Genomic DNA, 55,871 nt, shown 5'->3' with positions numbered 1-55,871 from the left:
AACCAGCCGGTCCCGCCGACCCTTGTCTGGTCCCAGACACTGGACCGCGCCGAAGACATCGCGGCGCGCACCCTCATGTTCGACTACGGCATGCCGGAAGACACCGTCAGCTTCGCGGAAATTCCCTTCGGCGATCAGCGCGAATGGATTCCCGAGGACCTGCCGTGGGCGGTCGACAAGCCCGTCTTCATTCCGGGAACCAACATCCGCATCCGCGGCAGCCTCGACCGCCTCGACCTGTCCGCGTCGACGTCGCTTGCGAACGTCCTCGACTACAAGACAGGAAAGACACCCAAGAACCCAGAGCAGATGGGCATCAACGGCGGCCTCGAACTCCAGCGCGCGCTTTACGGGTTCACCGTCGAAACGCTGCTCGACGGATGCGAACAGATCGTCGCCGCCCTCTACTACCCGCTGACGGACACCTACGTGCCGATGGACGACATCAAGAGCCATATGGCCGAGGTGTCGGCCGCCGTGGCGACCGCGCAGGAGACGCTCCGCGCGGGCCACGCCTTCCCCGGCATCGGCGCGGCCGAAGAATACAACGACATGATGTTCGGCTTCCCGGCGCGGGCGACCAGCGTCTATCTCGCCGAGAAAATGCAATTGATCGGGCCGGAACACGAAGGCCTCAGGAAGGTATGGGAAACGCCATGAACCAGCTCGTAGACCAGGCTGCCCGCCTCGTCGCCCTGACTGACCTCGACAAGTCATACCTGTTCGAAGCAGGGGCAGGCAGCGGCAAGACCTCTCTTCTGGCGGGCCGTGTCGTCGGACTGATGGTGAAGGGCGTCAAGCCGGCGAACATCGTGTCGGTGAGCTTCACCGAACTCGCCGCATCGGAACTCCTCGGTCGAATTTTCGATTTCGCGACGGGTCTCGCGGAGGGGCGGGTTCCTGCTGACATCAAGCAGGCCTATCCGAACGGCGTGAAGGGCAAGCAGCTTGAAAACCTGCGCTCCGCTATCGACACCATCGGCGACATGACCTGCACGACCATCCACGGCTTTTGCCAGAAGCTGCTGCGACCCTATCCTGTCGAAGCGGGTATCGACCCCGGCGCGTCCATTCTTGATCCCGACGACGCGATCCTGATTTTCGAGGACGTGCTGCGCAAGTGGATGCGCGAGCGCCTCTCCGGTCACGACATGGAACTCGACATCATCACCGCCATGGTCGGTCATGATCCGGCGCAGGCCGTGGCGGCGATCGAGGCCGTCGCCCACCGCCTGCGCAGCAATCCCGACCTGTGCTCCGCCGAAGTCTTCTTCACGCCCGACGCAGTCCAGCCGTTCGTGAACGCCGTCGAATCCTTCCAGGCGTGGACCGCCGTGCACGCCGACGCGCCTGCCGAACACGTCGCCATGTCGGAAGCATGGGCGAAGGTCGCCCGCGACGTCGCGGGGATCGCCGACAAGAAGCCGCATGTCGCCGTCGTCGCTCTCGGTGCACTCACTCCGGGCGATGCCGTCGTCGTCAAGACGGGTGGATATCGCAAGTACCGTCTCAAGACCGCATGGAAAGCCGTCAGCAAGGCGGACTGCGATCGTCTGAACGAGGAAGGCAACACCTACTACAGCGCTTGCTGTGACGCATTCGAGGCGTTGAGGGGCGTTGCCGCGGCAGCGGGCCTGAAAGACCTCGAGACGGCGGTTCGTCCTGTCCTGTCCAAGTACGACGAATACAAGCGCGAGTCCGCGCTGCTGGATTTCGACGACCTTCTCTACAGGACCCGCAGTCTTCTCAAACAGCACGAAGGCGTACGTCAGTCGCTGCGCGATTGGTACACCCACATCCTCGTCGACGAGTTCCAGGATACAGACCCTGTTCAGACCGAGATTTTCAAGCTGCTGAGCTTCGAGATTTTCGAAGGCGTCGAGCGGCCGCGACCGGGCGCGATCTTCTTCGTCGGCGACCCCAAGCAGAGCATCTACAGGTTCCGCGGGGCCGACGTGTCAACCTACGTGACGATGCGCGAGCTGATGCGATTGGTCGATCCCAATTCCGTCCGCTCGATCTTCGTCAACTTCCGCTCCACCTCGGGTATCATCGACTTCGTCAACGCCGCTTTCGAAAAACCTCTGGCCGAGCCACGCCAGCCAGGGTTTACGGCGCTTGCGTCCCATCGCGGCGCGGGTCTTCCGGGGCCGGCCGTCATGAAATACGCCGTTAACCCAGACGGAGGGGTCGACGACCGCCGAAAGCAGGAAGCAGATAACATCGCCGACGCGGTCTTCCATCTGATCACCAACCACCGGATCGCGACGAAAGACGGCAATGACCGCCCGTGCGTGGCGGGCGACATCGCGCTTCTTGCGCCCGTCAACACCAGCCTCTTCTGGCTCGAGAACGCGCTCGAGGATCGTGGCATTCCCGTCTCTACTCAGGCCGGCAAGGGCCTCTTTCAGCAGCAGGAGATCAAGGACCTGATCGCGCTGACCAGGGTGCTTGCGGACCATCGCGACACGCTGGCGCTCGGCGCGCTGCTGCGCGGCTCGTTCTTCGGTTACACCGACGACGAGCTGCTCGACATTTCGGCCGCCCTGCCCCCGACGGAAGACGGGAAACTGCCCTTCCTGACGCTCCAGACCACACCGTCCGACATCAAGGACTCGACGCTCGCGGACACCGTCGCGCAGCTGGCTTCCATGCGGACGTCCGCCACCTACACGACGCCGTTCGACACGCTTTGCCGCGCCATCGACATGTTCGACATCCGCCCCAAGACCCGCAACCGCGACCAGTCGAACGCGTCGCGCCGTCTCGCCAACATCGAGCGCTATCTCGATCTCAGCCGCGCATTCGACGTTCGCGGCATGCGCGCCTTCTCCGATTCGATGCGCGAGAAGTGGGAGAACGCCGAGCGGGTGCAGGAAGGCAAGCCGGGCGGACTCGAGAATTCGGTCTCGATCATCACCATCCACTCGTCCAAGGGCCTTGAGTGGCCGGTCGTGTTCACCGTCAACTGCGCGACCGAGTTCAACAACAAGCAGACGATGTTCTCGGACATCAGGGGCAACGGCTTCGCCATGAAGTTCCTCAAGCAGAAGCCGACTGGCTTCGAGGCGTTCGTGGCCGAGTGCCGCACCGAGGACCACGCCGAACGGGTGCGTCTGATGTATGTCGGCCTGACCCGCGCCCGCGACCTTCTGGTGGTTCCCGATATCCCGTCGCGGGCCGACGTCAAGGCATGGTCCGATCTCGTGGACCACGGCCTCGACGCGCTGCCGTACCTCGATGCCCCCAAGGGCGCGGCTCCGATCAAGACAATGCTCGAAAACGGCCCGACGGTCACCAAGGAACAGCATCGGGACATCCTTGACGGGATCGACGCCAACCGGACCGTCGTCAAGAAGCGCGTGCCGTCCAGCCACGAGTTCCATCTCGGTTTCAGCGAGACGGTCTCGTTCGACGACATGCTTTCCGCGGTTCCCGATCTCAACCCCTATGCCGGTATCGAAGGCGGTGTCGAGCGCGGTAACGTCCTCCACAAGCTGATGGAGGAAATCCTGACGGGTGAAACCGACGAGAAAGACGTCGAGGACCGCGCGCGGGAATTGATCGAACAGGTCGCCGCGGCCGCCGTCGGCAAAGTCCCGGAACTCCACGCGCGGGAGATCGCCGACTGCGTCAACCGCACCTTGGCGCTTCCGCAGATTGTTGCAATTCGGCCTCGGCTCGTTCCTGAAATGGGGACATCCGGTTCGAGGCGGGAAGGAAACGTTGAAATCCTCACCATGGGCGTGTCAGATGCCATGGCATTCGATCAGGGCAAGGCAGATGTCGTGGTGGACTGGAAGGGGGACCTCCGTCCGTCGACGCAGACTGTCGGCATGTACGAAGACCAGGTCGGTGACTACGTGAAGATGACGGGTGCCAATCGCGGCCTGATCGTCTTCATGTCCACGGGCAAGGTGGTCGAAGTTCGTGCAGCGTAGGGGGTAGGCGTAATGAGTGGACGGAACGTCGGATTTTCGACGAAGGAAGCGGTAGCGTCCATCATGGGCGCGTTCCGCGACCGCCATGGGGTCGAGGAAGAAAAAGCTTCCATCGCGAGGATCGGCGTCAAAGTCTCTTCGACCCTTATCACGGGCCTTCCTTCCGGATATTCCCTGCATGAGCTTTCCAGCGAAAGCGACCTTTTCACCGAGACGGCCCGCTGGCGTCTCGGAACGCCGGAACAGGCGGCGCTCGCTCGCGCCAAGGGACAACGGGCATTCTCCATCCGCTCGTCGGTCGGCATCAGCGAGTTCATCATGCTCGTGGACGCCGTGCATCCGGCCGTCGTCTCGATCGTAACCCAGATCGGCACCGTCTCCGCCATACCGAACCCGTGCCATGTCGGCCGCGCGCTCGTCGCCAAAGGCATATCCATCGACCAGCACCTCCATCGTTTCGCGGCGATCCGCGACAAGGAGGGGAGGAAGCACTTCATCGACGCCTGCCCCGACAAGATCGAGCTCGCAACGAACAACTACATCCACAGCACCGATCCTGCCGCCCTTCCCAAAGTGATCGTGGCCGACGGCGACTTCCATCTCATCGACACGGCGATCTCACGCAACGCCGTCAGCGCCAACGTGCGAGGCAGCCTCGGATTTCGCAACGTGACCGGACTGACGGTCCCGTCCCACCTCAACGTCGGCGTCGATCTCAGCCTGCAGATGTCGGACGCTGACCGCCTGCCCATGCGCTTCAGCGTCGGGCGCGATCTCGACATCGGCCTCACGCGGGTAACGGAGTTCCCCGACACGTTCCATGTCGGCCGCAACATCATCGCGAACGGCGCGTCGATATCGCGCCTGCGTGGCGGTCTGACCGTCAACGGAAATCTGGACCTGCGTGACTGTCCCCTCAAGGAAGTGGCTTGGGGCCTGGAAGTGCGCGGCGACCTCAACCTCGCCGGAACGAAGATCAAGGCGGTGCCGGGCGATTGCGCCGTCGGGGGCAACCTGATGGTCGAAGAGGGCGTCGTCGTTCCCTCCACAGTCAGGCTCGGCGGCAAGCTCATGTATGCCCGTCCGTATGGCTACGAAACGGTGCGACGCCCGTCAAATTGAAGGGGCTGGGAGGCGCTCGTGAGGGCGGGTTTCGTCGCTCGGGGCGATGTCGTCAGTCGCCTCGTATTTCGCCTTGAGCTGCCTGATGTCGTCGAGGACGGCTTTGAGAAAATGGATCAGGGCTTTCTTTTCGGTTCGCTCCGAGGTCATCGGATAACCGGTGGCTCCCTCTACCAAAGCCAGCATGCGCCGCATCTCGTGGAACAGCGACTTGTCGAGGTGGTCCGTGGCGCGGAAGGTCAGCCGTCTTTCGATGAAGTCGCCGAGGATGGCCGTATCCTTCTTGTCGAGGTCGTGGTCGCCCCTGCTTTGCTTGGCAGCCTGGATTCCCGCCTTGTAGCCGATATAGCGGACGAGGAGGGCAACATGCTTGGCGGCCACGTGCTGCTGGCGCGCGGGAGCCTTCGCGGGATCGATCCCGACGAGGACGAGCATGTTCGCGACTTCCGAGTTCCTGACCATCGTTTCCAACGCCGTAGCTTGATCCGATCGTCCGCCGCCGCTCCGCATTGTTCAAGCAACGAGGCCGGACGGTGGTCGGCCGTTGTGAAATTCCTGTCGCACCCATAGCGTTGGCTCAACAAAGCGAGACACGAAGACATGCGGTTAGAATTTCGACATCCGGCCATTGCCAGGGGCATCCATCAGCGCACGTTGCTCGAACGGACCATGGTCGGGATGGTCTCCACCCCTGTGGAAATTCCCGATCTCTCCAGGGAGGACGTCGTGAAGGCCTTCGAGATCGAAGGATCGGACCCCGAGGACGACTACGAAATCGTCCAGCATGACGGCTTGCTCTATCGCGAGGCGGCGTTCGATATCACCGAACTGCTCGGAGACACGGTTAGTTTTCCCGACATGCACGACAGGTTCGACCTCAAGCGGAATCCGTTTCGACCGCTCGGCGATGCCCTGGCGACGAGGATCAGGGAGATCGTCGACGCGGGAGATGTCGGCTCGCTCTTTCCAGCGCCAAGGTCGTCCATGGTGTACGACCGTAAAGAGCCACCGAGCCACGCGATTCTTCCGTACCTGTCGAGGTCAAACCCGATGCCTTCGACCGCCGACTCCCAGGAAGTCGAGTCGTGGCGCGAGGCGGCGCGGCGGTTCTTCTCCAACTTCATCCTGGTCGACGGCCGCACCTACAGCCGCACGGGAATTCCGCTGTACTGCGCCGGAAACACGAGGATACAGCCGGCTTCGACGAACGTTTACCAGAGATACCTCGACACCGTCCTGCCATCGCCATACGGCGGCACGCGCCCGGGACACAGTTTCCGCCATCTTCTCGGTGTCATGGTGCAGACTTCAGAATGGAACGAGGCCAGACGCATAAGGAGGGACATGGCGAAGATCACCGAGCAGAAAGGTCCAATGCTGGACAGCCCAAGGATCGTCAGCCATGTCGACGTCCACGTCGAAGACCTCGAACGCCTGGAAATGCTCAGGATCGCGAAAATCCACCTGTGGGAAGCCAGGGACTCGTTGCGCGATTTCGAGATGAAGTGGGGACAAACAGCCTTCGAGAGGGCGACGAGCAATCCGGCATCGGAGCAAAGCATCCTTGGTGCGGCTGCTGTTCGTCTGCGGCAGGCGCTGGATGCTCATGAACTCCACGGGGCTGATGTGGACGTCGTCGAAAGTGGGCTCAGGGCGATCGCACCGCTCACCATGAAGAGCCGGCTTGTTCATCACAGTAATACCGTGGAAAAACAGGCTCGCTGCAAATGCCTCGATGTCATGACGAAGATCGCGTTCGAGCGTTTCGAAGCCAAGCCGATCGATGTCCCGATCTTTTCAAGGCAGGTCACGCCGCCGAAGCCGTAACCTGCCTTGTCAGGTCGGCGAGCGGTATCATGCTCATGATCTTGCCGTCGGGAAACCTCGCGATGAAGGTCTCCGCGAAGTCACCGATCCGGACGGCCTCGTTGATCTTGCGACGGGAAGCGACGAGTTTTTGATTGTCCCATTCGCCCTTCAGACCCGTCTCCCAGAAGCTCCGGAAGGCGTGGCTGCTCGTTCGCAGGAGAATGCGGTCGTCCGGCTCGTCCTGGTAGACAGGCTTCGTCTCGTCGACCATGGTTCCGAACCCGTCGGCCTTCCGATAACGGCGATGCATCGTGGTCACGAAGGCCAAACCCTTGCGGTCGATCTTGAACCGGACACCAAGCTGGAACGAGGTGCCGTTTCTGCTGACGGAAATGCCGATGTTCGAGATGCCTCGGCTCAGAAGACCGTGGACTGTGACGTCAGGGAGACTACGGGAAATGACGACGCGCGCGAGTCCGCCGAGCATCTGCCCGGGAAATAGGACCCGATCGTCGAGCATCATCATTCGCACGCCATGCTCCCATTCATTCGGGACCTAGAAGTTGAGTGGAACCTACCCTGGCAATCGTTAAGCGTTCGTTAATTGAAGACCCCAATTTCTCTGATACATCAGCGTTTCAAGGCCTTTCCGACCTCACCTGGGGTGAGTATTTCGGGGAGGATCGTCCCCCTGTTCGCGTCTGGGGTGTATATAACGGTGAACGGAATGCCGAAGCGCCCGTTTTCCTTGAGGAATTCGGAAATCACAGGATCGGGGCGCGTCCAGTCGGCCTTCATGGCGACCGCAGACCGATTGACCAAACTCACTGTCGCGTCGTCACGCCATGTCGTCCGGTCGTTGACCTTGCAGGTGATGCACCAATCCGCCGTCATGTAGACGAGGACGGTCTTGCCTTCGGCTACGAGTCCTTGGATTTCGCCGGGACGGAAGCTCGTCCACGCGATGCCGTCGGACTGGCTGAAAGACATCTTGTCGACCATGATCGGACCGGAGAAGGAAAGCGCCGCGAGCATGACGAAGATGCCCCTGCCCCGCTTTCCGCTGTCGGCCCATCGGATGGAAGCGCCGACGATGGCACCGAAGGACAGCGAGAACACGACCACCGACACGGCCACGCTCCAGACGGACGAAAGGGTGAGTGCCAGCCAGCCGGCGGTCGCGAAGAGTGCGAGCGACAGCAACAGACGCGCCTTCTGCATCCAAGCGCCCGGCTTCGGCAGCAGACGTGACAGGCCGGGAGTGAGGGCGATCAAGAGATAGGGGAAGGCCATGCCAACGCCCATGGCCGCGAAGATGGCGATGATCGACCACGTTCCCGCCGCAAGCGCGAATCCGACGGCCGTGCCGACGAACGGGGCCGAGCAAGGGGTGGCAAGCAGGGTGGCGACGAACCCCTGGGCAAGGGAAGCGCCGAAGCCGTGGCCGTCGGTCAGATTGGTGGCCTTCGTCGCGACGCCTTGCGGGAGCGCGATCTCGAACAGCCCTGCTGTCCCGAGCGCGAAGGCGAGGACGACCACCGTCATCGTCGAGAGGAAGGCGGGGTTCTGGAACTGGATGCCCCAGCCGATCTCCGCGCCTGCCGCCTTCATGCCCGCCAGCACGGCCGCGATAGTGAGGAATGACCCGATGATGCCAAGGGACGAGGCCGCGAACCCGATCCTGACCGCCCTGGTGTCGCCAGCGGTCAACGCCATCAGCTTCAGCGACAGGACAGGGAAAACGCAGGGCATGACGTTGAGGACGAGGCCGCCGAGGAAGGCTGTCAGGATCATCGACCAATCGAAAGCGGGGGTGGTCACGGGTCTGTCGAAGGTCGCGGTGACGGCCTGACCGTCGGCGGTGGCGACGAACTCCAGCGATCCGGACTTCTCGAACTTCCCGTCCTGCGGGGTGACGACAAACCGGGTCTGCGTGGCGCTAAGGCGTTCGGCGTCGACCGTGTATGGCAAGTTGTCGGCGTTGGAGACGTGGAGCCAACCGGATGCGATGGGAGATGCCGACGTGACGTCGACCGAAAGGCGGCCGCCTGCGAGGCTTTCGGGTTGGCCTATCCGAAGCGCCTCGGACGCATTCCTCGGCACCCGCTTCAGCCACTCGGCGATCCTGCGCTGTTCAGACGGCGATGAAGACCCGGGCTTCACCGATGCGGTCAACTTGCGCTCGAAAGCCGCGCAGTAGTCCTTGCAGGCGTAGACCCGCAGGGATAGATCGACATCGATGTCCTTTGCCTTGTCGCCGGGACGGACGAGGATCGGTAGGATCACGCGGTGGAGGTAGCCGTTGGTCTGCCAATTTGGTTCGCCAGGCACCGTCGGCGTTTCGATCTTTTGTGGAGCTGGCCACTTCACCTCCAGAGAACCGAGGTTGGACGAGGCGGAACTGTCGATTTCAGGGCCGAAGCCGCCCTCGCCCGCCGTCTTCCAGTAAGTGTGCCAACCGTCGGGCATGCCGATCTCGAGGCCGAGCAAGGCGGTCCCGGTGCTACCGCTGTAGCCCCCATCGACGAGCCTGATGTCTAGCGGGTCTTCGGCGCGCGCCTGGAGCGAGAAAAGGGAAGTCACGAGTACGATGACGGCGGCCAGAAGACGCATGTCGTGTCCTTGAGAAATGCGAGGTCTCGTAAAAACGCTATGGTGCGTTTCGGTGTCTTCGATATATTATGAAGCTGCAAAAGAAATGGAAACCCCAAAGCGGGGAGACCTGTGCGATCACGGTCATTTGACGCCCCCGCTCCAGAACGAAAGACAGACATGGAATACGATATCATCGGAGATATCCACGGCCACTCCGAGCCGCTCATCAAGCTTCTCACCGATCTCGGCTACGTCGAGCGTGGCGGTGCGTTCAGAAGCCCCGATCCAAACCGCATGGCGATCTTCCTCGGCGACATCATCGACCGAGGCCCCGACCAGCTCGGATCGATCGACATCGTGCGTCGCATGATGGACGCGGGAACCGCGCACTGCCTCATGGGCAACCACGAACATGCCGCTATCGGATGGCTGCTTCCCGACCCACTCAATCCCGGGGAGTTCATGCGCGTCCACAGCGACAAGAACTTCCGCCAGCACAGCGTCTTCCTCGGCCAGATCGGCTCCGACCAGACCCTCAAGAAGGACCTCTCGCGCTGGATGGAAAGCCTGCCGCTTTATCTCGATCTTCCAGGCATCCGCTGCGTCCACGCCTGCTGGCAGCCGGAAGTGATCGAAGACGTCCGTCGCCTTTCACGCGGCACGGGCCTGCTTTCCGGCCAGATGCTGTTCGACAGCTATCGGAAGGGCCACGAGACCCGTGAACAGGTCGACATCACGATCCGCGGACGCGAGGTAGACCTTCCAGAAGGCGTCAGCTTCATCGACGGGGACGGCGCGGAACGCGACAAGTCGCGCGTGCGCTGGTGGCAGGGTGAAACTCCCCAGAAGCTCCGCGACCTGATCGTCGACGATATCGACACGGACGCGGACGTCGACGCCACCGACATCTTCGTCAATCTGGAAGATTCCGATCCGCGCCCGGTCTTTTTCGGGCATTACTGGATGCAGGGGTCGCCACGTCTGATGACCGACAAGGCTGCCTGCCTCGACTTCTCGGTCGCGGCGGGCGGCGAGCTCTGCGCCTACAGTTGGCGCGGCGAACCGGTCCTCACCCCCGACAACCTGTCATGGGTTTCGAACCGCTTCGAGATCAAGCACGGCGTGAAATTTGGATAAGTCCGCACGGTCGCCGCGGTCTTCGAACTGCGGTACGTGATACTCCTTGGCCACCTCGAAGAGCTTCCGGCCCTTCGGGGTGATCCCGAAATATTTCTCCCCGCCGCTCTCGCTTCTCTGCTCGACGAGATCGAGGTGCCAGAGCCTCGCGGCCGTCTTGCGCGCCTCGGCGTCGACAGGACGGTCTCCGGCGATGGCCGCGAACAGGTCCTTCTGCGTGAAAATCCGGTGTGAGTGGGCATACCCGAGCGCCGACAGATGCCGTGGCGACTGGATGAAGTGGAACTGCTCGACGTCCAGCCGTGGAGCGTGCGGGACGAGCCAGTCCTGGTTGCCCCATGTTTCGTAGGATGCCCTGCCCTGCCTGACATACGAGCGCATGAACTGCGAGGCCTTGGCAGCGGGGACATTCACGAGGATATCGCGCGGGCGCATCGGGAAACCGGTTTCCAGCGCGGTGTCGAACAGCGAGAAAGCCTGCTTTTCATTTATCACCGACATTGATGCAGCGTTCCCCGCGACAGACGGGAAAGGAAGTAGCGGCAACGCCGATTCCCGTCAACCTCAGGCGGCGGTCCGCTTGCTGGCGGCGATCCTCGCCTCGATGTCCGCCATGATCGCTCGCGCCGGGAGGCCGTCATAGGTGGACGCGTCCGAAAACTCGAACACCCTGCCCGGGACAGCCTCGGCCCGGATCAGGAGGTGCGCGGGATAGAGCCTACGATCAGCACCATGTCCGTGCATGACTTCGACGCGGTCGATCAACTCGTAGGGAATGATGTCGTGATATGGTTCGAAATATTCCCGCCCGAAGCGGGGAACGTAGATTCCAGCCTTCCCGACACCCCATGCGTGGGTTGCGCCGATCGAAACGCGCTCCCGCATCCATGGAAAGTAGCCTGTGAACGGAAGTCCCAGAACGCCGAGGAACGAGGAGAGGAAGCCGCCACGCGCGTTGTACTCGTAGACCATGGCGAAGAAGGTGGCGTAGGCGGCGAACGCGAAACCGTTGATGGCTCCGACGATCGTGGGGTGGAACGATCCGAGCGCGAGAGACGAGAGGTATGCGACAGACGCGGCGGTCATGACCGTGGCCAGAACGCACAGACGCCCGATCCAACGCGGGGCATTGGCGCTGATGTCATCGCGGGTCCAGGTCGCGGAAGCCCAGGCGATATCGATTGAATGTCTGGAGCCGGTGATCACGTAGTCGATCGTGTCTCCAGAGTACTTCGTGTCGTCCGCAAGCCTGCGCTCCGCTTCCTTGCGGCCGGCCAGCAGATCGGCGCGGATACTCGCCATTCCGATTTTCGTGACACCCGGAAAAGCCAGGTCATCAAATCCCGCATTCTGATTGGTCATGCCACACCTTGGTCTGAAGTCTTGGGTTAGAGCCTAAGGCGACGAAGCGGATCGTGTCAACGAGGTCTACAAAAAGGTTGACGATGTGCGGTAATCGCGACAGCCTCTGTTTAAATCAAGGGAGCATTCCGATGCAGTTCATGGACCTCAACCAGTTTCAGATGGTCGACACCGAGACCAAGGGCAACGAGCCGGGAAGCGGCATTCTCGTCATCGGGGCTGTCCGTTTCGACCCGTTCATGCCGTGGCCGGAGGAAGGCCAGCCGATCGCCGTCAAGGACCAGTTCCACGTCCGCATCGATCCGGAGAGCAACAACCGCTACGGCCTCGCCGAAGACCCAAAGACGATGAAGTTCTGGCGGGAGGACGCGTCTCCTGAGGCGAGAGAGGAAGCCTGGGGTGGCACCGTCGACCTCAAGAAGGCGCTCGAGATGTACAGCGAATGGTGCTTCGACACCTTCGGTACCGACGCCCGCGGCTGCGCCGACGTCAACACCTATTGCCATGGCGCGGAATACGACAAGCCGATGATTTCCTGGGCGATGAACCGTCTGGGCGTCAGGAACCCGTTCCCTTACAACCGCACGCGTTCGACCCGCAACATCTACGAGCTGGCCGGCATCGAATACAAGGGCGTCAAGCATCAGGCGGTACTGGACTGCTACGACCAGTGCGCGGCACTTTGCCGCTCGCATGACATCATCGGTTTCTCGCGTCTCGCGAACCGCCTGCCGGGCTGGATGCTGCCATATGAAGGACTTGGCTTCCCGATCCGTCTCTGACCCAGTTGAAGTTGATGCGCCCGCCGCTTAGGTATTGTCGGGAAACGGAACAGGGAACCGACAATGCTGATCTACGGGCGCATCAAGGACACAGGCGAAGGCATCGCCTCGTCGGTGAAGGGCATAGAGAAGGGTCCTTGGTTCGAAAAGAAGGAAGACGCCACCGCACGCGCGGGCGAAGTCCTGGTGACGGCCGAACTCGAGCATGGATGGGCGGACTGGATCGCGACACGTCATGCCTTCAATCCATCCGAGCCTACGTCCGAAATCAAATTGTTCCCCGGCGCGAAGTTCGAAGTCATATCCGTCGAGCGATAAGGCATTCACCTTGCGTGGGCGCTTAACGGTCGACCGTTCAGGCCGCGAGCGCGAACGAACGGTCGACGCAGGTTCCAAGACCGCGATCAAGGCGAACGGGTTCCACGGCGACGACCTTGCGCCCGGAGCCGTCGGTCTGCATGAAGCGCAGATCGCCGTTCTCAACCGCACATGCCGTCAGACGGCCGCTCAGATAGGCCCCCGTGTCGATAGAGACGCGGTTTTCCGTGACCACAGGCAAATCGCCGACGACCGAATGGCCGTGGATCACCACCTGCTCGAGGTGGCCGACGTGGTCAAGGAACGGCTTTCGCGTCCACATCAGGTCGCGGTCACGCTGGTCGCGGAACGACTTCGCCGGATCGACGCCGGCATGCGCGAACAGGAAGCCGCCTCGGGAAAGCGAGGTCGGGGCATCCGCCATCAGGCGGACGTGGTCGCCGTTCAGCGTTCGCATCATCTCGAAGCCGATCTCGCGATCGTGGTGGTAGCTTTCCAGCGTCTCGCCGCCGCCGTTTTCCAACCAGTTCTCGACCGCCGTTTCGTCGGGCTCGTCGGCCATCAAAACGGCCGTCGCGAGGTCCTCGTGGTTGCCCTTGAGGCAGACGCTGCCTTCGTGGGTCATGAGAATTTCCGAAACGACATCGAGGCAGTCGCGGCTCGTCGGGCCGCGGTCTATTATGTCGCCGATGAAGACGAAGCGCGATGCGGCACCCCGGGCGGCGGCATCCGAAAGGCATGCCACGACGAGAGGCATCAGGAGGTCTACACGGCCGTGGACGTCTGCGATCGCGTAGTCGATGGTCCTGCGCATGTCGGCCTCTCCTTCGTTGTTGAAGTCTTTTATTTCCGTCCGCGACGGTTGTCAACACATCGGCATCGAATCCCATTGAAAATAACGACTCCGGAGTCTTCTTTTTTGCTCACGAAGATCGTTGACGAAGAGTGAATATCGGGGCGTAATTATATTGTCGGCGACAGTAATAGACGCCGTAAACAGAGGTAATTCATGTTTCGAAAGACACTAGCCGGAGCGGCGTGGCCGCTCTCCGGACAGGATACCCTTATGCCCGGCGATGGGATAGCCATCGCCGCCTTCTCGATCAGCGGGAGGGACTGATTTGTTTCAGCTTATTGTAGCGTTCATTGCCATCGCATTGTTCGCCGCGCTGACGATGGCCGGAACCTTTTACGGTGGCGAGGCCTTCACGCGCGCCCAGGAAAAAGCGGAGGCCGCCGCCAGGTTGAAGAACGGCGGCATCGAACGGACCGACACGACGATCAGGTCTTCTGTTTCCGTCGCGCCCGCCGGTTGGGTCGTCACCGACTCGTACTGAGGAAAGCGCATGAAGCAGATCATCGCTCCCCTCGTCATATTCGCGGTCGGCGGATTTCTCGCTCTCAAGGCGGTCGATCTCGGCAACTCGGTCGCCACGGAGGGTATGGCGGCTCTCAACGCCAAGTACCAAGGGAAGTGCGTTCCCTTGGCCGATGGAACGCGCGGCACCATCCTCGGCATACGGTCGAAGACGATCCGTCTGGCCGTCACCGACGCCAAGGGCACAGAGAGGGTGCTCAACGTGAAACGTGTTCCACTGGACAATATGATCGTGCCCTGCCAAACCAAGTGAAGCGGCGGCATTGTCAAATGCTCCTCCCGGCGCGAAGCTCGGCTGAGCAAACGGAAAAACGACGTTGTCCAAGACGAACCACGAAGCAATCAGCGACTATCTATGCGGCCTCGATCCGGACGCCCGGGTTCAGCTGCTTCTCGCCTATTGCCTCGGCCGACTTTTCATCAAGGAAGACGGCAGGGGCGGAGACTGGCGGGCGCTGGCCAATTCCGTGGACGGTCGCCACATCGCGGACTGGCTGCGGGCCGCGGTCACCAACGGCGAACCTTGGCTTGGCAACGTGGACGAACACGGACGGCCGAAAAAACTGATGAAGTTCGGCAAGGTCGACCAGGTGGCCGCGGAAGCCGACAAGGCGATGGCCAAAGCCAACCAGTTGAAGATTGCCCATGTCGCCGATGGCAACGAGGAGTTCGTCATGGAACTCGGCAACGGCCTTTACGTGGTCCGCCTCCTGACGCCCGAAGCCCTCGACTACGAATCCTCGATGATGCAGCACTGCGTCGGCAACGGAGGCTACGACCAGGCTATCGCAAGCGGAGAGCGACAGGTCTTCTCGGTGCGCGGCGTGACGGGAAAACCGCATGTGACGATCGACATCGACACCGCCAGCGGATGGGTGGTCGAGATCAAGGGAAAACAGAACCAGTTCCCAAATTCGGTGTACACCGAGGCTCTCGCCCCCTTCTTCAGGTCGAGGCCGGGAATAAAGTTTCTGCGGACCTCGGGACTGATCCTGGACCAGCATCACAGGGTCGTTCACGTGCGCTCCCTTCCCGACGGAACGGTCGTCGACGGCGACCTGCGGATCAGCGGCGGAGACGAGCTGGTCCTCCCGAAGAACCTCACGGTGGAGGGCGATGTCGAGATCACCTTCGTCAAGAAGATCACTCTTCCGGAGACACTGTCGGTCGGCGGAACGCTTATGATAGAGTCAGCCCACCTCGAGGGCAGGATCGAACAGTTGACGGTTGGCGGATGGTCGACCTTCTTCGCGGACGTGACCCACGACAAGCCTTCATTCCTCGGCACCGTATCGGTCGAGCATCTCGGCTTCGACAATGCCGCGATTGAAGAACTGCCGACGATGAAGGTCGAATCCCTGTCGATCGACAATTGCGCGATATCCGATCTTTCGTCGCTGTCTTCACACGAAGGGCTGAAGGAACTTCGCCTGAACAACCTTCCGAACGTAACGGAAATCCCGGCGATCCGGCCAGTCGGCAAGCTGGAACTCCACGAGATGCCCATGCGTGATTACCCCGTGCTGCCGGACGTCGAGGACATCACGTTCAGCAAGATGCATATCGGCAAACTGCCGGAAAACCTGACAGTGCCGGGAATGCTCACGTTCAACTGCTGCAAGATGGAAGAGCTTCCGCGCGGCCTGTCGGTCGGAAACATCGCGTTCATCTCGACGCAGGCCCCGGAATTCCCGGAAGACATGGTTGTCAGAGCCGCACGGCCTGCCGGTCGGACCGCTGCCGTCTAACGGCGTGCTTTGGAAAGCCTGATCGTTGCCAGACGCCCTTCGATCTCGAGGAGATGCGGCGTCAAAGTCGCCAGGCAACGTTCGCTCATCTCGGTCGGGACATCGAACAGGGTCTCGGCTATCGCGCCTGCGATCAAGGCCTGTGTGTCGGCGTCTCCCCCGAGCGACACGGCGTTGCGGATGGCGTCCTCGAAGGACGTGGCGTCCAAAGCGCAGACGATGGCCTCTGGGACGCTCTTGGCGCAGTGGACCATGAAGCGCTTGTAGGTCGGCCGGATACCTTCCACGGTGCGATCGAGGTCGTATCCCGTCAGTGCCGCCACTTCACGGCGGATGTCCGTCTTGGTACCGCCTTCGATCCCCACTCGAACCGCGCAGACGACAGCCTGCGCGCCCTTGATGGCTTCGGGATGGGAATGGGTGGGCATGGCGCTTTCCCTCGCCATTTCGAGGGCTTCCTTCATGTCCCTTGCGATCCAGGCGAGGCTTCCGGAGCGCATGGCCGATCCGTTCGCCCAGGAGTCGCCCTGCACCCTCGCCTCGTTGGCGACCCAAGCCTCGAAACCCTTGGCGAACCCGACGTGCGCATAGCGCTTGCCGAACTCGACGAGCGTGTCCCAGAAGGAAAGTCCGTTCATCGCTGCGTGGGCGACGGCGAGGTAAAGGATCGTGTCGTCGGAGAACCGCATCCCCGGCGTGAAGAGTTCGAAGTCCTTTGTCCTGACCGGATGGTCGAACTCGTATGGACGCCCGATGACGTCTCCGATTATTGCTCCGCTCACAGACGATCTCCTGGCAACAGGAGCATTGTCACCTGCGAATGGATGGATTGGAAGACCTTACGCAGGCGTATTGGCGATCACCATTAGCTTGGCGGCCAGCACGACCAAGCCGACAGACGCAAGATAGAAAGCGAGGCTCAGGTTCTTTCGCGCGGCCTCGGCGGTGACGACCGCAAACCCCATGGAGGCGATACCGGACACGAGAGAAGCGGCGGCGGCTACGTAGAACGGGGTCATTGTTATCTCCTTGCATTACCCGCAGATGATGCCACGCATACGGCACGCCGGCAAATGGAAGACTTCGGCGTGGAGGTGGAGATTTTCGTTGACGCGAGGGCTCGGATTTCCTATGTGGAGTCATGAAATAGTTCTTTGCCTGATGGCAGGAAGGATCGGAAATGAAGGCTCTTCTCCTCGTCGATATCCAGAACGGTTTTTGCCCGGGCGGCAACCTGGCGGTCGCTGGCGGCCACGAAATCGTCCCGATCGCCAACGCGCTGATCGCCAGCGGCAAATACGACCTCGTCGTCGCCTCGCAGGACTGGCATCCGGCCGACCACGGCAGCTTCGCCTCGCAGCACGACGGCAAGAACGCCTTCGAAATGGGTACGCTCGGCGGACAACCGCAGATGATGTGGCCCGACCACTGCGTTCAGGGGACGGCGGATGCCGAACTCCACCCCGACCTGGCCGCCGACGCCATCCACTTCGTCCAGCGCAAGGGGGAAAACCCGCTGGTCGACAGCTACTCTGCCTTCAGGGACAACGCCGGCGACGCGCTGACGGGCCTCGACTCCTATCTCCGCGACAAGGGCGTCACCGAACTGGACGTCCTGGGCCTCGCGACCGATTACTGCGTGCGCTTCTCGGTCGAGGACGCCGTCGCGTTCCTGCCGGGCGTCAAGGTCCGCTTCGTGGAAGACGCGAGCCGCGGCATCACCGCCGAAGGCATCGAGCAGGCCGTCGCCTCGATGCGCGCCAAGGGCGTCGAGGTGGTCAACAGCACGGACATCCTGCGGTGAAAGCATCCGCGACCCCGACCGATCTCGCGTTCACGACGGCGGCGGGAGCGGTCGGCATTGAAGGTTCCTACGATCCCCTGAAAGCCGCCGTGCTGAAAGGGGTCGTGCGTGTCGATTTCACCGCCGCGCTCGCAGGTTCCGAGGGCGATCCGACGGATCGGCTGCGGGCGACCGAGAGGCAGATCGCCGCAGAGGTCCTCCATCGGCTGAGCGTCTACGAGGCGCTGGTCGCCGAGCGCGACAGCCTGCTCGAGAAGTTGGGCAAGCGGGCAAGTCGTCCAACGAGCAGCGGATACAGCACGGCAGAAATCATGTTCGCCGAGAATTTCCCCGTTCATCCGAACACTGACGGCTAGGACCGCAACGGCGCGCAGCCTGCACAAAAGATGATGCCCCGGAACGTCGATACGATCCGGGGCAGTTCTGTTAGAGGCGGCTGGCCGCAATCGCCCTGTTGTAGAGGCAGCGGTCGAGACCGATGGCGATCTCGAGGACGAGGACGTCGTATTCACGCGTTTCCTTGTTCTTGTTGACCGAGCGGTACTTGATAGGGAAGTCAGTCCGCTTGGAGATCGAGCAGACCTCCATCCATTTGTCGCCGTTGTCGACTTCGATATCCATCGTCACAGCCGAGTAAGCGGGCAATCGGTCCGACGGCACGATACGGGTCGGGAGATTGACTATCTGCGCGATCATGTTGCGGACGGGTTCCAGAGACTTGGAATGGTAGTCGTTACCCGTGTCGGCTGTGAACGCGCACTGGAACTCCAGCTGCCAGAACTCCTTGAGCCGGACATGCTTGGTGGGCTGTTCCTGCTCGCGGCGGTAGGAGCGGCCGGCCTGCCAGACGCAGAGAGGCAGCGTCGTTTTGGTGTGGTTTTCCAGGAGATGACGCATGTAGACGTAGGTCGACGGCGTCGTCTCTGGCCGGAGGACGAGTTCGGTCTCAGTTGGCGAGATGCGCTGCTGAACCCAGATGTCCTCGTCCGTGTAGGCATCGGAGACGAGCGCACGCGGCATCAGGGTCGGAGCCTCGATCCTCCGCATGTCCCATGCTGTGTTGGCGGAGCGCAGGAAATGGCGGACTTCATCGGAGAAGAACCGGATCATGTCATCGCGCATGGAGATGTCGCGCTCTTCCCAATGGACGAGCGAATTCACGTTGTAGATATTGAGCACTGGCCTGGTTTCCTTTGATGGCCTTCATTCGTGGTTCTTGGCTTTACGTCCGGCCGCATCGCGGCACGCGAACGGGCCACGAACTCACGACCGGACGCGGAAACCTCGTCCCGTGAATGCGCGCGACGGAGCGATCCGCAGGGCGCGGACTTCAAGGCTCGGGTCGTGGGCGTTCGTTTTGCTCATGGATTGAGGAAATACCGGAAGGTGTGATCCCGTCAAGCCTCAATTCTCACGTCACGGTTCCATCTTGCGCGCGGCAGGCAACACGGCGATCGGCATCGCGTCCCGCCGCAGGTCGAGGAACTCAAGCGCGCTCCGAAGAGACGAAATGCTTCGGTGTGTATTGGGATTCAGGATTTCATCCCTCTGTAAAGTTGCCGCGAGCCGCTTTGTGGCCAGATCGAGTATCTCGTCATCGGGCCGATCCGTCGCCTGGACGAGAGCGCGCAGGGTGCGTTCCGGTTCACCGATTTCATCGAGGCGGGCCGCCAGCGCGTCCCGGCCGGTGACGTTGGAGTAGGACAGCCCCGCGATGTCGTTCGCGACCGCATCGGCTAATCCGAGAGCGAAAACAGACAGACGGTATGTCTCCTCCTTGAGGAAATCGGCCGAGAGCGAGGAAGGATCGATGACCGTTGCGCCTACCGTGTAGTTGCTATCCTTCCATTCCCTCGCATAGCCGAGCTGTTCTGCCAGTTCGACGGCGCGCTCACGTTCGTTCAACGAGAAATACCGCTCGTCGAGCGCAGCCGAACCTTCACCGAGTTGCGGCACGCCGCGGCTGTCCAGAGGACGACCGCCGCCGAGCCGTTCTTCCATGAACTTCATCCGATCAATGGCCATAGTCCGTGTCTCGGGAGGCCGCAGGCCCATCCTGTAGCAGGGTTCGAAGCTTCGAACGTGGACGATGCCGTCGACGATGGCGATGTTCTCCATGAACTCGCCGAACCGCCGCGACCATGTGCCGAGTTCATCGTCCCTGGCCACCATGCCGACCTGTGGTGCTTTGTCGAAGGCTTTCAGCTGCGCTGTTAGTCCCTTGGGGTCGCGCCGGGACAGGGCGCGGTCGACGTAGGCGACATTTCCGAAACCTGTGCTAGCTTCGTTCGAGAGGTCTATAGCGGCGCTCTCCACAAGGGTCATGAACGCGCCGAAGTCGAAGACCGAGCTTCGGCCAACCAAGCTGCGCGCCATGTCGCTTTCCGGTTCCAGTGCCTGAGCGCGCATGTAGCTCATCTCCTTGTAGAGATGGTCGCCGATGCGGCGGTAAGTCGTATCGCCCCTACCGTGGTGAAGGATCGCCGCCGTCTGGGCGTCTCCGGACGCGTAGTCGGCAACGTCGACGGTCGAAGTGACCCGAACCATCATGAACGCCGGATGGCCGGAATCGCGTTGTCTTCGGCTGACGATGGCCGGATGTTGCATCTGAATGCGCATGAAAAGGCGGTCTCCGCTGGTCAGGCCGATTAGACCGCGCGGCCATGCAGAAGGCAAACGATCCGAATCCTATCGTTGTCCAGGCATGGCTTGTTGCCGGAGGTGCGTCACCGGTTGGTCGCGAAGTGCGTCGAGAGCTGACTCGTAGGTCAGCGCGTAGGGAAGCTGAGCGAGTCCGATGTCGACATCAGGTGCGTATTCTCGAAATTCCACGACCGCTTTTGAGACCGCGTCGGCGATCGCCAACTCGCCGATCTCGAGAGCGACGAGCTGGCGAAGCGAGAGGTCACCCGTTCGCACGGTTTCGGGGAGGTCAAGAGAAGCAGCGCCGAACGCTGTCCACATCTCCTCGAATCCTCGAGGGAGCGGCGCGCGGCCACGGGCGACGGCGGACATGGATGCACGACCCGCTTCGGAGGCTGCTGTCAGCGTGGCGGATAGCTTGCGCCCTGCCTCGACACTCGACGACAACCCGATCTCACAGGCCCTCGCGACAATCTCGTCGATCAGACGGTTTTCCCAATCCTCGTGACGGCGATCCGAGTCAAGAAGGGCGAGCGTCTCGTAAGCCATGACGGCGGCTTGACGGCCGTCCAAATGGGGGTCTGGGAATAGCAGGGAGACGGCATCGACCGGTGAAATTCCGTCTGCGATTGCAGCATCCGCCCGCACGAGAGATTCCTCGACATTGCGTTCGCGGACAGTTCGAAGGAAGGAGCGCGCCATGAAGCCGACATCGGCCCACTTGCGGGTCTTCCGTTCGCTCCATCTGGGTGGGCGAGTTGCTTCGCGGACCTCTTTGAGAAAGTCCTCGACCGTCGACAGTCCTACTTCCCTGCCGACCTCAGACAGGACGAAGTCGACCACCTCGGACTGCGTAGAGACACCGAGGAGCCGCAAGAGCGTCGGAACCACGGCGTGCGCCAGAACGTGATGCGGACCGCCGACGACTTGCAAATAGTGAAGGTATGCAATGAGGCGCGCGCCGACAGCGCTGTGATGGGACCCTTGTCGTCCGGCGGCGGTCGATACCGTCGATCCCCTGATCCAGTCGTTGCCACGCAATGCCTCCGCCAGGTCGCCGGTCTCCTGAAGACGTTCGAAGGCCTTCTCCATGCAAAAGGTGTTTTGGGCCCGGCTCAACGGTGTTTCCTGTCGATCCTGTTTCGACTCCTCGTCCCGCGGCGACAACGGCTCACTGATGGCCACACCGCCTTCGAACAGCACGACAGGGATGTAGACGAGGACATCCGCGCCTTCACGGTCGATCGCCGCGATCGATGTGGACCGTCTGGCCGTGGAGAGGAAGTCTTCGAAGCTAAGCATGGGTAATCCCCGAGTCCAACGTTGCTACCTAGCAGGATAGTCGGCCTGCAGCAAAACGCCGATGGCTGATCAAGCGAGACGCTTCTCCGCCACGAGAAGCGCTTCTCGGAAAAGTGCGGCCTCCTCCAGGAACTTGTCAGCCTTTCCGGCGTAGTGGTCCTGCGCCTCGATGTAGAGATCGTGCCACGGAGCGAAACGCCCGATGTCGGCGACGATAGGTCCGCCATGCGCGCCCATGGGAAGAATGTCGATGGCGACACGACGGTCGCCGACTCCGGCGGTCAGCCAGGAGTGGCACGTCCCCTTCCGAGCGAAGAAGCCGTCCTTCACTTCGTATGGGAGGCCGAGATGATCGCGGAAGCCACGGGTCGCGGCATGACACGACCAAAGATCGTCGCCGTTGTCGGGCATCGCAGCCAACAACGTCCGCATTCGGACGAGATGCGCCTCCATTTCCCGGTCGATGCAGCCGTAGAATTCGACGGCGCTTCTCATGCCGATTTCTCCAAGATCACCTTCAGTACATCGCGCATCGCATTCTCCCGTTCAGAGGCCGAAAACAAGTCCCCGGTCCTATGGCGACGCGAGAACGAAGTCTTCTAATCTGAATTTTTACGTCTTGCAATGCCAGACGCCAACAAGAGGTCACGCCGGAAAGCGTCCGATCTCCAAATCAATGGAAGGTTCCAGAGTCGCCGCGTACCGTAGCGCGACCACGGGAATGCGGAACCGTTCGTGCAGCGGATGAACTCCGGCCATGAAATCGGAAGCCTCTTCGAGAATATCCTCGATAAGGGTGGCTCCGGTGCCTGCGAGGTAATCCTGGAAACGGTCGCGGATATCGAGGAACCGTACGACGCGCTCCCGGTCCCAACGCCAGGCATCCTGGCCGACAAGCGCGAGGAACGCCTCGACGCTGCGGCGCATCGCGTTGCGCTCCTCGTCGAACGTGAATGCGTCAGGAATGATGATTTCGAGGGCACGGGATTTCACCTTGAGGCGTTCTCGACCGTCCGGCTCGCGGTAGCCTTCCCACCGATCGACCCTGTCGATCCTGTGCGCCGCAAAGTGGGGAGGCGCTCCGAATGAGTTGAAGGTCGGCTCGGTCGTTACGATCTTCCGGTGGATTTCGGGCCAGGCAATCAGCGGATCGTCGGCGTAGTTCACCAGCACCGGCTCATGACAGCGCTGCCATACACGGCCGTCTATGACGAGAATGCCTTCCAGATGGGTTTCGGCTTTACGCCTTGCTTCGGCCCCGTTGTCGCCGAGATCGAATTCCACTCCAGACTGTTTCGGAGGCTTGGAATTCGGTTTGCCTTGGAACGCATTGACGATTGCCGCATTGCTGCCGCCGCAATTGGCCATGAGCTGAATTGTCGCGCCGGGGCCGCTAGGATCGACCAGCTTGTCGGCGGACATGACCTTATCGCCTCTCCTCATCCAATCCCCGCCTTCGTAAGCGGCCGGCCGATAGAACTGACCGGCGTTGTATCGAACTTCGACGCCGTTCCACCTGTCGGTGCCGTGGTCGCATTCCTGCCATCTCGCGGCCAGCGGCGCTTCGCGGGAAGACACCTCGCGGAGATCGGCCTCGATCCAGTCGTACAGGTTCCGTGTCGAGATTTTCTTTCCGCCGACGTTAAAATACTCATGGGAGTAGGCGAACGGCAGACGTACTTGCATGGGGTGTCCTCGGAAAGTCGATGAATAAATGGTCGCCCGTCGGCGCAGTCGCCGCAAGTAAACCGCGGCATTTTGCGCGGGCATCGATCCGGAGTAACGTGCTCCAAGAAGGCAGGACAGCGAGCGATGAAGCGAACGAGATTGGAAGACACGGAAGTGGGACATGCAGTCCTCTTTCCCGACTACTGGCGCGGCAAGAAGGCGATCTGCGTCCTCGTCGGAACGGGCGGCGGTCCGGAAGGCGAAAGCGTCAGGATCGTCGGGACACCGCACCGAAAAGGCGGATTCACCGTGTCCTATGTCCGCAGCTACGAAGGTGAGAGCGGCAACGCCAGGCGGGCTTACGAATTTCTCGCGCGGCATTTCGGGCAACCGTTGAAGGCGACCGAGATCACCAGCGAGGAGGGTGTCGGCTTTCATCGGCACCTCCTGCTCGAGGGGGTGCTGGCGGCGATCTCCGTCGAAAGGCAAGGATACGATCCGGAGACCGGGGAGCCGGAAGATGTAGCGCCGCCGGCCCTTCCGCCGAAGCCATGATCACGCTTTTGTTGCCGCCATGGCCTTGAACGCCCTGCGCATCGAAGTCAGCATTTACATAAATGCAAATGGAGACTCCGGTGAGTACGAAGACCAAGAACACCAAGGAACTCGCGCTGGCGCGTGTCGCGGCTGAAAAGAAGAAACGCAGGCGAAAGAACATCGTCCTGTCGGCAGTCGCGGCGGTGGTCGTCATCGGCCTCGGATATGCCGCCGGACGCTATATCACGACCCCGTTGGAGGCGACGGCGACGGCCAACTGGGACACGGCAAAGGTCTATCCGACCGACATCGCATTCGGCGATCCCAAGGCACCCGTGCGCATCACCGAGTACGGCTCGCTCACCTGCGTTCACTGCTCTCAGTTCCATCGCGAGGCTTTGCCCGATTTCCTCAGGAACTACGTCGACACCGGCAAGGCTTACCTGGTCTTCCGCCACTTCCCCTATGACGCATCGGGCCTCGCGGGGGCGCAGGCGGTTTCGTGTCTTCCCGCCGCGGATCGAGCGCGCGCCGTGGCAACGCTCATGGACAAGCAACAAAGCTGGATTTTCTACGACAAGGCCGGACTTGCAGCCCTCGACCTTTTCGGTCTTTCCGTCGAAGAGCGCCAGAAGGCAGGGGCATGCGTCGAAAACCAGGTCCACGCCAAGGCCATCGGCGAGGTCGTGATGGAGGCGCAGAAGAACGGCATCAGCAGCACGCCCACTTTCGTCATCGGTGACAAGGTCTACCCGGGATTCATGGGCGCGACCGCGCTTGGTCGTCTGGTCGATGCGGCGGCGGACGCGCAGAACCCGCAGGTTGCCGTAGGCAAATGACCTGCTCGATGGCGGTCGGGTGAAATCTCGACCGCCATTCCGGCGAGGCCTCAATGCCGCCCTTCATCGACGAGGGTCAGACCGAAGGCAGGGGGAATGACGACCGAGGTCAAACCAGGTCCTTGAGGACCTCGCGCCAGCGGTCGCGCTTTCCGCCTGCCCCAAGTGGCGACCAACTCCATACATCCCGGTCCTCGATCACCTTCGCGCTGTGACTGAACGCGCCCTTGCGGAGAAACGCCAGGGTCTCCGTCCATACCTTGGGGTTGTGGGGCAGCATCGTGTGACTGCTGTCGACGACCAGATGGTCGGCCGCGCAGGCGAGCTTCGTACTGTCGACGGACACCTTGCCGTCCGAAGGCTTGCCGATGAGACGGCCCATGATCGAGTAGCTGCTGGAATCGCCGGCGATGATCCCGAGATCAAAGCCGTCGTTCGCGAAAATCGCCGCGAATTCCTTCTGGTCGGTCACGAGCTGCTGGCCAGCCGGGCCATAAAGATAGCGGAAGGGAAGGAAGGTCTTGAGGAAATCCGCGACCTCGCTGCCATGGTTCGGCGTTCCGATCATGACGACCTTGCCGAGGTTGAGCGGAACCCTGTTGCGGAGGAAGGCCCGGATGACGAGCCCGCCCATGGAAAACCCGACAAGGTGGAGCTTCCCGTCCACCGAAGCCCCATGTGCCTCGATGCGTTCCGCGACCATCTCGGCGATCTCCTCGATCGGATAACTGGTCGACGGGTAGTCCAGGTTGAGAACGGAGTAGCCTTCCTCTTCCAGAAAGCGACAAAGGGGAAGCATGGTGAAGGCGGGCTGAAAAATGCCGTGAAGAACGACGACGGCGTCTGTCATGCGAAAATCCCCGTCGATATACCGAATGATCCATAGCGGGCGTGCTGGTGGCGGAGAAGCTCGGTGAGTGGCGTCATGAGGTCTTCGTTTGTCCTTGTTCGTCCTAGTAAGTTAGGCCTGGAAACCGCCGGAGGTAAACCGGAGTTGGGTGATTTTCCGAACGTGGGTGTGACACCGGTGTTTCCGAGAACCACAGCGAACCCGTCAGGACGTCGTGAGCGGCGACGGAACAGGGTGTCGCAGAAACTGCGGCAAGACGCATGCGCGTTGCCTTGACATACCAGCGAACTTCGACGAGGCGGCCAAGATATTTCGTCTGCCGGCCGCCCGCGGACATCTGCCAACAAAGAAACGGGCAAATGATCCGCTTGGGCTCGACAATAAACGCCAGTCTCGACTGCGGACATGATCCGTGACCCGTCCGGTTAGGCCAAGACTTCGGACCGGAGAGCCAAGTCATTGGACAGAGAATTCAACAAAGTTAACCATCAGTTAACATACGCCCAACGTGGTCATTGCCAAGTAACTCGACCCTTGGTAGATCAGCAGTTGGAATTGACCGATATCGTATGTTTGTTGGTATGGCGGGGGCCAAATGCCAAAAGCTGGCAACGTTCATTTTATTGGATCGACTAAGGTTAGGTCGTCGGAACTTCTTTCCGTTGACGGAAATTCCCTTTGGTCTGGGTGCGACGCGACGTTCGCGGCCATAGACAGACTATGTGGCGACGGCGTTTCGCGCTTGTTCGCTGACCCGAACGTCAAGAGGCAGGACGGCAGCGACATCCTGAACGTCGCCTGGTTCGGAAGCTTCGACGACGACGCTGTCGAGCTGGATGCCACGGACCCGGCGAGGAACGCCCGCCTTCGAGATCAACTCGTTCACAGTTTAGCGGCGCTGAGGCCCGCACTCTCCGACCCGAAAATCGGCGATGTCGTCGCGGGAATGCTAAATCTTTACGACCACCGGTCCATCATGGCGGTCGGAGAGCAGGTCGTGCTCGTGAACTGGGGAGCGCTCCCCGTCGCCGCGACCGCTTCGGAAGCCGCCTTCGCCAAACACACAGACGGCACCATCGGGCGTTTCCTGCAAGGCGACCAGTCTCCCCGTATACCGGGCAAGCCATGGACGGCCCGCGGCTTGATCGAAGCGCCGCGCCGCGAGTTCGAATCCCCTCTGAGAACGCAGACCCCCGCCCAAGGCGCGGGGGTGGCGACCAAGACGGCCGAGACGATCCAGGTCCGTCGTCCCGCAAGGCTATGGCCTCCTGCCCTGCTGGCCGCGTTGTTCGCGCTGATCCTCGTCTATCTCCTGGTGCCGGGAAACCTGATCTACGAGAAGGAAGAGGCTCCCGACCCGACAGCCCTTGCCGCGCTCGAGACCTCCAACGGGGAACTCACCAAGAAGCTGACCATGTTCACGACGGAACTCGACAAGGAAGCGTGTGCCATTGACAGGACCCTTGTCGGGCTGCCTCCGCTTGCCGACGGCGCGACACCAGCCGCCGCTGGAGGCGCAAACCCATGAGCCAGAGGATCACCACCACAAGCCTCATCGGGCTGCGCGAAATAGGAACGCCTGCCGAGCGAGCGCTGCCTCGTGTCGACGAGGTGATGCGCCGGGCGCTGCAAGGCAGGGTCAACATTGTTCTTGCCGAGCCGATCCCGCGCTCGGACGGTCAGGGCATCGACTGGTACACGGAACATGACGAGCCGTTGACCCGACTGAACTCGCTCCCGCCCGAGCAGGCCGACTATTACAGGAGCCGCCTGCGGGCCGATATCGCGACCATGGCCGCCGTCACGGCGGACTACGAGGCACGCGGCGACAAGGCGTCCCGAGCGACGGCCGGTGCCCTGCGCGCCGCAATGACATATCCGGGCGACGATCACGTATGGCTCGCCGGAGACGTCGTATCGGGCAAGGCCGACATCATCCTGACGTCCTGGGGATACGACATGAATGTCGATACCCCGCTTCTTCCCTTGGAAATCAAGAAGCCAGGAGAACAAAAGAGGGAGCCGGGTGGCGATGATCCGGACACACCCAAAGTGCCTGAGGTGGTTCATCCCACTTCAAGGGACTGGGGGCGCTACGTTTCTTCGTTCCTATGGCTTCTCGCGTTTCTGCTTCCTCTCGTGATCGGATGGATTCTCATACCTGCGTGTGGTGTCCGGCTTCCGTTTACCGACCGATTCGTCTTCGGGAAGGGTGACGGCCTCTATTGCAGGCAGCTTCCAAATCCGCAGCTGGTCGCAGGCAGAGGCGAAGCCGAGCGGTTGACCACCCAGGTCGCCGACGTCACAGAAAAGGTACGGACGAAAATCGCGCAGTGCGTTCCACCAGCGCCGGTCGTGCAGCAGGGCGAAGACGCAGAACGGCTCAAAGACATCGCGGACGTAGACCCCATCGACCCGAACGAGAACAGCGTCAGCCTCACCTGGAACAACAGGAACGATCTCGACCTGTATATCGTGTGTCCCGACGGCAACCGCGTTCCGCTTGGCGGCAGCGGCTGCGGGTTCAAGCATGAGGTCGATATGAACATGGGCGGGTCGAATCTCGTATCCGATCCCGTCGAGTATATCCGCCAGCAGAGCGATCACCTCATGCCCGGCACCTACAAGGTAGAGGTCGTCTACTTTTCGAAGAACGACCCAAGTCCCGATGCGACGGATTTCGTGGTAACGCTGCGGCAGGACGGGCGGATGCGCAAGATACCCGGCTCCACGTCCAGCAGAGTTCCTCCCGATCCACGCGATCAGAAGGAAGTAATTCAAATTACGGAGTTTACGGTCCGGTGAGTATCAGTGGAAAAACAGGCCTTTCGGGAGTAACGCAATGCTGACAAACCTTGCCGACTTCAGCGAAGGCCTGACGCTCGTACCCGACAGCGGAATCCAGTTCGTGGAGCTGGGTTTCGATTTCGACTCGTCCCCGCGCCTGTCGCGGCCGTTTATCGAGCGCCGCTATCCGAACGAACTCGACGCCAACGGCAAGCCGGCCGTGCGCCTCCTCATGGACTGGAAGGACGAGGACCCGACGACCACCGTCTACACAAAGCACGCGGACGATGTCTCGAGCTACGAGATCAACAAGCAGCTTGCACTGAACACGTTCATGAACCGCTGGGTGCCGATGCCGTTCTTCCGCATCGAATCCGGCCGTGACGCTTTGGGCAACGAGATTTATGCTCCAGGGCCGACTGATTGGGTGCGCGCACGGGTCACCGAGACCCGCAAGGCATATGGTGACAAGGCCGGGAGTCATCGCATCATCCTCGCCTTCGACACCTCCCTCATCCCGCGCAAACCCAACAGGGCTTATTTAGCGCCGTCGCAGGAGGATGCGGGCCGCTCGGAATCCTTCCGCCTGATGAACCGCCGGGACGACATCGTTTCGTTCCTGTCGATGCGCAAGGAGATTCCCGGACAGGGCGAAGTCGACCTCCAGAAGTGGGTCGACGACTGGTTGGGAGACATCTTCCTCAAGGTGAAGAAGGCCGAGAAACGCGGGCGCGAGCTTCACGAGGACGACATCCCCTATCGCCACGAACATCTGGCCCGCTACATCACCTTCGTCCAGCTGATCGCGACGGTCGTCAAGCTCGGAAAGATAACGCTCATCGACACGACGAGCGAGGACGCTCCGCAGCCGATCGACGTCGACCTCGTTCTGGATATCGGCAACTCCCGCTCCTGCGGCCTGCTCATCCAGTCGTTCCCAGACGATTCCAACGTCGACCTGAACAACTCGCTGGTGATGGAACTGCGCGACCTTTCCCGGCCGGAACTGGTCTACCGCGATCCGTTCGAAAGCCAGTGCGAACTGATCTCCCCCGAATTCGGCGCGGAGGATATCGCGAGGCGCTCGGGACGCTCGCAGGCCTTCTTCTGGCCGAGCTTACTTCGCATCGGCCCGGAGGCGTCGCGGTTCCGCGGCGAGTCCGAGGGCAACGAGGCGGCGACGGGCATTTCCTCCCCCAAGCGATACCTCTGGAGTTCCGATCCGGTCGTACAGCCGTGGAAGTTCAGGACAACCACCGCCCACGGCCACGCGGGAAGCGTCCCGTTGGTCGAACGGTCGATCTACAGGTTCGTGAACGACCGGGGAGACGTGCTTGAGCAGGTCGAGAACGACAAACGCAAGTTCAAGCTCAAGATCATGGAGAACGAGCTTCAGACCGCCAGCAAGTTCTCCTTCTCCAAGTCGTCGTTCTTCTCCTTCATGCTCGCGGAGGTGATCGCGCAGGCGATGTCGATGATGAACAATCCGGGCGTCCGGGGAGAGCGGAAGCTTAAGGACACGCCGCGCCGTCTGCGCAGGATCATCATGACCATCCCCTCGGCCACCCCCGTTCAGGAGCAGAGGATTCTGAAGTCGAGGGCGGAGGCGGCGGTCAAGCTGGTCTGGTCCCTCGCCGGTTGGGGAGAAGACCAACGGACCATCAACGCCCAGCGCCCGGAGGTCCATTGCTCCTGGGACGAGGCAAGCTCTGTCCACCTCGTCTATCTCTACGGCGAGGCGGTCCACAAGCTCGGCGGATCGATCAAGACCCTGTTCGAAATGCTCGGCAAGGACCGCACGCGTCCGACCACGCTGCCTGCGGCCAAGGCGAACAAGGGACAACCCGAACACAGCCTGCGTATCGCGAGCGTCGATGTCGGCGGCGGTACGACCGACCTGATGGTAACCACCTACTACCAGACCGACAACATCGCGATCTATCCGGACCAGAACTTCCGCGAAGGCTTCCGCATCGCCGGCGACGACCTGCTCAAGACGGTCATCGAACGGCTCGTCATTCCTCGTCTGGAGGAAGGTCTCTTGGAGGCTGGCCTGCCGTCCGCCCGAAACTTCCTGAAGGACCGTTTCGCGGGCGACAACCCGACCATGTCCGAGCAGGAGAAGCACCTGCGGCGGCAGTTCGTTCTTCAGGTCCTGCAACCGATCGCCATCGGAATTCTCGGTGAATGCGAAGAGATGCAGCTCAACTCCCGCCAGACGACGATCATGAAGGTGTCGGAGTTCTTCGATCGCCGAGACGCGGCGGAAGGGGCCGAAATCCAGGTCGAAGAGCGGATTCTCGGCTACCTCAAGGACAAGGCGGTCAGTCTCGGGTCGGAGCCGTTCAAGATCGCGGACTTCGACATCCATATCGATCCCGCAGTGGTCGACGACTGCGTGCTGGCGACCTTCGACAGCGTGTTCGACAACATCGCCGAAGCCGTGAACCATCTCGACGCCGATGTCGTGCTGTTGACGGGACGGCCCATGCGTCTGCCGCAGATGATCAGCCTCTTCACGAACAAGCTGGCCGTCAGGCCGGACGCGATCATCCCGATCAGGGACTACCGCGTCGGAACCTGGTATCCGTTCCGAGGCGTCAGCAACACCCACATCGACGATCCCAAGACCACCGCCGTGGTCGGAGCGATGTTGTGCGCCCTGTCGGACAGCCAGATCACCAACTTCACGCTCTACTCGCAATATCTGCGGATGCGCTCCACGGCCCGTTACATCGGCATCCTCCAGAACGGCACCGCGCTGTCCGACGAGAAGCTCCTGTTCAGCGACGTCAACCTCGACGAACAGGACAAGACCGACGAGACGGCGTTCGATTTCCACGGGCCGATCAGGATCGGTTTCAGGCAGCTCCCGTTGGAACGCTGGGTGGCGACGCCTCTGTACAAGTTGACGCTTAGCCAGTCGCGGTCGGCGCGCAACATCCAGAAGCCGATCAAGGTGACGATAGCGAGGAATACGAGGGACGCCGACGAGGACGAGACAGACGAAACGGCCCTCCTGTCGAGCGAACTGACCCGCGAGGAGTTCGTGATCGAGGACGCGGAGGACGCCTCGGGTGCGCCGGTCAAACGGCTGATGGAATTGAAACTGGACACGCTGGCGAACGAGACCGGCGACTACTGGCTCGATTCCGGAATTCTCTCAATTCAATAGGTGTAGTCGATGCAGACCGATTTGAAAAAAATGTGCGGCAACGCGCTCGAGCTGGGACAACAGAGCCTCGCGTGGATCACCGATCCCGCCAACGCCGAGCGTGTAGGCACATCCCGCAAGTTCGCGGAGCAGCATCTGCGGAAGTCGATCATCGCCAGCCGGAAGAACCTCGAGGCCGTCGACCGTCCGATGTGCGTCGGCGTGTTCGGCCCGAGCCAGGCAGGCAAGTCATATCTCGTCTCGGTGCTGGCGAGGAGCAAGGACACGCCGCTGATGGCGCGGTTCGGCGATCTCGGAAGGGATGTCGATTTCATCCGCGAGATCAATCCGGGCGGCGACCGCGAATCCACCGGTCTCGTTACGAGGTTCTCGATCAACCAAGAGCCGAGCCCAGCCGGATCGCCCGTCGTCCTGCGGATGCTGAGCGCGGCGGATGTCGCCAAGGTCCTCGGCAACAGCTTCTTCTTCGACGGAGACCAGAAGAAGCGGCCGCCGCTGAAGTCCGAGACGGTTCTCGCGGTTCTCGACGCGGCTAGGAAGCGTATCGGCCCGAAGAACCCCGGCGTGACCGAAGAGGACATGTGGGACATCCAGGACTACTTCGAAAAGCAGTTCTCCGGCCTTTCCTATATCGAAACCCTGTCGGCTTACTGGGAAGAGGCATCGGAACTTGCTCCGATGCTGTCCGTGCGCGATCAGGCCGCGCTCTTCTCCATTCTCTGGGGCGGCGTCGAGCAGTTCACCAGCCTCTACGTCGAACTCGTTTCGGCACTCGAAAAGATCGGTTATCCGAAGGTGGCGTATTGCCCCATCGATGCCCTGATCCCGAGGGAGAAGAGCATCATCGACGTTGCGACCCTGCAGGGGCTCGGACAATCCGACGGTGACGGTCTGGCAATCCGCTCGATGAGCGGTCAAAACGTCACCCTTCCTCGCGCGGTGATCACGGCGCTCGCCGCCGAGCTGCGCATATCGATCACGGAGAAGCCTTGGCCTTTCTTCGACCATACAGACCTCCTCGACTTCCCGGGCGCTAGAAGCCGCCAGAAGGTCGACTTCGAGACGTTTTTCGAGGACAGCCAGGAAGGCCTTCAGGGTCTCTTCCGCCGCGGCAAGGTCGCCTTCCTGTTCGACCGCTATGTCGCGGAACAGGAAATCTCCAGCATCCTGCTCTGCATCAAGCCGTCCAACCAGGAAGTCGTCGAGCTTCCGGACATGATCGACCGCTGGATTCAGGTGACGCACGGAGCGACGCCGCAGGACCGCTTGCGGGCGACCACGGCCCTCTTCCTGATCCTCACCATGATGGACCAGCATTTCACCGAAAAGGCGGGCGACGAGGGCAACGATCCGGCCGACAGGTTCAAGGCCCGCATGGGTGCGTCGCTTACTGGCTTTTTCGGGAAGGCGCACAGATGGCCGTTCGAATGGACGCCTGGAAAATCGTTCGACAACACCTACTGGCTGCGCAACCCGAACTTCAAATCCGAGTTCCTGATCAAGTACGACGGTAACGAAGAAGTGGCGATCCTCCCCGACAAGGTGGACAAGGTCGCGATGTTGCGTGCGGCCTACCTTACCGTGGACGAGGTGCAACAGCACTTCCGCGATCCGGAAAAGGCGTTCGACGAGGCTCTTCGGCTAAACGACGGTGGCGTCACCTATCTCGCCGAAAACCTCGCTGTCGCTTGCAAGCCGGACATGAAGTTCAACCAGATCAGGGAGCGTGTTTCCTCCGTCGCCCAGGAAATACGGCGCGTGGTGTCGCCGTATTTCGTCGAGAGCGACATCAGCAAACGCCTCGAGGAACGCGAGGAAGTTTCCGGGAAAATCCTCTCGGGGCTTTCGCAGTCATGGGACCAGGGCCGCTTCGGCAGCGCGATCAAGCTTTTGCAGATTTCCCAGAACGGCATTTCGGAACACCTCCATATCAGCTATGGGCGGCGGTCACGCGCGGCCGCGGATGCCGAGTCGGTGGCGGGGAAAAACGGCAAGCCGGCGTTACCGGGTAAGCCGACCCTGCCAGGCAAGCCAAAGCTTCCAGGAGCGAAGGCAGAGCCTGCGATGGCGGCCAGCGTTTCCTCGCCGTCCGTATCGTCCAAGTCCATGGCGAGGGAGACCTATCTCGCGAAGGCCGCGGTCGGCCACTGGACGGAAAACCTTTTGGCCTTGCTGCGCAACGACGAAGCGCTGAACACCATGGCCCTCGACGTGGAAACCGCGGGTGAACTCGTCTCCGAGCTGATTGCCGGCGCACGGCGTTGCGATCTCGAAAAAAGCATTGCCATCGACCTCGAAAAGCTCGCAGGAAACGCCATCGAACGCACCGACATCCTGCTCGAGAAGGCAGGGTTCTTCGCGACCAGCCACATCAACCGTTTCGCCAGCACGCTCGGCTTTGACGCCGTGCCAGAGGACCAACGGCCGAAGGCACCTGACGGGACCGAGGACGGGATGATCACGGTGTTCGCGAAACGTCCGAACAATGCAAACTGCGACGGTCTCAAGCAGGAGCGCAGCAACTTCGCCTACCTGTCGCTTTCGGAGTGGATGTACGCCTTCCACCAGATGGTCATCGACAACGTCATGTCGGGCGAGGGCTTCACGGTCAACGTGGAGCAGAACGAGCGCCTTAGGACGATCATGACCGGACTGGAAAACCCAGGCGCAGCAATGGGAGCCTCGTGATGAGAAGGGTTTCAGTCGATGTGGCGGAGGATGACAGCACCTACGGCGGCTATGCCTTCGTCACGTTCCGCACCGCGCTCCCCGATGGTCCAATCCGGCTCGAGGTGTTCAGCAAGGTCGCGACCGACAAGCCCTATCTCGGAAAGGCGGGTTGGCAAGCGGGTTCGACGGCGGTCGACGTTGAACTGGTATCGCACGCGCCGGACAAGACCGTCATTCGCGTTGGGCCTGCGATCTGCGACAAGATCGGGTTCAGCACGCCCATCAAACTCTCAATCGCAGGGGCCGACGTTTACGGGGACGTCTACTGGCCGTCGATCGCCGTAAGCCCGACGGGATGGGGTGGCGGATCGATCGCGGGTGGGGTCGTTGAGGAGCCGCCCACGCCACCTACGCCACCTACTCCGCCTACGCCTCAACCTCCTGAGCCGCCACCCCCGCCACCACCACAACCACCGAGACCACCAGTTCTGCCGCCTCCCCCACCGGTGAAGGCGAAAAGCAGGATGTGGGTCTATCTCCTTTTGCTGGTGCTGATCGTCGGGGGAATGTTCGGCGGACTGTACGCATATCATTGGAACAAGACGCACCCGGATGCGCCGGAGGAAGCCGCCGTTCCGACCCCGCCTCCGGAATCGATGGCCGACAAGCTGGCCCGTCTGAAGCGCGAAGACCGGACCGGGAACGACCTTCTGGCGCTCAACGACGAGGCTTTCCAGGCGGGAGACCGCGCGGTCGCGCAGCAGGCCCTCGATGCTGCGATCGAGCTGGGCAACGACGAGGCCAAGCTCCGTCTGGCCCGCTGGTACGATCCGAGTTCGTTCGATCCGCAGCGTGTTCCGGCGAAGGACGCCAACAAGGCTGCCAGAACCTATTTCGAACTCGGGATGGGCGGAAATCAGGAAGCGCGCACGCGTCTGGCGGCGATCTGCCAAGCCGGCCGGGGCGGCGGTTCCGACTACCAAGGCTTCTTTGAAACGACCTACTGCCAGGGAAGTCTCGACCCATGAATGATACCCTGTGTCGACAGTCTGCGCCGGCAGCCCAGAACTTTCCGGGTGCGAGCCGTATCAGCAGAAAATCAATGATCACGGATTTGAGAGAAAACCCATGACACGCGTGGCGGAACAAATAATCGAGGGGCTGAAAATGCAGCGGTTCTGGAAAATGATGGTGGCGGCAATGGTTTTATCGGCTTCGGCCGTCACTGCCGTCGAGGCTCAGGAGAGCGAGTTCTTCAAGTATCCCGACACGGTCATCAACGGGGTGGACAGCGCGCAACTCCCCAAGAGCCTCGATGAATGCCGCAAGATTTGCACTTCCCGTTCCGGATGCGCCGGCTTCGACTACGCCGAGAAAGGGAACAAGTGCCGTATGTTCATGAGCGTAGGATCGGCGAAGGAATCCATCGGCTCGGTCGCGGAGACGCGAGCCCTGATTTCCGGATACAAGGAGCCATCGAACCCGCCGTTCGCAACCCGCTTCGAAAAGCTGAAGCAATCGGACGAACGGGGCGATCAACTACTGGCGCTTGGTCGGGAGGCGTTCGAACACGGAAACCGCACGATCGGTTCGCAGGCGATCAACCTCGCCGCCGAACGCAAGAACCAGGACGCGATCATCGAAATCGCGAAGTGGTACGACCCGAGGACTTATGCGGCGGACAAGGTCGCAGGCGTTGACGCAAACAAGGCGGCCCGTTCGTATTTCGAGCTGGCGATGCAGGGGAATGCCCAAGCCGACAGCCTCCTGACCTCTCTTTGCCGCGAAGCCAACGATTCCGGTTCGACCTATTCCAGCTCCTTCGGAAGCTTCCTCGGGAGCACGTATTGCGAGGGGTCCATCAACCCGTAAGCGGGTTGGACGACGGGGCTGATGATGGGTGTGCGTAGCGTGAGTACGAAGATGAGACTGGTTGGTTTGGCGGTCGCCGCTGTGTGGGCCGCATGCGCAAGCGTGCCGGCGATGGGGCAGAGCGTGCAGCAACCGACCATCCTCGAGTACCCGCAAACCTCGCTTAAAGGGTTCGTAAGCGCGGAAATTCCCAAGGGACAATCAGACTGCCGCAAGATTTGCGAGGAGCGTTCCGGTTGCGCCGGCTTCGACTTCTCTTCCGTCAGGAACATGTGCAGGCTGTACGCCGCCGTGCAGGGCGCTCAGTCCGATCCCTCGTTCTTCTCCGGTACCCGGAACCGAATTCCGAACTACAGCGATCCGGTCAACATCGCCCCGCCTCCGGAACAGGAGCAGTGGCACTACGCCCGCTACTCGAACGTCGACCTCTTCGGCGGCGACATCGTTGCCAAGGGCATCGAAATGTTCGATCCGAGCCAGTGCGAGGCGCGTTGCGACCAGGACAGGTCATGCAGGGCCTTCACGTTCAACCGCGAGCAGAACCGCTGCTTCCTGAAAAGCGGGTATCAGTTCGTGCAATCGGCAAACGGCGTCCTGTCGGGTCTCTACTTCCGCGCCAAGCCGTCCGAAGCGAGGATGGACCTCAACGCCGAATGGGAACTTTTCCTCAAGAGCGATCTACCGGGCAACGACCTCGGGGAAAGCGGCGCGCGCACATATCCGCAATGCATGCAGAGCTGCGAAGCGAACCGGAGCTGCTCGGGGTTCACCTGGGTCTACTTCACCAGGCAGGACCACTGCTACCTGAAAATGGGCCAAGGCCTCTATCCGCAGAGGAACGACAGAGGTGTTGTTTCCGCCCGCAAGACCACCCTCAGCATCACACCTGATTTCATCCGCCCCGTGACGAGCAGGGACTAGGCCCATGAAGCGAGCATTCAAAGCGCTATCGATGGCCGTCCTGCTCCTGCCTCTGTCCATCGGCGGCGCGCGGGCGCTGGAAGAGAACCCGCGCCCGCAGAACGCGAAAATCGGAGACCAACTGCTCAGACGGATGATCGGCCAGATGGTCATGGTCGGATACGTCGGCAACAAAGAGAGAGACGCCGGTTTCCAGACCGTCCTGGAACAGGCGGCGAAAGGCCGACTGACGGGTGTCCTGTATCTCGGAAGGAACATCCGCACGCTCGACGGCGTGAAGTCGATGAACCGAGAGCTCCAGGCGTCGGCAGACGGGCTTCCCCTTCTCATCGCGGTCGACCAGGAAGGCGGGCGGATCGAGCGCCTGACAAAGGCGGTGGGATTCCACGAAATTCCGAGCGCGGCATCGGTCGCCCAGTCGATGAACCCGTCGGAGGCGGAGGCGGCCTACGAGCGGATGGCCGAGCAGCTCGCCGGATTGGGGTTCAACCTCAATCTCGGCCCGGTCGTCGATCTGAACGTCAACCCTGACAACCCGATCATCGGCCGACTTGGGCGTAGCTTTTCGGCTGACGGCGAGAAGGCGACGGACTATGGCAGGGCGTTCGTCGAAGGCCATCGTCAGGCGGGTGTCCTGACCGCCCTCAAACATTTTCCCGGCCATGGCTCCAGCAACGGAGACACCCATAAAGAAGCGGTCGACGTCTCCCAGACATGGCATGAAAACGAGCTGGTCCCTTACGAAGAGCTGATCGACAGCGGCGATGCCGACATGGTCATGTCCGCGCACGTGATCAACCGCAATATCCCGGGGGCCGAAACCACGCCGGCGTCGATGTCTCCTGCCACGCTCGTCGGCCTCCTGCGCAAGAAGCTCCGCTTCAAGGGCGTCGTCATCAGCGACGATCTCCAGATGCAGGCGATAGCAAGCACGATGAGCTTCGACGATACCGTCGTACGCGCCGTCATGGCAGGCAACGACATCCTCGTATTCGCCAATGACAAGCATCCCGATCCGACGATACCGGACCGGATCAGCGACCTTCTAGTCAAGCGAGCCAGAGAAAATCCGGCGTTGATGACACGCATTCAAGAATCGTACGGCAGGGTCGTGCGGTTGAAGTCCAAGATCGAATCCAAACCGGTGTCGAGATGAATCACGATCTGAAATGGCGGAGTGAACATCGGGCGAGACGCGCGGGGACGCTGATGCCATCGTTTGGATTCATGGCGATCATCGTGATGGCGGGATCGGCGGCCGCACAAGACAGCGGGGGGCGGTTCAACGAGTATCCCGACACCACGTTGAAGGGGTTCGTCACGGCGGAACTTACGAAGGCCGATGCCGACAAGTGCAGGCACATCTGCGAGCAGCGGTCCGGATGCGCCGGGTTTGACATTCGTGCCGAGAGCAGGACATGCAGGCTGTTCGGCCAGATTTCTTCGGGCGAAAGCGAAATGGGTTCGGCCGCGGAGACCCGCCAACGAGTTCCGGGATACCGAGCGCCGTCGAACGCGGCCGTGGAAGCGCCCCCTGTCCCGGCAGGGCCAACTCAATCGACCTGGACCCACAACGGCAGCGTCATGTCGCTTCGGGTGAATCCTTCGGCCGACGGTAGATCGCGGGTCACAATCACCTACGACACGCCGAAGCCGGAGCTTTCCAAAGTCGGCATCCGGCACGGCACCACGCTGTTCGAAGGACAGCTTGACGGCAGCAGCTTGACCGGAAAGGCGAGGTTGACCGGAAAGTGCGGGATTATCCAGTACGACGTCAGCGGCCTTTTCGATACCCAGTCGGCGACTTCATTCTACCTCAGAGGAGCGTCCCCGAAGCGTGGAGACGACTGCACGATCCAGCGTTGGGACAGCACCGGAAGCAATGCGAACCTGCGTTTCGATCCGAATTAAACGGAGAATAGAGAATGAGCCAATCTGGGAAACGCGGGATACGGTATGGAACATACGGAGCGAAGGCGCTCCTGCTGGCGTTCTCGATCCTGTCGATCTTTGTCGTGGAGGGCACGACTGCCATGGCGCAGACAGCACAAAGCTCAGGACCGCTCATGAGCTATCCGTTTGCCATGTTGAATGGCCTTCAGTCTGCCGAGTTGAACAAGTCACTGGACGACTGCCGCAAGATTTGCAGCGACCGGTCCGGATGCGTCGGTTTCGACCACACGCCGTCCACTAACCAATGCCGCCTCTTCGCCGCCGTCAACTCGGGCCGCGACAACGCGGAGGCAACCGCGGAAACCAGGTATCCGATCAACGGCTTCAGGACGCCGTCGCCGCAGCAACAGCAGCCGCCCGTCGAAGAGCCGAAGCCGCAACGCGAGTTCGCGCTGTTCACAAACCACGACGTCTTCGGCAACGACCTCGACGTGTTTCCGTCGGACAGCCTCGATCAATGCCAGCAGGCCTGCGCGGACAACGGCCAATGCACGGTCTTCACCTTCAACGCGTGGAATAAGAAGTGCTTCCTCAAGGCGGGTGCGGGCGATCTTCGTCTCGATCCTCGGGCGACCACGGGCGTTTCCACGGAGCTGGGACAGCCTTCCTTCCGTGCCTCCGAGATCGTGATGGAATACTACCACTCCTATGTGATGAGCGGCAGGAAGATCGGACCGCCGAGGGTGGCGAACAACAGGCAGCAGTGCGAGAACATCTGCTGGCAGAACGACAGCTGCGTGGCGTTCAGTTTCGACGCCGGAGACAGGGCGTGTTCGATGTTCGACCAGGCCGACAACCGCTTCCCGCGGCGCGGTATCGAGAGTGGGTCGAAGGTACAGCCGAGGCCATGAGCCAGCATGGTGGAGGGTGATCGTAAGCTCACCGACACATGAAGTCTTGAATTCCTCTTGCGCAAACGGGAGTTTTTCGGTAAATCCGGCCTGGAAACGGAGACCCCGATGAAAGCAATTATCAAAGACATCATCGATCGGATCGAGGAACTCGAAGGTCCGTCCGTGGCCGTCGAAATGGAGATCATGGCCGCGAAAAAGAGGACTTTTCGCGACAGCACGAGTTCGCTCGACGGCGCGCTGGCGTTGGCGGTTCTGGCACCCGGATGGTATATCGAACATGCGGGCGACAACGCCCGCGGACATCCGGGAAACATGAAGGTGTTCGGCCACACGGTCGAGTATTCGAACGGTGTGGAAACGGTCCAGGGTGACGCTCCGACAAAGCCCCTCGCCTACTGCCTCGCGATCCTGAAAGCCCATCTTCACAGCTGGGAAGCGAGCGAAAAAGCGATCCTCGATGTACTCGACGGCGACGACCGCGTTACGGACGCGATCAAGGACGATGTGCGGGCTGCCATCTCCAATATCGTGATGCCGTTCGGACTGCCGGAAGCCGAAATCGACGAGGACGACCATTCGATCGTCCTCCGTTGGATCGGGAACAACGAGACGTTCAGCCTGACGTTCCTCGGCAAGGGTTTTGTCGCGGGATGCCTGAGCATGGAAAATGCGGTGACGCCCGCATGGCGCTATGCGGTCACAGAGGGACAACTGTTGAAGGACCGTTTTGGCGTTTCGGACGTGTCGAGGATCATGTCGACCATGACGCACGGATAAAGCCATGAAGCTGGTTCTGAGCAGGAAGGGTTTCGATCAGGGGAGCGGCGGCGCGCCATCCCCGATTTTCGAGGACGGCAGCCTGTTCTCGATCCCTATCCCAGATGGGAGGACGCGCCAGCGCTACGGTGACATGCGCCACGGCCTTCACGATATCGGCGAGGTGGTATCTCATCTCACAAAAGGACGATATACGGGCCGCTCGCCCGCCCATGTCGATCCAGACCTTCACAAGGAACGCATCGACAGGCGCGACGGCTGGCGGCCGGCTTTTGGCCAGACAGGGGCAGCGCAACGTCATCTCGAGAACCAAGGCGTCGGGACAGGCGACATCTTCCTGTTCTTCGGCTGGTTTCGCGACGTTTCGAGAAACGTCGACGGCATCTGGCGGCCGACACCCGGTGGCCGCGATATCCACGCTTTTCATGGTTGGATGCAGATCGGCGAGGTACTCGACCTGTCGTCCGGTCGCGCGACCGACTGGCTGCACTATCCGTGGCTCTGCGATCATCCCCATGTGAGCCGAGGTGCCGAACCGAACAACACGATCTATATCGCGTCCGAGACATTGGCTTTGCCGGGATGCATCGCATCGGCAGTGGCTGGTGGTGGTCGGATGTCCAGGCTCACCGAAGCGACAACGCTAACGGCGCAACGTCAACCGAAGAAATCCGTTTGGTCATTGCCGGACTGGTTCGCACCCGATAGCGGGCGGTCGTTGTCATATCACGTTGACCACAACAGATGGACGACGACCGAAACGGGCGTGAACCTCAAAACAGTCGGCCGCGGCCAGGAATTTGTCATCGACATCGGCGACGACAAAAGGGCGCTCGACTGGGTGAGCGCCCTGATTACCTCCGCGATTTAGCCTGCTTGCTTTAGAGCTTCGGTCCGCCGCCAACGGCAACTGTCGCGGACAACTTCGGCTCGAAATCCTTGAAACGGATGTGCATGTAGGCGTGCTCGCCGAATTTTTCGATCGTCTCGCCCGTGGCTTCCAGGGCGAACGGCTTTTTGCCGTCGTAGACGTCCTGTTCCTGGAGGCCGACCTCGTACAACTGGCCGTCCGCCGACTTCACCTTGAAGAACGGGTCGGCGATTTGGTGCGACCAACCGGTCAGGATGACCGAGACAGACAGGACGCGCGATATCATCTCCTTCGGGTCGGCGTCAGGATCGATGACCCGGCCGAGTTCGCTGAGAAGCAGGACTTCGCCCGGCTTGTCGGCAACCCATTCGAGGACCTTCATGAAGTCGTCGCGCTGCGGATAGTCGTCGATCTTCGGGACATAGTAATCGAAGTATTCTTCGTAGGTGCTGAAGGATGCCATGGCTCTCTCTATTGTTGCTTAAAATGTTGCCGCGATATCGAACGCCTGCTGCTGCCTCATCTGTCTCTGCGGCAATAGCGCCCTGATTTCCTCGAAGACGCGCGGATAGTCGTCTCGGTTCATGATGGCATCGGCGGCAAGCCGGTTCGGATCGCGTTGCACGGCCTCCATCACGCTTCCCGTCCATTCGAACCGCGACGCGATCTGGCCGATCGTCATGCGCGACAGGTCGCGGGCCGTGTGGTTGATGTCTTCCGACAGGAACTTCTCGGGGATATTGGGGACAAAGACGGGCTTGCCCTGGGCTGTGGCGTAGCGCACCGAGTGCATGCTGCCGGAATGCGTTTCGCCCTGGATGAAGACGGTCGCCAAGGATAGACCGGTGATGAGGCGGTCGCGGTCGATGTAGCTGCCCTTGTTCGCCTCCTGACCGAAGCCGAGTTCGGAGACGATCAGGCCGCCGTTTTCGCAGATGCGCCTGGCGAGGTCCATCGCCGCACCGGACGTGTAGACGTCAAGGCCGGACGGAAGGACCGCACAGGTCGTTCCGCCGACCTCGAGGGTGGCGCGATGGCAAAGGGCGTCGACACCGCGGGCCAGCCCGGAAACCACGCACCAGCCGTCTTCCGCGAATGCCGACGCCATGCCCCACGCGACCTTCTCGCCGAACTGTGTCGGCTCGCGAGTGCCGACGAACGCGACGGCGTTGTCGAGCAGAGAAAGATCGCCAGATGTGTAGAGGAGGAACGGAGGTTCCTCGAGCGCCTTGAGGCGCTCCGGGTAGTCAGCATCGTAGAGGGAGACGATATAGGCCCCGATCTGGGCCGCCCTCGACGTTTCCTTGAAAGCATGTTTGTAGGCCGCGTCGACGATCTTCTCGTCCCGGATGGCATCACGCTGCTTGGTGTTGAAGCAGGCCTTGATCGCCTCGTCGTCCGCCGTGATCAGTTCTCCGAACGTCTCGAACGTGTTCAGCGCCTTGTGGACGGCCACACGGCCAACGCCCTTGATGGCGTCGAGCATCATGAGGCCCATTGCGGAGCGCAACGGCGTATCGGCGAGCTTCGTGTCGAGCATGTGTTCCATCCATCAGGGTCTTCCATTCATGTTCAGTCGAGTTCCCGCATAGGGCAACCACCTGACTACCTTCGCTCGACGAGAATGCTGTATGCGCCCGCCCGCTCCTGCCCGACCGAAGAAACCACGCTGGCTGGAACCACGACATCGAGGCGGCTCTTGCGGACCGAGAACCTCGACACCGGAAGCAGCGCCTCGATGTCGTCGACAACCTCCGGATAGTCGACGATCAGGGTTTCGTCGCCTGCCACGAGATCGAAAAGCTCGGGATCGCGGTAGGCGTGCCTGTTTTCGCAAAACCAGAACGACGAGAGCGTCAGATCGGCCCGCGCCGGGAACGACGCTGGAAGGTCGCGCTTCGAAAAAGTGATGTCGCCCTGCAACTTGGCTAGCCCCAAGAGACGTTTGGCGATCCCGAGTTGAGAGTCAGACCCGTCGAACCCGGAAAGCACAAGGCGGGGATTGTCGGCCAGGAAGGCGAAGGCAAGGCTGAACGACCCGGAACCGCATCCGATGTCGAGAACACGCCCGTAGCGGGAGGCATCGATACCTGCAGCGCCGATGGAGGCGACGCACTTGAGGGCGTTCCGCATTCCATAAGCCCTAGTGAACGCCTCGGCGTGCGAAGCGTAATCGAAGACCTCGATTGCCTTCCGCGAATCGACCGCCATCCGCAACCGCAGTGCCTGTTCGTCGGGAGCGTAGACATCGCCGCAGCGCAGAAGGACATCCGCGAACGCGGCCAGAGTTTCCGTATCGCCTGCCTGCATGCGCACCTCCCCGGCCCATTGAGGCAATGGTGGGCGGCCCGGGGCGGGAACCGCAAGTTTTCGCCGGGATTTCCCGGATTTCAGGGCTCGCTAACGATACTCCGATCGCACCGCCATCAAGTGTTGACACGGTGCTCCGAGGTCTTTAATAACAGGCCAGAAAGAAAAGGAAGACATCATGCTCGACAAGCTCTCCAGCCACCACATCGCGGACAACGACTGGTACAACGCTGAGATGGCGAAGTCGCTCATCGACAAAATCTTCTTCCTCGACAAGGTCGACGACGCCGGCATGTTCGTGGACTTCGGATGCGCCAACGGCATCCTGCTGAGCTTCATCGAAAAGGTGTTCCCGGGCAGCAAGCTGGTCGGCTACGACGTCAATCCGGAAATGATCGCCGAGGCGAAGGCCCGCGACCCCAACAGCGAAGTGATCTATACGGATGACTGGAACGAGGTGAAGACCCTCTTCCGGGAATTCAAGAAAACCGCGCCCAAGGGCAATGACAAGGTCGTCGTTCTCGGTTCTTCGGTCGGCCACGAAATCGAGAGCTATTCGGACGACGGAGAAAAGGCGACAGCCTACGGCCGTATTTGGGGCACCGAAGACGACGCCATCGAGTTCGACTATGTCGCCTGGCGTGACATGATGGCCAGCCGGGCGGCCTCGCGCCCTTCCGACCCGATTGCCGTCGCCCGCGTCCAGCAGGTGTTCGAGGCGAAGCACCCAGGTCTTATCAGCCAGTGGGAGCAGCGATGGGGCCATCTCGGAGAGAACTGGTCGCTGATCCATTTTCTCATGACTTACAGATACTTAGCGAATTGGGAACGGGAATATCGGGAAAATTACCTTCCGGTGAACTACGAAGATTTCATGGCCTCGGTGCCGAACAAGTACTTTCCGATCTATCAGGATCGGTTCACTTTGCCGTTCCTTCGCCGACGGGTGATGGAAGATTTTGGCATCGCGCTCACCGACACGACCCACCTCAAGGTCGTGTTCGAACTCAAGCGTTGAGCCTCAGACGGCCAGTGCCATCGCCATAGCGGGGGTGGCTGCTTTCGGGAAGAACAGGCCAGACAGGGCGTCCTGTACGGCCTGCCATGAAACGGCGTTGCCGCCCTTTCCGGATTCCACGACACCCGCATTCCTCAGGGCCTCGGAAGCCGACGGAGCGAGATCGCTGTCCGCCACGTAAACGGTGGTCTCGGAACCCGTGCGGTTGATCGTCAGCAGCGGCACCTGCGACTCGATGTCGACGACCGAGAAGACCACCTTGCGCTCGAACCCGTAGTCGGAACAAGTGACCGCCCAGCCGCCGTCCTCGTCGCAGTTATGACGGAAGTCTTCCGTCGCATCCATCATCTCGACAAACGCAGGCGATAGCGCCTGTCTGACGATACCGGGGTGGCTGCCGTTGAAGCGGTCGGCCGGCACGGCGGGAACGCGCGCGGGCGTGTTGAGGATGCTCTTGAGAACCAGATCGTTCGCGCGCGTCAGGACGAAAGCCTCGCGGGTGTTGTCAGCAGAGCTGCCGCGTAGCGTGAGCGCTCCGGCGGACAGCTGGCCGTCGCGCCCTTCGTGAACCAAAGCGCCGTCGACAAGGTAAAAGCGATCGCCGGCGCGGGCCAGCGCGCTTTCGTAGACCGTGGTGGTCCGTTGGCCGAGATCGTCAAGACCGTCTGGCGCGGTCGTTCCGATTGCCTTGAACCAAAGGACGGGAGTCCTGACTTCGAATTGGCCGTTGTCGATCATTTGGATGGCTCCGATAGCTGTTATCGAAGCGTCGTGGCGGTGGTCGCATGGAACAACGGCCATTCAAAGAAAGACCATGGGGTCTTATGACCTTTATTTGTCAGCCGCGCTCGGCATCCTGCTGGGCTTGCTTGCGCGCAGCGGCGGCTTCCGGATCGTATTCACCATCCACCGAAGCGTCCGCCATGGTCAGCAGTTCATCCAAAAAGCCGGACACGTTCTCCCTCGAAGCGTCGTTGATCGGCTTCAGGAACTGCTCGTCCAGTCCGTCGTCCGTTGCCGTTGGCGCGTAGTGCCTTGGAGATGTCGTCATCGGTATAGCCTTCGTTTTTCGCGATCCTGATCATGGCCTCGTCATAGGACGTGTTCATGGCTTCCGGGGATCGGCCGGTCAGCACTCCGTAAATCGACTTCTCAGGGAACCAGAGGGACGCCTGCATGTCCGCCGCCGTCATACGGTAGCCTTGGCGTTCCATGATGTCGAGCGCCAGCGAAACGACTTCCCTGATCCATTTGCGATGCCCCGCGCTCTTCGGACTGTCGACCGGGTAGCCGAGGGACGACGCGATGGATTCCGCCGCCAGCGGCCAGCCGAGGTTTTGCTTGAGCGTCGAGGCCGCCTCGTTCGAACGCGTCACCCTGCGGGACTTGGAGCTCATGTCGTCCTTGACCTTGCCAGCGACGTAGGCGCGCCGGATGCCCTCCCAGAACAGACGCAGCGACCGAGCGTAGGAAAACAGCGACTGGCTGTCCATCGTGCGCAGCGTCTTGGGATCGATCGCGACACCCGCCTCTTCCATGAGCGCGCGCATCTCTGGCGAGCGCATCGACTTGGCGATACCCTTTTCCAGCTTCTCGAGCGCGCCGTCGACGATGCCTCCGCGAACCAGTGACCCCGTATAGCGGCCCCACGTGCGCATGAACCAGAGATCGATGGTGACGGGGGTATGGTTGCCGATCAGGTTCTGGAAGAAGCCGTTGCCGATCTTCGGCCCGAATATGACGCTTCCCCAGACCATCTCGTCGGCAAGCTCGGAAGCGGTGATCTTCATGCCGTACTTGGCAGCGACCGACTTGAGGTCGGCCATCCGCATCTTCATCGTGAGCAGGCGATGAACCCTTGTCAGGTCCTTGTTGGCGAGACCGTACAGCGTATTGAAACGCTCGAGGTTATACTTGATGGCCGCGCCGTTCGCACCGTAGATGCGGTCGACGGAGAAGGAACCGGTCTCGATGAAATGACGATACTGCTCGAGGGCGTATCTCATGTTCTCGTTCACTTTGTTGTTCTGGCTGGTGATCGCGATCGCCGCGAAGAACACGGTCTGGGCTTCCCTGGCGTCGCGGAACAGGCCGGACCGGTGGCTGGCTGCGGCGGCATCGCTCTTGATCTCGGGATGCATGAGGGCGGCGACGCCGATCATGTCCTCGATGCTCTGCGTATACCAGTTCAGCGAGGTCGGCTCGTCGGAATGGGTGACGTTCCAGATCGTCTCGGCCGCCATCATGCGCGCGATGGTCATATTGGCCTCGGGCGACGGCTCGGTGATCGGCTGTCCGCCGAGGTCCTTGATCGCGTTGGCGACGATATAGGCGCTGGCGTCCGCGTTGTCGGAGAAATTCAGCGAAGCGCCGTTCTCCAGGAGGTTAGCCACGAAAACGGACGGCAGAGGGGCCTTTAGGTCATGCATTTGGATGTGCCAGATGTCTTGAATTCTATTTGATGAGTATGAGTGAACCATCCCCGGGTGCAAGCGACTCGGAATTATTGCGGCGAGACACGATTCCTCCACAATTGTCATTCGCAATCGCGGATGAATTCGGAGACTTCACATGAAACTCGGCGTCTACATTTTGCTGGTGAGCCTCGTCACAGCCGAGAACGCGCGCGCCGAAATGCCGACACTCCACGACTGGACGGACGGCATCCTGTCCCGCCTCCCCTTCAAGGAAGGATCGCTCGACCGCGCCGGTTACAAGGGCTACGCGCACTCTTTCGTCGAAGACAAGAAACGCTATTTCGACGGCGTTTTCAGCCGACTTCTCGACAAAGCCGTGAAAAACGGGCTCACAGCACGGGCCGACGCGCTGCGGGAGAACCACGAGCGACGCATGCGCGACCTCTCCATCAATGTCGATCTCGCCACCGAATCCGTGTTCAGCGCGCTCGATCTCGACGGAGACGGGGTCGTTTGGCGGGCTGAGGCAAGGACGGCCGTTTACGGCTATGCGTCGGCGGCCGACCTCGACAGCAACGGCGTACTCGACGCCGACGAACAGGCTCTCGCCGAGTGGGCGCTATCGACAGGAAATGTCATTGCCGACAAAACAGACACCGCCGGAATTCGCAGACAATTCATGGAGCTGGACCGCGCCGCGTTGTTGCCGTGACCACGCCTGAGGTCTTTGTTTCCATCGCCAGAATGATGCTCGGCGGCAACACTCGAAGATAATTATTGACTTCACTGGCTGATCAAACCAACATTCAAATCATCTGAGGCAGGAAAGACACGGGCCGAGACGACAGAAGGCCGCCAATCGGAGACCAGGACATGTCAGTTTCGGAGAAGTCGCGCGCTGTCGCGTCGGCGATATGCCTATTTGTTTGCTCGTTGTCGTCGCACGCGGCGGCCGCGGATAAGCGCGAGCTGAACCTGCACAACGTGAACACCCATGAGGACCTCAGGATCGTCTTCAAGAAAGACGGGGTGTACGACCAGGCCGCGCTCCAGAAGCTAAACTGGTTCTTCAGGGACTGGCGTATGTCCGAGCCGACCCGTATGGACCCCAAGGTGTTCGATCTTCTCGAGCGAGTCTACTCAGAAACCGGCAGCGACCAGCAGATCAACGTCCACTCAGGTTACCGCTCGCCGAGGACCAACGCGATGCTCAGGGCCACCACCTTCGGTGTCGCCCGCGAAAGCCAGCACATGGAAGGCAAGGCGATCGACTTCCATATCCCCGGCGTGGCCACCAGCAAGGTCAGGGCCATCGCCCTGAAGCTTCAGGACGGTGGCGTCGGTTACTATCCGACATCCAGAAGCCCGTTTGTCCACATCGACGTGGCCGAGGTCCGCGCCTGGCCGCGCCCGACACGCCAACTCCTTGCGTCTATTTTCCCCGATGGAAAGACCGTTCACATACCGGCCGACGGCCGACCCTTGCCCCACTACGACGAGGCGATGGCCGAACTCAAGGGAAAGAAGCTCGGCATCCTTTCGGTTATCGGAGACATCGCCGGCTACGTGAAGCCGAAGAAGGTTAAACCGATGGAGGCCGAGCAGCCAAAGGTCGCGGCGCTCGCCTTCACCCCGCCAGTTCCAGTTTCACGGCCTCCGCTTGACCCGGCGACGTCCTTTATGGCCAATCCGATGGGGGAACTCGCCTTCGCGCCGACCCGGGCGGCATCGCCGAAGGGAAGCGTCTTCGACGATCCGTTCGCGTTCATCGAGTCCAGGAGGAAGGCGTTGCGCGAGGAAAACCAAATGGCCATCGTCGTAGAACAGCCGATAAACTTCAGGACCGTGGACATCGAAAAGTCGGGTAGGCACGGGACCGCGCCGGAACCCGCCGTGCGTTAGGCGGCGGCCACGTTGTCGTTGGCGGGGACAGGGTCTTCGCGCTCGGTTTTCTCCGTCACGATGGTCATGCACTCGCTGAAGTCAGCCACTTCGTCGAGGACGCGAAGAGCGTAGTTCGGCGTCTCGTCTGGAAGATCATCCAGTAGGTCTTCGACCAGCGACAGGAGCGTCTCGAACTTACGAGAGGTCGAGAGCCGCGAAGTTGTCTCGACCTTGAATTGGCGGATGACAGGGGACAACGGCCGCATCAGGGACGGAATGAGCCGGATTAGGCTCACCATGTCTCGATGGAAGTCGTCCATCACCTCCGAGACGGTGTCAGGGTATTGATGGAGGTAGAGCTGCTCGGACAACTCGTCGAGTCCTTCCATGATAAGGGACTCGTTTTGCTTCTCGGCCGCCGTCTTGTCGGCGCGGTCGTCGATGGTGAACCCGCCGGCGTGGACCACGATGTTGGCGATCTCGACCTTGGACAATCTCAGGGGTCCGATGCCGTCGGGGAGATCGGCGTCGTTCAGTTCCTTGCGGGCTTCGTCGAGGGCTTCCTCGACCGCCGCGAACTGGTCAACAAAATTCTCCATGAACTCTTCGACGCGCATCGACATCATCCGTTGTTCGGAATTCCAGTGTGCGCTCCTTGGCCGCTTTTTGCAAACGCCAATACCAAATATGTTGACGGAAAATAAAAGACCCTGATAGCCTGAAGCAAAGGTCGCGAAGTAAGCACTCGTGCCAGGGGTCGCCGCATCGGCGGCCCCTTTTTCACTACCTGAAACGCATGGATGGATCGGATGAAAAGCCTTGGAAAACGCCTTCTAGCCGGAGCCACGACGGAGGTGAAAGTCCCCCTCACGATAGAGTTCGACGTCTCAATTTACAGTGTGGCGACCAAACAGCCGCAACAGGAAGTTCTGGACCTCTTGAAGGCGCGATTCGTTTCCGCGAACAGGCCGGGGAGTTACGAGCCGCGCATCGTCAATATTTCTGGGAAAGCACAAAAGGCGCTCGCGTTGTTCGCAGGCCTCTCGAAGCCTGACTTGGTAAGCGCGGAGCGGTTCTCTGCGTCGGACGGCGCGCAAGTGACTGTGACCGCCACGAGGAGCTGGACATACACGTCATCGAAAACGACTGAAACCGCAATGGACGGCTCGACACGTGTTCTGCACGAGGAGGCGGGCGAAATGAAGTTCGGCGTCTCCCTGAACCTCAGGGCGGTTGCCGTGGTGAAGCGAGACGAGGTGGAGGTCATCTGCTACAGGTCGACCTCAAGGCCGAGGGACGTGGCCACAGGGTTGCTTCGTCCGGTGATCGTTCATACGTCCAGCGCGGCGAAAGGTCTACTGGCGCGGCATGACGCGATGGTGCATGTCGAGTTCCTGCCCGCCGAACAACCGACGGGCCGTTTTTCGGGGGAGGCAATTATCACCGTGATCCTGGCTAAAACCGTTTCGCCGACCCGAGATTAGGCGAAGCCCATTGGACCGCCAACCCGGCCGCGACTAGAGCGCAGGGCCTGCGGGAGCGGTAGTGGCAGGCTCGGGAACGCCGGCCCACTCAGGCAGTTCGTCGGTTTCGATAAGGGCCGTCGGCTCTTCGAGCCAGAGCTTGCGCTCGATGCTCTCCTGAAGTGCCGCGCCCTTGTCGTCCGGCAGCTCTTCCCAGATTTCCTTTGGCCTTCTGTCCTCGACGGCGTGTCCTACACGCACGAGCGCCACCTTGAGTTCTTCCAGCTCCCTGTCGTAAACGAAGCGCACGGGTGTCTCACCGTCGCCGCGCTCGAAAATCTGGTTCCACAGTTCGTTCCGGTATTCTTCTGTTTCGAGAGGATAGTCTGAAACGAGATAGCGGGCCATTAGGTTCTCCTGTCTTGTTGTCGCGGGAGAGCCTAGCGGTCGCCGTAGCGAGGGACAAACCGCTACGCGCCAGAAGCAACTCCGACCAACCAATAGAGCGCGGCCGCACCGCCGAAGGCGAGGAGGATGTCGCCGAGGAAGGCTCTCCTGCGCTCGCTCGGCTTCATCGCGTCCCAAACCTCGCCGAAAGAGCCTGGACGCAGGCCCTGCGGCCAGCGCGGGACGTCGCTTTCTTTCTTCATGGTCCGCCTCCTATGGCGTCAGTGAGATGCCGCCGGCCGGAACGATCCGGCGCGTCGGCAATGCCAGTGCGGGGATCAAGGCAGGCGCGTCGTCGCCGGGACGAACGAAACCGTTGCGCTTGATCTTGCCGTGCATCCAGTGCTGGTCCGTCTGGACGTGTCCTTCGCGGACGCATTTGGCGACGGACTCCGAGAATTCCCGATAGGGAATCGGATCGGCGACCCTGAATACCGTGCCTTCGTGCCCAGCGGCGATCACTTCCGCCGAGACGCGCTTCATCGCGGCCTCGTCGAAGATGCCGTCGTACACCTTTTCGACGGGCTGGATGGTGAGCAGCTCGAACCAATCGAGCGTATTCTCCTTGCCTTCGTCCCAGGCAAGCGCGACGTTCTTGTCGTCCCACACGGAGAATCCGTAGAAGACATGCGCGAGGTCCTGGTATTCGATCGAATGCACGCCCCACATGTTTTCGCCGCAGATGCGCCAGTATTCCGGAATCTCGTGTTGGATAGAACTCCAGAACCGCTTCACCTCGTCGCGGCTGTAGTTGTGCTTGCTGTCCAGGCTGCGGGCGTGCATGTGATCGGTGTAGAGACTGGTGTTCTCGCCGTCCATCTTGATGGTGCCGATGATGCGACGGCCGCTCATGGCGCTCGTCGAGCGCAGCATCTTGTCGTCGCTCTGAACGCCGTTCGACCAGCCGAAATGGAAGGTCCTCGGGTACTTGCGGTAGGGCTTGCCCGTGAAAAGTTCGAGCTTGCCGCCAAGCGCAAGGGCCTTCTGCACCTCGGGGCGATCAAACATTTCGCCGCGCAGGCGCGTACCGTCGGCAAGGACGGGGTTGCCCCATTTGTCGATCTTCTCCGCGGCGGGAAGATGCCCTGGATAGACTGGCTTGGCGATCCCGATCTTGGAGAGGAGCGTCTCGACCTCGAGTTCGGTCGTCTCAGCGAGCATATGGCACTCGGCACAGACGAGCGCCCCGTTGTCGAGGTAGTAGCCGCCGTCATTGAACAGCTTGCGGTCGATGATGTGATGCGCGTCGACGCCAGGCTCACCGCAATTGACACAGCAATTGCGGTCGCGCTTGAAAACGCCGTCTCTGAATTGGTCTCGGGTCAGAAGGACCCTTCCCTTGGACATCGAACGCACTCCAGTAAACCTTGCTGGCGTCCTTATATCACGGGTCGACGCGTCGTCAACCGCGAAGTCTTCAATTACGCAGCCGAACGAGCGGAATGGCGCACTAGGCGGCGCGGCGGCGATCCTTGACGCGCTTGTCGACCCAGGCTCGGAACACCTCGTCTTCCGTCATGTGACGCTCCAGTTGAGCGCGCGACATCTGTCCGCTCGTGAAGCATTCGAACAGGAGCTCGTAGTTCGTTTCGTTGGCCATCGGGTCTGCTCACGCTGAATTTATGACTTCATGGTAGGATCGCGCCCATGGCCGGGTCAAAAGCCGGCCATGGGCGTCACATCGCCTTGGCCGACATCGGCCGCAGGAACTGCTTGTGGTCGTTGCGAGGTGCCTCGATCTTCCGCATGGCGTTCGCGGCATCCTCCACGATTTCCCCGTAGACCTCCCGCAGGACGACGTCGTCGGAATGAAGACGATAATAGGAAGACGCCTCGAACGACGGCCCCGGGAGCGGGTGGGTTTCGCCCGACAGGAGTTCGAGCGCCTCGGCGGCGGTTTGTCCGCGCGGACGCCAGCACCGTTCCTCGAAGTCGACGATGTCCCTGAACCCCGCCTCGATCAGCAGCCCCAGGCGCTCGCGCGGATTGAACGATGACAGGCCGGGGGCAAAGGTCCCCGCGAACGCGATGGCGTCTCCGTGCCAGCCGTCAAAGGTTGGAGCCTGCGCGGTGTCGACGCAAGCCCGCTGCCAGACAGGGCCGATCGCCTCGCGGGCCGAAACCTCGTCCGACGAAGCCGCCGCCAGGAATTCTTCTGTCACGTCTTCGAAGACACCGACGAACGATGGCACCGTCTCGTTCGCGAGTTCGACCGCCGGTGCCTCACCGAAGGTGGACGGAGCATAGTAGCCGCCGACATCGACGGACGGAGACGGGGATGCCAGGACGAGTAGACGGGAGAGCCATCCGCCCCTGCCCGTCTGTCCGGAAATCCTGGCCGCGACGGGATCGTGGATTCCGGCGATGCGGGTGCTTGCTCCGTGCGTCTTAGCGGTTGGAGCTGCACATTCGACGACCGTGTCGACATCGCCGTTGGTCAGGCAGCCTGAACCGGGCAGGACCGAATAGCTGTATCCGTCGCGGCGAAGCACGAAATGCTCCGGCTGGCCGGGTTCGTCGACGTGCTCTATTTCGATGTCAGGGGATATCTTCGACGTCAGCTTCATTCCGGCATTCCTTTCAAGTCAAAGGAATGGTGACGGGCGTGGTTGCAAGGAACACTCTTAGTGGACCTGGAAGATCGGCTTGCGTTCGATCAGCCCCTCGAAGTGCTTTCCTGTCAGCGGCAGCTGTCCGCGGTCGTCTTCGGGCATCTGATAGAGCGACACGCGTTCGAACGTCACGAGGTCGTGGCTGTAGTAGACGTAGCCCCCGGCAAGTTCAACAGCCCGGCCAAGGGAAAGGTCGCCAGCCAGGTAGGCATCGATGCCAGCGACGGTAAAGGGGACGAGGAAGTAGGTACACCGCTTCGGGTGCCGTTCGTTGGCCTCGAAGCCCAGATACGGCTCCGCGCGGTTGCCCATCGCGAACAGCAGCGGACCGTCGTACCAGACGAGGCTTTGAAATCCGTCCGGGGACGGGTTCGGATTGGGGGTTTTGCTGCCGTGTGGCGGGACCAGAGCCGCCGAATTGTAATCTTTGTTTTCCATGTCTTTATTTCCTTGTTTTTTGTTCATTTCGTCAAGTTCGGCCTTTCCGATTTCCACGCCGAGGAAGACAATCCAAGACATCGGAACGGCGGTGTGCAGATGGGCGTTGGCAAAGGTTTGAAAAGGCGGTTTCTTGTGGCGTCGATCGGCCTCTTCGGAGCCATGTCCGCGCAGGCGCTTCCGCTGCCCCGCGTCGGTCTTTCGATACCCGTCACAAGTGACTGGACGGACCCAGACGATCCAGCCGCGCGGTACGGCATCCCATCTTTTGCCGCCACGCTTTATACGCCGTCGGTCGAGCGCCCGTTCGTTGATCCAGGCGAAAGGCTCGAATACGAGCGTCGGATAAAGGCACTCGGCGGTCTGTCCGAGCGCATTCAGGCGCTGATCGATTGCCTCGGTTTCGTCGCCAGCGACATCCTCGAGCGCTATGCGGCCGCTCAGGGGACAGCGGGCGCAAGGATTGCGGCCATCAAGGACGCGATCGCCGATCATGGGGACCTCGTGCATCAGCACGGCCAGACCGCCGGGCTGGAAGCAGCCGAAGCGTCCCAAGACGACGCGGGCGACACCATCCAGTCTCCGGAAACGGTCCAGGAGGCGAAGGCGACCATTGCGGGACTCAAGCAATACGTCGAAGTCCAGCAGTCGGTGCTGAACTCGTTCGAGATCGCGATCGGAGCTATCCATGCGATGGACAGCGTCACCGTCAGCGACGAAGCGCTTGGAAACGCCATGGACACGCTGCGGGAACTCGTCGGCTACTGGCAGATGCCAGAACCAGCGGTCCCAGCGGCCTACACGGACAGCTCTCTTCCGGTATCGTTTCGCCGCTGACCACCTCAAGCGAGCGGCACCGAGGTATGCCCGGTCCCTTCGTGCCTGTCGAGAAGGTCGACCATGGTTCTCAAAAGGGCTGCTTCGTGCGGATATCTGAGGTCGGCCCCTTTGCGCCCGATCGTCGTCCCCGTCTCCATGTCCTCCCCCTCCCAGTCGATGCCATTCGGGCCGACTGCGGCATGGAAACGGGCTTGAGCGGTGGTCACCGACGCCTCGCGGAACGGTGCGTCGGAATAGAAGGACGACCAGTTCTCACGGTAGCGTCTGCCATGCGACAGTTCTTCCACGAGGAGCGCGGCGTGGGCCTGGTCTTCGACGGGAAACGGCGTGTGGGTTTCGCTTTCGAGGAGTTCCTGGACGGCGGCGTCCCACATGGCGCTGACCAGCATGGCGGACCGTTCCTCGTCGTCGAAGTAATGGTCTTTCGTATAGCCTGGAACGTAGGGGAGCTTCGCGTGATCAACGAGTTCCTCGAACGAACCGAAGAGCAGCGTCGTGGTTTCACGCTGTCTCGCCCTCAGGGCCATGATGCCGAGGCAGAGCGACGGGCCTGGCCACGTCGCGTTCCTGTCGAGTTCCCACCAGCCGAACCCGTCCTGCGGGACAGTCCTCGTATCGGCGGACTTCGCATGGGTTTCATGCGCCGCCGTGGCGGCTTCCTTGGTTTCTGGCCAGCCTCCTTCGGGACACGCTGTGGGCAGCGCCCTTAGCCATGATGCCACAAACG

Annotated in this window: 58 protein-coding genes (2 of these 58 only partly in view); 31 read left to right on the top strand and 27 right to left on the bottom strand. The window is 61.2% G+C overall.

All coding sequences use genetic code 11. The features are described 5' to 3' along the window. The 3 genes in view from FHT76_RS08455 to FHT76_RS08445 are tightly spaced (at most 12 nt apart) and all read left to right on the top strand, a layout consistent with a single transcriptional unit that may run on beyond the window. Positions 1-660 carry the 3' end of a PD-(D/E)XK nuclease family protein gene (locus FHT76_RS08455; RefSeq protein ID WP_259185381.1) on the top strand. It extends 1,998 nt beyond the left edge of the window, so 660 of the gene's 2,658 nt are visible here — the last part of the coding sequence; its start codon lies off the left edge, out of view; it ends in the stop codon at positions 658-660. Beyond that, positions 657-3,941, top strand: coding sequence for an exodeoxyribonuclease V subunit beta (locus FHT76_RS08450; RefSeq protein WP_259185380.1), 3,285 nt, complete (start codon positions 657-659; stop codon positions 3,939-3,941). Before FHT76_RS08455 ends, FHT76_RS08450 begins: the two co-directional genes overlap by 4 nt. Before the next feature lie 12 nt (positions 3,942-3,953). Next, positions 3,954-5,063 carry a hypothetical protein gene (locus FHT76_RS08445; protein WP_259185379.1) on the top strand — a complete coding sequence of 370 codons (1,110 nt, stop codon included), beginning with the start codon at positions 3,954-3,956 and terminating at the stop codon, positions 5,061-5,063. Here the strand turns inward: FHT76_RS08445 and FHT76_RS08440 are convergent. Continuing rightward, positions 5,055-5,525 (bottom strand): hypothetical protein, encoded by a 471-nt coding sequence (locus FHT76_RS08440; protein WP_259185378.1) that lies wholly within the window; start codon positions 5,523-5,525, stop codon positions 5,055-5,057. The two genes, FHT76_RS08445 and FHT76_RS08440, sit on opposite strands and share 9 nt — an antisense overlap. Before the next feature lie 138 nt (positions 5,526-5,663). On the opposite strand from FHT76_RS08440, the gene FHT76_RS08435 reads away from it, so the two are divergent. After that, positions 5,664-6,890: a hypothetical protein gene (locus tag FHT76_RS08435; RefSeq protein ID WP_259185377.1), complete on the top strand. Its 1,227-nt coding sequence runs from the start codon at positions 5,664-5,666 to the stop codon at positions 6,888-6,890. Here the strand turns inward: FHT76_RS08435 and FHT76_RS08430 are convergent. Both FHT76_RS08430 and FHT76_RS08425 read right to left on the bottom strand, forming a co-directional pair. Continuing rightward, a complete protein-coding gene (locus tag FHT76_RS08430) occupies positions 6,871-7,398 on the bottom strand; it encodes a hypothetical protein (protein WP_259185376.1) in 528 nt (175 codons plus the stop codon). The genes FHT76_RS08435 and FHT76_RS08430 overlap by 20 nt on opposite strands. A 104-nt stretch (positions 7,399-7,502) precedes the next feature. Then, positions 7,503-9,485: a thioredoxin family protein gene (locus FHT76_RS08425; protein ID WP_259185375.1), complete on the bottom strand. Its 1,983-nt coding sequence runs from the start codon at positions 9,483-9,485 to the stop codon at positions 7,503-7,505. A 159-nt stretch (positions 9,486-9,644) separates the two neighbouring features. Here FHT76_RS08425 and FHT76_RS08420 point away from each other — a divergent pair, with 159 nt between their 5' ends. Further along, a complete protein-coding gene (locus FHT76_RS08420; protein WP_259185374.1) occupies positions 9,645-10,604 on the top strand; it encodes a metallophosphoesterase in 960 nt (319 codons plus the stop codon). On the opposite strand, the gene FHT76_RS08415 is transcribed toward FHT76_RS08420, so the two are convergent. Then, complete coding sequence (locus FHT76_RS08415) at positions 10,554-11,105, bottom strand: hypothetical protein (protein WP_259185373.1); 552 nt, start codon at positions 11,103-11,105, stop codon at positions 10,554-10,556. The genes FHT76_RS08420 and FHT76_RS08415 overlap by 51 nt on opposite strands. Positions 11,106-11,168: 63 nt before the next feature. Next, positions 11,169-11,906 (bottom strand): hypothetical protein, encoded by a 738-nt coding sequence (locus FHT76_RS08410; protein WP_259185371.1) that lies wholly within the window; start codon positions 11,904-11,906, stop codon positions 11,169-11,171. A 191-nt stretch (positions 11,907-12,097) separates the two neighbouring features. On the opposite strand from FHT76_RS08410, the gene FHT76_RS08405 reads away from it, so the two are divergent. Together FHT76_RS08405 and FHT76_RS08400 are read left to right on the top strand one after the other, a co-directional pair. Then, the gene (locus tag FHT76_RS08405; protein WP_259185370.1) at positions 12,098-12,748 is read left to right on the top strand and encodes a 3'-5' exonuclease; all 651 of its coding nucleotides are present in this window, start codon (positions 12,098-12,100) and stop codon (positions 12,746-12,748) included. A gap of 63 nt (positions 12,749-12,811) precedes the next feature. Continuing rightward, a complete protein-coding gene (locus FHT76_RS08400; RefSeq protein WP_259185369.1) occupies positions 12,812-13,066 on the top strand; it encodes a hypothetical protein in 255 nt (84 codons plus the stop codon). A gap of 37 nt (positions 13,067-13,103) precedes the next feature. Here the strand turns inward: FHT76_RS08400 and FHT76_RS08395 are convergent, their stop codons facing one another. Next, positions 13,104-13,880: a metallophosphoesterase gene (locus FHT76_RS08395; protein WP_259185368.1), complete on the bottom strand. Its 777-nt coding sequence runs from the start codon at positions 13,878-13,880 to the stop codon at positions 13,104-13,106. Between the two features lie 307 nt (positions 13,881-14,187). Between FHT76_RS08395 and FHT76_RS08390 the strand changes: the two genes are divergently transcribed. From FHT76_RS08390 to FHT76_RS08380, 3 genes are all read left to right on the top strand, one after another. Continuing rightward, complete coding sequence (locus FHT76_RS08390; protein ID WP_259185367.1) at positions 14,188-14,403, top strand: hypothetical protein; 216 nt, start codon at positions 14,188-14,190, stop codon at positions 14,401-14,403. A gap of 9 nt (positions 14,404-14,412) precedes the next feature. Further along, on the top strand, positions 14,413-14,697 hold the full coding sequence (locus tag FHT76_RS08385) for a hypothetical protein (protein ID WP_259185366.1): 285 nt from the start codon (positions 14,413-14,415) through the stop codon (positions 14,695-14,697). A gap of 64 nt (positions 14,698-14,761) precedes the next feature. Beyond that, positions 14,762-16,192: a PcfJ domain-containing protein gene (locus FHT76_RS08380; protein WP_259185365.1), complete on the top strand. Its 1,431-nt coding sequence runs from the start codon at positions 14,762-14,764 to the stop codon at positions 16,190-16,192. On the opposite strand, the gene FHT76_RS08375 is transcribed toward FHT76_RS08380, so the two are convergent. Together FHT76_RS08375 and FHT76_RS08370 are read right to left on the bottom strand one after the other, a co-directional pair. After that, positions 16,189-16,974, bottom strand: coding sequence for an ADP-ribosylglycohydrolase family protein (locus FHT76_RS08375; protein WP_259185364.1), 786 nt, complete (start codon positions 16,972-16,974; stop codon positions 16,189-16,191). The genes FHT76_RS08380 and FHT76_RS08375 overlap by 4 nt on opposite strands. Before the next feature lie 57 nt (positions 16,975-17,031). Continuing rightward, on the bottom strand, positions 17,032-17,211 hold the full coding sequence (locus tag FHT76_RS08370; protein WP_259185363.1) for a hypothetical protein: 180 nt from the start codon (positions 17,209-17,211) through the stop codon (positions 17,032-17,034). Positions 17,212-17,372: 161 nt separating this feature from the next. Here FHT76_RS08370 and pncA point away from each other — a divergent pair, with 161 nt between their 5' ends. Together pncA and FHT76_RS08360 are read left to right on the top strand one after the other, a co-directional pair. Then, positions 17,373-17,996, top strand: a complete 624-nt coding sequence (pncA, locus tag FHT76_RS08365; RefSeq protein ID WP_259185362.1) for a bifunctional nicotinamidase/pyrazinamidase — start codon at positions 17,373-17,375, stop codon at positions 17,994-17,996. Continuing rightward, positions 17,993-18,352, top strand: a complete 360-nt coding sequence (locus tag FHT76_RS08360; protein ID WP_259185361.1) for a hypothetical protein — start codon at positions 17,993-17,995, stop codon at positions 18,350-18,352. The genes pncA and FHT76_RS08360 overlap by 4 nt, the downstream gene beginning before the upstream one ends. 70 nt (positions 18,353-18,422) lie before the next feature. Here the strand turns inward: FHT76_RS08360 and FHT76_RS08355 are convergent, their stop codons facing one another. The 5 genes from FHT76_RS08355 to FHT76_RS08335 form a co-directional block, all read right to left on the bottom strand. Then, entirely contained in the window at positions 18,423-19,175 is a 753-nt protein-coding gene (locus FHT76_RS08355; protein WP_259185360.1) for an aminoacyl--tRNA ligase-related protein, read from the bottom strand. 237 nt (positions 19,176-19,412) lie between these two features. Beyond that, complete coding sequence (locus FHT76_RS08350; protein ID WP_259185359.1) at positions 19,413-20,615, bottom strand: hypothetical protein; 1,203 nt, start codon at positions 20,613-20,615, stop codon at positions 19,413-19,415. A gap of 69 nt (positions 20,616-20,684) precedes the next feature. Continuing rightward, on the bottom strand, positions 20,685-21,941 hold the full coding sequence (locus FHT76_RS08345; protein ID WP_259185358.1) for a hypothetical protein: 1,257 nt from the start codon (positions 21,939-21,941) through the stop codon (positions 20,685-20,687). 69 nt (positions 21,942-22,010) lie between these two features. After that, positions 22,011-22,436, bottom strand: a complete 426-nt coding sequence (locus FHT76_RS08340; RefSeq protein ID WP_259185357.1) for a hypothetical protein — start codon at positions 22,434-22,436, stop codon at positions 22,011-22,013. A 150-nt stretch (positions 22,437-22,586) separates the two neighbouring features. Beyond that, positions 22,587-23,627, bottom strand: coding sequence for a hypothetical protein (locus tag FHT76_RS08335; RefSeq protein WP_259185355.1), 1,041 nt, complete (start codon positions 23,625-23,627; stop codon positions 22,587-22,589). A gap of 126 nt (positions 23,628-23,753) precedes the next feature. On the opposite strand from FHT76_RS08335, the gene FHT76_RS08330 reads away from it, so the two are divergent. Next, positions 23,754-24,164 (top strand): hypothetical protein, encoded by a 411-nt coding sequence (locus FHT76_RS08330; protein ID WP_259185353.1) that lies wholly within the window; start codon positions 23,754-23,756, stop codon positions 24,162-24,164. Between the two features lie 80 nt (positions 24,165-24,244). Further along, positions 24,245-24,985, top strand: coding sequence for a DsbA family protein (locus tag FHT76_RS08325; protein WP_259185352.1), 741 nt, complete (start codon positions 24,245-24,247; stop codon positions 24,983-24,985). 109 nt (positions 24,986-25,094) lie between these two features. Here FHT76_RS08325 and FHT76_RS08320 read toward each other — a convergent pair whose 3' ends face one another. After that, the gene (locus tag FHT76_RS08320; protein ID WP_259185351.1) at positions 25,095-25,835 is read right to left on the bottom strand and encodes a triacylglycerol lipase; all 741 of its coding nucleotides are present in this window, start codon (positions 25,833-25,835) and stop codon (positions 25,095-25,097) included. Positions 25,836-26,577: 742 nt separating this feature from the next. Between FHT76_RS08320 and FHT76_RS08315 the strand changes: the two genes are divergently transcribed. The 12 genes from FHT76_RS08315 (at position 26,578) to FHT76_RS08260 (ending at position 41,715) form a co-directional block, all read left to right on the top strand. Then, positions 26,578-27,363 carry a hypothetical protein gene (locus FHT76_RS08315; protein WP_259185350.1) on the top strand — a complete coding sequence of 262 codons (786 nt, stop codon included), beginning with the start codon at positions 26,578-26,580 and terminating at the stop codon, positions 27,361-27,363. Further along, positions 27,360-28,640 carry a hypothetical protein gene (locus FHT76_RS08310; protein ID WP_259185349.1) on the top strand — a complete coding sequence of 427 codons (1,281 nt, stop codon included), beginning with the start codon at positions 27,360-27,362 and terminating at the stop codon, positions 28,638-28,640. The genes FHT76_RS08315 and FHT76_RS08310 overlap by 4 nt, the downstream gene beginning before the upstream one ends. A gap of 37 nt (positions 28,641-28,677) precedes the next feature. Next, positions 28,678-31,797, top strand: coding sequence for a virulence factor SrfB (locus tag FHT76_RS08305; protein ID WP_259185348.1), 3,120 nt, complete (start codon positions 28,678-28,680; stop codon positions 31,795-31,797). A gap of 9 nt (positions 31,798-31,806) precedes the next feature. Further along, positions 31,807-34,485 (top strand): putative virulence factor, encoded by a 2,679-nt coding sequence (locus FHT76_RS08300; RefSeq protein ID WP_259185347.1) that lies wholly within the window; start codon positions 31,807-31,809, stop codon positions 34,483-34,485. Further along, positions 34,485-35,495, top strand: coding sequence for a hypothetical protein (locus FHT76_RS08295; protein WP_259185346.1), 1,011 nt, complete (start codon positions 34,485-34,487; stop codon positions 35,493-35,495). Before FHT76_RS08300 ends, FHT76_RS08295 begins: the two co-directional genes overlap by 1 nt. Positions 35,496-35,595: 100 nt before the next feature. After that, a complete protein-coding gene (locus FHT76_RS08290) occupies positions 35,596-36,339 on the top strand; it encodes a PAN domain-containing protein (RefSeq protein ID WP_259185345.1) in 744 nt (247 codons plus the stop codon). 39 nt (positions 36,340-36,378) lie between these two features. Then, complete coding sequence (locus FHT76_RS08285; RefSeq protein WP_259185344.1) at positions 36,379-37,260, top strand: PAN domain-containing protein; 882 nt, start codon at positions 36,379-36,381, stop codon at positions 37,258-37,260. 4 nt (positions 37,261-37,264) lie between these two features. Then, positions 37,265-38,416 carry a glycoside hydrolase family 3 protein gene (locus FHT76_RS08280; RefSeq protein ID WP_259185343.1) on the top strand — a complete coding sequence of 384 codons (1,152 nt, stop codon included), beginning with the start codon at positions 37,265-37,267 and terminating at the stop codon, positions 38,414-38,416. A gap of 53 nt (positions 38,417-38,469) precedes the next feature. Further along, a complete protein-coding gene (locus FHT76_RS08275; protein WP_259185341.1) occupies positions 38,470-39,171 on the top strand; it encodes a PAN domain-containing protein in 702 nt (233 codons plus the stop codon). A 14-nt stretch (positions 39,172-39,185) separates the two neighbouring features. Next, entirely contained in the window at positions 39,186-40,064 is an 879-nt protein-coding gene (locus FHT76_RS08270; protein WP_259185339.1) for a PAN domain-containing protein, read from the top strand. Positions 40,065-40,172: 108 nt separating this feature from the next. Continuing rightward, on the top strand, positions 40,173-40,844 hold the full coding sequence (locus FHT76_RS08265; protein ID WP_259185337.1) for a hypothetical protein: 672 nt from the start codon (positions 40,173-40,175) through the stop codon (positions 40,842-40,844). Between the two features lie 4 nt (positions 40,845-40,848). Continuing rightward, a complete protein-coding gene (locus tag FHT76_RS08260; protein WP_259185336.1) occupies positions 40,849-41,715 on the top strand; it encodes a hypothetical protein in 867 nt (288 codons plus the stop codon). A gap of 10 nt (positions 41,716-41,725) precedes the next feature. Here FHT76_RS08260 and FHT76_RS08255 read toward each other — a convergent pair whose 3' ends face one another. From FHT76_RS08255 to FHT76_RS08245, 3 genes are all read right to left on the bottom strand, one after another. Continuing rightward, positions 41,726-42,178 (bottom strand): hypothetical protein, encoded by a 453-nt coding sequence (locus FHT76_RS08255; RefSeq protein WP_259185335.1) that lies wholly within the window; start codon positions 42,176-42,178, stop codon positions 41,726-41,728. An 18-nt stretch (positions 42,179-42,196) separates the two neighbouring features. After that, the gene (locus FHT76_RS08250; protein ID WP_259185334.1) at positions 42,197-43,255 is read right to left on the bottom strand and encodes a DNA-protecting protein DprA; all 1,059 of its coding nucleotides are present in this window, start codon (positions 43,253-43,255) and stop codon (positions 42,197-42,199) included. A 65-nt stretch (positions 43,256-43,320) separates the two neighbouring features. Continuing rightward, on the bottom strand, positions 43,321-44,025 hold the full coding sequence (locus tag FHT76_RS08245; RefSeq protein WP_259185333.1) for a cyclopropane-fatty-acyl-phospholipid synthase family protein: 705 nt from the start codon (positions 44,023-44,025) through the stop codon (positions 43,321-43,323). Between the two features lie 178 nt (positions 44,026-44,203). Between FHT76_RS08245 and FHT76_RS08240 the strand changes: the two genes are divergently transcribed. Then, positions 44,204-45,043, top strand: a complete 840-nt coding sequence (locus FHT76_RS08240) for a trans-aconitate 2-methyltransferase (protein WP_259185332.1) — start codon at positions 44,204-44,206, stop codon at positions 45,041-45,043. 3 nt (positions 45,044-45,046) lie between these two features. On the opposite strand, the gene FHT76_RS08235 is transcribed toward FHT76_RS08240, so the two are convergent. Both FHT76_RS08235 and FHT76_RS08230 read right to left on the bottom strand, forming a co-directional pair. Then, complete coding sequence (locus FHT76_RS08235) at positions 45,047-45,781, bottom strand: hypothetical protein (protein ID WP_259185330.1); 735 nt, start codon at positions 45,779-45,781, stop codon at positions 45,047-45,049. 197 nt (positions 45,782-45,978) lie between these two features. Continuing rightward, positions 45,979-47,472 (bottom strand): hypothetical protein, encoded by a 1,494-nt coding sequence (locus tag FHT76_RS08230; RefSeq protein WP_259185329.1) that lies wholly within the window; start codon positions 47,470-47,472, stop codon positions 45,979-45,981. Positions 47,473-47,614: 142 nt separating this feature from the next. On the opposite strand from FHT76_RS08230, the gene FHT76_RS08225 reads away from it, so the two are divergent. Beyond that, positions 47,615-48,172 (top strand): hypothetical protein, encoded by a 558-nt coding sequence (locus FHT76_RS08225; RefSeq protein WP_259185328.1) that lies wholly within the window; start codon positions 47,615-47,617, stop codon positions 48,170-48,172. 161 nt (positions 48,173-48,333) lie between these two features. Beyond that, positions 48,334-49,362, top strand: coding sequence for a DUF882 domain-containing protein (locus FHT76_RS08220; RefSeq protein WP_259185327.1), 1,029 nt, complete (start codon positions 48,334-48,336; stop codon positions 49,360-49,362). Here FHT76_RS08220 and FHT76_RS08215 read toward each other — a convergent pair. Further along, on the bottom strand, positions 49,359-49,961 hold the full coding sequence (locus FHT76_RS08215) for a hypothetical protein (RefSeq protein WP_259185326.1): 603 nt from the start codon (positions 49,959-49,961) through the stop codon (positions 49,359-49,361). The two genes, FHT76_RS08220 and FHT76_RS08215, sit on opposite strands and share 4 nt — an antisense overlap. 192 nt (positions 49,962-50,153) lie before the next feature. Here FHT76_RS08215 and FHT76_RS08210 point away from each other — a divergent pair, with 192 nt between their 5' ends. Beyond that, positions 50,154-50,828, top strand: a complete 675-nt coding sequence (locus tag FHT76_RS08210; protein WP_259185325.1) for a hypothetical protein — start codon at positions 50,154-50,156, stop codon at positions 50,826-50,828. A gap of 33 nt (positions 50,829-50,861) precedes the next feature. Here FHT76_RS08210 and FHT76_RS08205 read toward each other — a convergent pair whose 3' ends face one another. From FHT76_RS08205 to FHT76_RS08180, 6 genes are all read right to left on the bottom strand, one after another. Next, positions 50,862-51,215, bottom strand: a complete 354-nt coding sequence (locus FHT76_RS08205) for a hypothetical protein (RefSeq protein ID WP_259185324.1) — start codon at positions 51,213-51,215, stop codon at positions 50,862-50,864. A 62-nt stretch (positions 51,216-51,277) separates the two neighbouring features. After that, on the bottom strand, positions 51,278-51,457 hold the full coding sequence (locus FHT76_RS08200) for a hypothetical protein (RefSeq protein WP_259185323.1): 180 nt from the start codon (positions 51,455-51,457) through the stop codon (positions 51,278-51,280). A gap of 10 nt (positions 51,458-51,467) precedes the next feature. Further along, complete coding sequence (locus FHT76_RS08195) at positions 51,468-52,601, bottom strand: RNA ligase family protein (protein WP_259185322.1); 1,134 nt, start codon at positions 52,599-52,601, stop codon at positions 51,468-51,470. Between the two features lie 103 nt (positions 52,602-52,704). Beyond that, entirely contained in the window at positions 52,705-52,854 is a 150-nt protein-coding gene (locus tag FHT76_RS08190) for a hypothetical protein (RefSeq protein WP_259185321.1), read from the bottom strand. Positions 52,855-52,930: 76 nt separating this feature from the next. Then, positions 52,931-53,821: a hypothetical protein gene (locus FHT76_RS08185; RefSeq protein ID WP_259185320.1), complete on the bottom strand. Its 891-nt coding sequence runs from the start codon at positions 53,819-53,821 to the stop codon at positions 52,931-52,933. A gap of 57 nt (positions 53,822-53,878) precedes the next feature. Continuing rightward, on the bottom strand, positions 53,879-54,304 hold the full coding sequence (locus tag FHT76_RS08180) for a hypothetical protein (RefSeq protein WP_259185319.1): 426 nt from the start codon (positions 54,302-54,304) through the stop codon (positions 53,879-53,881). A 99-nt stretch (positions 54,305-54,403) separates the two neighbouring features. Here FHT76_RS08180 and FHT76_RS08175 point away from each other — a divergent pair, with 99 nt between their 5' ends. Further along, entirely contained in the window at positions 54,404-55,141 is a 738-nt protein-coding gene (locus FHT76_RS08175) for a hypothetical protein (RefSeq protein ID WP_259185317.1), read from the top strand. A 5-nt stretch (positions 55,142-55,146) separates the two neighbouring features. On the opposite strand, the gene FHT76_RS08170 is transcribed toward FHT76_RS08175, so the two are convergent. Beyond that, a protein-coding gene (locus tag FHT76_RS08170; protein WP_259185315.1) for a hypothetical protein crosses the window boundary here: on the bottom strand, positions 55,147-55,871 show its 3' portion. Its footprint extends 328 nt past the window's final position; only the last 725 of its 1,053 coding nucleotides appear in the window; its start codon lies beyond the right edge, outside the window; it ends in the stop codon at positions 55,147-55,149.

The organism is Rhizobium sp. BK176, from assembly GCF_024808055.1.
Note: the sequence above shows the minus strand (reverse complement) of the source record. Positions and strands in the feature narration are given on the sequence as shown.

What these genes read in the sequence shown, in the direction of transcription:
- FHT76_RS08450 (WP_259185380.1), top strand. Translation starts at nt 657, where the DNA reads ATGAACCAGCTCGTAGACCAGGCTGCCCGCCTCGTCGCCCTGACTGAC.
- FHT76_RS08445 (WP_259185379.1), top strand. Translation starts at nt 3,954, where the DNA reads ATGAGTGGACGGAACGTCGGATTTTCGACGAAGGAAGCGGTAGCGTCC.
- FHT76_RS08440 (WP_259185378.1), bottom strand. Translation starts at nt 5,525, where the DNA reads ATGGTCAGGAACTCGGAAGTCGCGAACATGCTCGTCCTCGTCGGGATC.
- FHT76_RS08435 (WP_259185377.1), top strand. Translation starts at nt 5,664, where the DNA reads ATGCGGTTAGAATTTCGACATCCGGCCATTGCCAGGGGCATCCATCAG.
- FHT76_RS08430 (WP_259185376.1), bottom strand. Translation starts at nt 7,398, where the DNA reads ATGATGATGCTCGACGATCGGGTCCTATTTCCCGGGCAGATGCTCGGC.
- FHT76_RS08425 (WP_259185375.1), bottom strand. Translation starts at nt 9,485, where the DNA reads ATGCGTCTTCTGGCCGCCGTCATCGTACTCGTGACTTCCCTTTTCTCG.
- FHT76_RS08420 (WP_259185374.1), top strand. Translation starts at nt 9,645, where the DNA reads ATGGAATACGATATCATCGGAGATATCCACGGCCACTCCGAGCCGCTC.
- FHT76_RS08415 (WP_259185373.1), bottom strand. Translation starts at nt 11,105, where the DNA reads ATGTCGGTGATAAATGAAAAGCAGGCTTTCTCGCTGTTCGACACCGCG.
- FHT76_RS08410 (WP_259185371.1), bottom strand. Translation starts at nt 11,906, where the DNA reads ATGGCGAGTATCCGCGCCGATCTGCTGGCCGGCCGCAAGGAAGCGGAG.
- FHT76_RS08405 (WP_259185370.1), top strand. Translation starts at nt 12,098, where the DNA reads ATGCAGTTCATGGACCTCAACCAGTTTCAGATGGTCGACACCGAGACC.
- FHT76_RS08400 (WP_259185369.1), top strand. Translation starts at nt 12,812, where the DNA reads ATGCTGATCTACGGGCGCATCAAGGACACAGGCGAAGGCATCGCCTCG.
- FHT76_RS08395 (WP_259185368.1), bottom strand. Translation starts at nt 13,880, where the DNA reads ATGCGCAGGACCATCGACTACGCGATCGCAGACGTCCACGGCCGTGTA.
- FHT76_RS08385 (WP_259185366.1), top strand. Translation starts at nt 14,413, where the DNA reads ATGAAGCAGATCATCGCTCCCCTCGTCATATTCGCGGTCGGCGGATTT.
- FHT76_RS08370 (WP_259185363.1), bottom strand. Translation starts at nt 17,211, where the DNA reads ATGACCCCGTTCTACGTAGCCGCCGCCGCTTCTCTCGTGTCCGGTATC.
- pncA (WP_259185362.1), top strand. Translation starts at nt 17,373, where the DNA reads ATGAAGGCTCTTCTCCTCGTCGATATCCAGAACGGTTTTTGCCCGGGC.
- FHT76_RS08350 (WP_259185359.1), bottom strand. Translation starts at nt 20,615, where the DNA reads ATGCGCATTCAGATGCAACATCCGGCCATCGTCAGCCGAAGACAACGC.
- FHT76_RS08345 (WP_259185358.1), bottom strand. Translation starts at nt 21,941, where the DNA reads ATGCTTAGCTTCGAAGACTTCCTCTCCACGGCCAGACGGTCCACATCG.
- FHT76_RS08340 (WP_259185357.1), bottom strand. Translation starts at nt 22,436, where the DNA reads ATGAGAAGCGCCGTCGAATTCTACGGCTGCATCGACCGGGAAATGGAG.
- FHT76_RS08335 (WP_259185355.1), bottom strand. Translation starts at nt 23,627, where the DNA reads ATGCAAGTACGTCTGCCGTTCGCCTACTCCCATGAGTATTTTAACGTC.
- FHT76_RS08330 (WP_259185353.1), top strand. Translation starts at nt 23,754, where the DNA reads ATGAAGCGAACGAGATTGGAAGACACGGAAGTGGGACATGCAGTCCTC.
- FHT76_RS08320 (WP_259185351.1), bottom strand. Translation starts at nt 25,835, where the DNA reads ATGACAGACGCCGTCGTCGTTCTTCACGGCATTTTTCAGCCCGCCTTC.
- FHT76_RS08310 (WP_259185349.1), top strand. Translation starts at nt 27,360, where the DNA reads ATGAGCCAGAGGATCACCACCACAAGCCTCATCGGGCTGCGCGAAATA.
- FHT76_RS08305 (WP_259185348.1), top strand. Translation starts at nt 28,678, where the DNA reads ATGCTGACAAACCTTGCCGACTTCAGCGAAGGCCTGACGCTCGTACCC.
- FHT76_RS08300 (WP_259185347.1), top strand. Translation starts at nt 31,807, where the DNA reads ATGCAGACCGATTTGAAAAAAATGTGCGGCAACGCGCTCGAGCTGGGA.
- FHT76_RS08295 (WP_259185346.1), top strand. Translation starts at nt 34,485, where the DNA reads ATGAGAAGGGTTTCAGTCGATGTGGCGGAGGATGACAGCACCTACGGC.
- FHT76_RS08290 (WP_259185345.1), top strand. Translation starts at nt 35,596, where the DNA reads ATGACACGCGTGGCGGAACAAATAATCGAGGGGCTGAAAATGCAGCGG.
- FHT76_RS08280 (WP_259185343.1), top strand. Translation starts at nt 37,265, where the DNA reads ATGAAGCGAGCATTCAAAGCGCTATCGATGGCCGTCCTGCTCCTGCCT.
- FHT76_RS08275 (WP_259185341.1), top strand. Translation starts at nt 38,470, where the DNA reads ATGCCATCGTTTGGATTCATGGCGATCATCGTGATGGCGGGATCGGCG.
- FHT76_RS08270 (WP_259185339.1), top strand. Translation starts at nt 39,186, where the DNA reads ATGAGCCAATCTGGGAAACGCGGGATACGGTATGGAACATACGGAGCG.
- FHT76_RS08265 (WP_259185337.1), top strand. Translation starts at nt 40,173, where the DNA reads ATGAAAGCAATTATCAAAGACATCATCGATCGGATCGAGGAACTCGAA.
- FHT76_RS08260 (WP_259185336.1), top strand. Translation starts at nt 40,849, where the DNA reads ATGAAGCTGGTTCTGAGCAGGAAGGGTTTCGATCAGGGGAGCGGCGGC.
- FHT76_RS08255 (WP_259185335.1), bottom strand. Translation starts at nt 42,178, where the DNA reads ATGGCATCCTTCAGCACCTACGAAGAATACTTCGATTACTATGTCCCG.
- FHT76_RS08250 (WP_259185334.1), bottom strand. Translation starts at nt 43,255, where the DNA reads ATGCTCGACACGAAGCTCGCCGATACGCCGTTGCGCTCCGCAATGGGC.
- FHT76_RS08245 (WP_259185333.1), bottom strand. Translation starts at nt 44,025, where the DNA reads ATGCAGGCAGGCGATACGGAAACTCTGGCCGCGTTCGCGGATGTCCTT.
- FHT76_RS08240 (WP_259185332.1), top strand. Translation starts at nt 44,204, where the DNA reads ATGCTCGACAAGCTCTCCAGCCACCACATCGCGGACAACGACTGGTAC.
- FHT76_RS08235 (WP_259185330.1), bottom strand. Translation starts at nt 45,781, where the DNA reads ATGATCGACAACGGCCAATTCGAAGTCAGGACTCCCGTCCTTTGGTTC.
- FHT76_RS08230 (WP_259185329.1), bottom strand. Translation starts at nt 47,472, where the DNA reads ATGCATGACCTAAAGGCCCCTCTGCCGTCCGTTTTCGTGGCTAACCTC.
- FHT76_RS08225 (WP_259185328.1), top strand. Translation starts at nt 47,615, where the DNA reads ATGAAACTCGGCGTCTACATTTTGCTGGTGAGCCTCGTCACAGCCGAG.
- FHT76_RS08220 (WP_259185327.1), top strand. Translation starts at nt 48,334, where the DNA reads ATGTCAGTTTCGGAGAAGTCGCGCGCTGTCGCGTCGGCGATATGCCTA.
- FHT76_RS08215 (WP_259185326.1), bottom strand. Translation starts at nt 49,961, where the DNA reads ATGCGCGTCGAAGAGTTCATGGAGAATTTTGTTGACCAGTTCGCGGCG.
- FHT76_RS08210 (WP_259185325.1), top strand. Translation starts at nt 50,154, where the DNA reads ATGAAAAGCCTTGGAAAACGCCTTCTAGCCGGAGCCACGACGGAGGTG.
- FHT76_RS08205 (WP_259185324.1), bottom strand. Translation starts at nt 51,215, where the DNA reads ATGGCCCGCTATCTCGTTTCAGACTATCCTCTCGAAACAGAAGAATAC.
- FHT76_RS08200 (WP_259185323.1), bottom strand. Translation starts at nt 51,457, where the DNA reads ATGAAGAAAGAAAGCGACGTCCCGCGCTGGCCGCAGGGCCTGCGTCCA.
- FHT76_RS08195 (WP_259185322.1), bottom strand. Translation starts at nt 52,601, where the DNA reads ATGTCCAAGGGAAGGGTCCTTCTGACCCGAGACCAATTCAGAGACGGC.
- FHT76_RS08190 (WP_259185321.1), bottom strand. Translation starts at nt 52,854, where the DNA reads ATGGCCAACGAAACGAACTACGAGCTCCTGTTCGAATGCTTCACGAGC.
- FHT76_RS08185 (WP_259185320.1), bottom strand. Translation starts at nt 53,821, where the DNA reads ATGAAGCTGACGTCGAAGATATCCCCTGACATCGAAATAGAGCACGTC.
- FHT76_RS08180 (WP_259185319.1), bottom strand. Translation starts at nt 54,304, where the DNA reads ATGGAAAACAAAGATTACAATTCGGCGGCTCTGGTCCCGCCACACGGC.
- FHT76_RS08175 (WP_259185317.1), top strand. Translation starts at nt 54,404, where the DNA reads ATGGGCGTTGGCAAAGGTTTGAAAAGGCGGTTTCTTGTGGCGTCGATC.